The following is a 57671-nucleotide window of genomic DNA, read 5'->3' as shown; positions in this document are numbered from 1 at the left end:
TTTGCAGACGCTGTTGCATAAAAAAATCAATTCCGGGTTCAAATTAAGGGACACGACTACTGCCCTGGATGTGTCAATCAGACAAGTCAGTCACTGATGTGAGCGAAAGCTCCGCAGGGTCCTGCACTGCCAATTCCTGCTGACGCCCCCCGGCAAGCTGGTCGGGGGTGAGTTCACTGAACTCCTTGAGTGAGGGCAGGTCGGACAGATCTTTCAGGCCGAAGAACTCCAGAAAGTCGCGCGAGGTGCCATAAATCAACGGACGCCCCGGCACTTCCTTTTTGCCAAGGATGCGAATCAGGCGCTTTTCCAAAAGTGTTTTGACAACGCGGCCAGAATCGACACCGCGCAGGTAATCAACCTCAGCACGAGTAATCGGCTGACGATAGGCGACAATCGCCAAACTTTCCAGCGCCGCCCGCGACAACCTGAAAGCGCGTCCCGGATCGAGACGCTGGACATATTCGGCGAGTTCGGGGCGGGTACGAAACTGATAGCCTCCGCCAACCTCCAGCAGTTCAAACGCATGTTCACTTTTCTGATAGTCAGCCTGCAACTCACCAAGAATCGTCGTTAGTGCAGCGCGTTCCACCTCCAGCAATGAGATCAGCCGGTCAACCTTGAGCGGAACATCGGCAGCAAAGACAAGCGCTTCGACGATCATTTTCAAATCAGGCGTAGTCAAGTCCGTCCTCCGTCGTGCTACCTCCATCATCCTCGCCACTGATGCCAAAGAGCCAAAGGGTGCCACAGCGGGTATTTTGCATGATACGCAGCAACCGCAGCTTGACCAGTTCCAGGGTCGCCAAAAAGTTGACGACCACATCCTGGCGCCGCGGCTTGCCGGTAAAGAGCTCGGCAAAAGAAACGCTCTCCCGCCCCTCCAGACGTTCCATAATCAGATTGATACTCTCGGCGACGGACAACCGTTCAACATCAATTTCGTGAGCGAGGGGTGCGCCACTGCGGGACAGTAGTTCCTGCATCGCCGCAACCAGTTCGAACAACCCGACCGGCACCAGTTCCTCACTCTCCGTCTCGCTGGCAGCGAACGACGGCAACGACCGGGTAAAGACATCGCGATCAAGCAGCGGACGTTCGTTGAGAGTATTGGCCGCATCCTTATATTTCTGGTATTCAAGCAACCGCCGCACCAGTTCGGCGCGCGGGTCGTCCTCTTCCCCCTCTTCATCTTCAGCGTCATCACTGACCGGGAGCAGCAGCTTCGATTTAATATGCAGCAGGGTCGCCGCCATCAGCAGAAACTCGCCAGCCAGATCAAGATTCAGCTCTTTGAACGATGCAATATATGCCAGATATTGTTTGGTGATCTCAACCATCTGGATATTGCAAATGTCCATCTCATGTTTTCGGATCAGGTGCAGCAGCAAATCGAGCGGACCCTCAAACTGATCAAGCTTAACCTCGTAGCCCGCCATGATCACCCCTGGGCAAAAAGGAACGACATCGCCTGATGCACGACATAGGCTTGCGGGCCAGCGAAAAGGGTTACCAAAAAAGAGATAATCGGCGACAGCACCAGTTCCCACCCCTTGGTGAAAAAAATCAGAAAGAGAATAATGACGAATCCGAACGGCTCGACCCGCGCCAGTGCGGCGGCCTGTTGCGGTGGCAACAGCCCGACCATAACCCGCCCGCCGTCAAGCGGTGGCAACGGGATCAGGTTGAAGACCGCAAGAATCAAATTGATATAAAGACCAAAAGCGGCCATCAATGCCAGCGGTTCAATCGATGCCCCGATGACAGTTTCCATGATCGCCGTGGCAGAGACCAGCAATGCCAGACCGCGCAGCACCAGGGCACATGCCAGTGCCAGCGCCAGATTCGACAACGGTCCAGCGAGCGCGACCCAGACCATGTCATGTTTGGTGCGACGCAGATTAGCAAAATTCACCGGCACCGGGCGTGCCCAGCCGAAGCCGAAAAAAAGCAACGCAGCGGTGCCGATCGGGTCAAGATGTTTGATCGGATTAAGCGTCAGACGTCCCAGTAAGCGCGCCGTCGGATCGCCCAGTTTGTCGGCAACAAAGCCGTGCATCACCTCGTGCACGGTCACCGCCAACAGCGCCGGAACGAGCATAATTGAAATTTTGACAAAAATCTGTTCCATGAATTTTTTGAGTTCCCCGTCAGTTTACTTAAATGCCGCTCAATTTAGCAACAGCGACGACGCATGTCAATCAAGGGATGATGGTCCGAATTTATCGCTGAAAAAAACGCGTTGCTCCGGGCACAGCTGAGAAACTTGAGGTAATAACCAGAATTTTTCGAGATATTCCTGTTCTTTATTCAGTTGGAAACAAATCTTTGACAAAAATTACACCTTAGTATATACAATTAAAAGAAATTAACACAAAATTCTACTGAAATTGTTTCGTTACGACGAAGGTGAGATGCAGGTTTTATGTGCAAGACCGTTTGGCTGGGGGGTGCCCCCGACCCTCGACCCCATTTATGAAGGTTGCGAGATTGCTGGACATGGCGCTCTTCAAGACTCTTCGTCAAAGCATTATCAGCAAATTTACCTTTCGCACCGGCGTCGTGCTGCTCATCACCATCTCAATTTTTGCTTTTTTCAACCTTAAAACACTCAGCAAAATTTTTTTAAACGATGCCAAGGATGATATTGAGACAATCAGTGAAATTATCCTGCACACAACACACTTTCAGATGCTGGAAGACAATCGGCAGCGCGTCTATGAGATAATGACTGAAGTCTGTTCCCATGAAAAAATTGAACGGATCCGCCTTATCGGCAACGACGGACTGATCCATTTTTCCACCACCGAGCAAGAAATTGGAAACCCGATTTATACGACCAACACATACCATGATGATGACATCGACATCTACAGTGACGAATTTCTTTTTCACAACGACAGCAGAAAAATTTTCGAAACCGACAGTGGCGTAAAAATTCTCAGTGTCACAACAAAAATCGAAAACAAACCGACCTGTTACACAGCAAGCTGTCATGTCCATCAAGCAGACACCACGACCCTTGGTTTTCTCGAAATCCAGGGTTCACTGGCCAAAACCGGCGTGCAGGAGAGCGCCTACCGCAACAGTATTGCTACCTTTGGTGTCGCCTTGTTGATGCTGGTGATTGTTTGTCTGAGCTGGATGACACAGAGCATGGTCGTCAGCCCGGTACATAATCTTCTTTTGCATGCGCGCAAAGTTTCCAACATGGAACTCGACAGTCACATCAGCCTGCAGTCGAACGACGAAATTGGCGAGCTTGCTGATGCATTTAACGATATGACAGCTAACTTGAAACAATCCCGCGATGAATACAGCGAACTGACTGAGACACTCGAAGCAAAAGTGCTGGAACGGACCAAGGAAATCGCCAAGGTCAGCGATCAACTGGTGCAATCTGAAAAACTCGCCTCGCTGGGGCAGCTGGTCGCTGGTATCGCCCATGAAATCAATAATCCACTGACCGGCATCCTGATGTTTGCCAACATTTTTTCTGCTGATCCGCGACTCGATGCAATGCAGCGCGATGACGCTCTCACCATAGTGCATGAGACAAAGCGATGTGCCGATATTGTTAAGCGTCTGCTTGACTTTTCGCGAACATCAATCCCTGAAAAACAACCCCGATCCCTGGTGCATATCATGGAACAAACCGTATCACTGGTGAAGCACCATGCTGAAGTTAACAATATATTAATTGAGCGCGACTACAGTGCTGACTTGCCTGAAATTGACGTTGATCCGAATCAAGTGGAACAGGTTTTTATTAACTTGCTGGTCAATTCCTGTCACGCAATGCCGCAGGGCGGATGCCTGAAAATTGCCATTTGCACCGATTTAAAACGTGACCGACTCATTACTACGATCGCTGACACCGGGCATGGGATTCCCGAAGAGAATCTGGGCAGGATTTTTGATCCATTCTTCACGACGAAGAATCAGGAACTGAACGGTGTGGCAGGAACGGGACTCGGCCTTTCCGTCTCTTACGGGATTATCCAGAACCACGGTGGTCAGGTGGCGGTTGAAAGCGTTGTTGATCAGGGGACTGTGTTTACTATTGAGTTGCCAATTCACACCATCGCTCATGCTGATGAACAGTTTTTTCTCGACAACGAGGAGTCATTGGAACAAGTCTTTCCGCACAGCAGTGACATTGGCAACAACCCAGCCACACTTTCGACAGTCTGAATCTTCACAATGCGAGGCAATATGAATGGCGAAATTGATACGATTCTGGTTGCCGATGATGATGCGGTCATTCGCAAAGGATTGATACGCATTCTTTCTGCGCAAGGGTACGAAGTAGAAGCGGTCAGCAACGGTCGTGCCGCTCTCGATCGTTTACAGCAAAAACAGTTCAGGCTCCTGGTCACCGATCTTAAGATGCCCGGAATGAGCGGTCTTGATGTATTGAAGGCGATCCGCAACTGTCAGCCGGAACTCCCGGTAGTGCTGATTACCGGTTACGCCGCGATAGAAAATGCTGTGGAGGCAATTAAAAACGGTGCGACGGATTATCTGGCCAAACCATTTACCAACGAGGAATTAATCGACAAGATCAAGAACGCCATTGAAAGCAGAGCGGTACTGATCGACGATATTTGTCTGCGACGCGAGATGACTGAAACCGGCGGTTTCGATCGCCTGATCGGCAACAGCCGCCAAATGAAACGGCTTTATCAACGTATCCTGCAAGTGGCTCCGACCGACAGCACGGTATTAATCAGCGGAGAAAGTGGTACCGGCAAAGAGCTGGTCGCACGCGCGATTCACACCCACAGCCCCAGACGTTCACATCCGTTTGTTGCGATCGATTGCACTTCTCTGGCAGAAAGCTTGCTCGAAAGTGAATTATTTGGGCATGTGAAAGGTTCCTTTACCGGAGCAACACAAACCAAACGAGGCTTGTTTGAAGTCGCCGAAGGGGGCACACTGCTGCTCGACGAGATCGGCAATATCAGCCTGACGACACAAGCTAAATTACTGCGCGTGCTGCAAGAACGCGTCATTACCCCCCTCGGTGGAACAGAGTTGGTCGCTATTGACATTCGCCTGGTTGCCGCCACCAATGCCAACCTGCGGGCGATGGTCAAGCAGGGCACTTTCCGTGAGGATCTGTTTTTTCGGCTTAATATTATCCCCATTGAACTCCCTGCATTACGTGAACACCGCGCGGATCTGATGTTGTTGGCAAGCCATTTTCTCAGACGTTTTGCTGAAGAAAACGGAAAAGAGATAAGAGGGTTCAGCCCTGATGTCTGCAAACGGCTGGAACAGTACGACTTCCCCGGCAATGTGCGCGAGCTGGAAAACATTATTGAACGGGCCGTGGTCCTGACCCAATCTGACCTTATTCAGTGTCAGGATCTGGAGATCCCGGAGGACAATGATAATCGCGTTGTCGTGGCAACGGACGTTTCCGGAACTGTTCCGCTGGATGCCAATGAACTCAAGGAACGCAAACAATTGCTGCGTGAACAAGCGGTTCTGCCGTTGGAGCGAGCATTCCTCCTCAATGCCATGGATCGCAACGACTGGAATATCACCAAGGCCGCAGAGGAGGTCGGAATGCTGCGGACGAATTTTCAGGCGATGCTCAAAAAACAGGGGATCAGCATCAATGCTCGGGTAGTGAGGTAATATCTCGCTTTTACTTTTTTACCGGGCCAGACAGCAGCCAGCCCCGTAAAACGCCATCAATATTGCGCTGTGTTACATTCTATCCGGTGTCGGTAGCTGTCCGTCCATTCATCGATAGCAGCCGCACAAATCTTTCTCACAGACACCCACCTTCCTGCATATATGTAATATTTATACATACCGTATATTTTTATTATTTTTTATATGCTTAAAAAAACGTATTTATTTTCAGCAAGTTATAAGCATTTCCCGCTCAAACGTGGCAACCGGCCACTTCCAGACGCATATTTTATTTATACACCTGCATCTTTTCTGAATCGCGTTCCATTTTATGACCATTGAATAAATCCTTAAAAAACAGCTAATTGCGCTTTTTATTAAGTTTTTCAAATTTTGGTTCAAATCCTGCACAAGTCCTTACTCAAAGCCGGAGCAAGAATCTCCGGCGACGGAATATGTTCAACAACCCGAGAAGGAGGCCGTTATGAAAACACTGAGAATGATGGCAACGATGATGGCTGGATCAGCTTCAGCCGCTTATGCCGCAGCTGGTACACCAGAAGGAGAAACAGGAATTCTGACTTATTTTTTCATTGGATTCTTTGCATTGATCGTTGTGTCCCAATTAATTCCGGCGATGATTCTTTTTTTCGGTTTGATCAGGGGATTGTTCTCCAAAGAAGCAAAAACAACGGTCAATAAGAGCTAACCGCAACACGTCGGGTGAACCAATACCGTCTGGCCTTGGGTGGGAGAATAACAATGATGCACATGCCAGGATTACTGATCGCAGACGAAGACGTGTTGTCGAGAAAACGTATGGCAGATCTATTCATCAAAGCGGGTTATCAAGTATCTGTGCCCAACTCAGCGGCGGGAGCTCTTTACGGGATCCTTAAAAAAACCGCCCAGGTTGTCCTGCTTAGCCCCCGCTTTGATGAATTATTGGCAACTGAATTAATTCCGATCCTTAAAAAGTGTAACCGCAATCTGACCATCATTCTGGTTGCCAGCGAACTCCCCTTAGCATTAATTCGCAAGGCGCGCAGTGAGGGAATTTTCTACCACGCCCTCAAGCCGATCCGTCCGGGCGATGAGGAAGAGTTACGTCAGGCGGTCAAATGTGCGTTTGAAAAAGTGACTCACGATTCTGCAGACGTGTGACTGCAATAATGACATGAGTCAACAACTTAACGGAGGCGTTATGAAAAAGTTCAGAAGTTTACTGATGGGACTCTCGATGTTGGCACTGATGATAGAACCAGCCTTTGCCGTGGACACAACCAAGACTTACTCCAGCGGAATTTTGGTTGGTTCTTTCCTGGCCTTTTGTGCCTTGATTATTCTGGTGCAGCTGATGCCAACAATCATCTTGCTGGTCGGGTTTATCAAGGGACTGATCAAGGGAGAAGGAAAGCAGGCGGCATATAGTGGCAAAAAAAACTGATCTGATCAGGAACCGCTAATTGTAACGAATTTATGGGAGGAAAAAATGATTGAACAGGTACTTCAATCGATAGGTGAGTGGCAGAGTGTTCACACCTTGGTCGATTACTATCAGTATATCAAGGGCGTTGAATACCTGATCTGTGTGGCATTTTTCATCGCTTTCCCGATGTACTATAAGTATTTGAATTCAAATTCCGCTGACGCCAACAAATAGTGTTGCTGGGCGATCTTTAGTAAAGGGAGTGATAATTATGAACGCTAAGTTATTCGGAGTTACCTTGATCATGGCGGTGTCGATCCTCGCGACAGGTAGCCTGAGTCTGGCAGGCGACATGCCTGAACAAGTGTCGCTCGATACCATGGTCAAGTATTTCTCCGGCGTCAAATTTGATCATGCCATGCATACCGAGTTGGGGGAAGATTGCTCGCACTGCCATCATCATACCACCGGAACAGGAACAACCGACTCACGTTGCGTAAGCTGCCATACTGACAGTGACGGTGTCGCTAACGTTGCATGTCGTGATTGCCATGTCGTCGATCCATTTTCTGCGGAACACCTTAATCAAAAAGCCCTGTCCCGCTACCAGTTTCATATCGACAAACCCGGCCTGAAAGCGGTGTATCACTGGAACTGCGTCGGTTGCCATGAAACGATGAATGGGCCAACGGGATGTCAGACGTGTCATACCAGAACGCCGGACGGCGACGCCTTGTTTCACGCGGATGCGTCCCCCGTTGACACGAATTGGGTCAAACAGTTGTTTGATTTGAAATGACATTCACCGAAGCATGTTTTTGAGGATAAGGAGAGTCGTTATGAGTGGAATCAGTCGACGAAGATTTCTTGCCGCGAGTGTGGCAGGATGTGCCGCCACAACTTTGGCCGGCACAAAAAAAGCCCTGGCAAGCGGATCATTTTCCGGCTACCCGGAGGGCATGGGGGTATTGGTCGATTTGACGCGCTGCGTCGGCTGCCGCAGCTGCGAAGCAGCCTGCAACAAGGAGCAACAGCTGCCAGCACCGGAGTTACCTTTTGATGACAAATCAGTGTTTGACCAAACTTTCCATGACGGCAAACAGTTGCGGCGTCCCGATGAAAATGCCTATACGGTTGTAAATCGCTACCAACCTGCCAGCAGCGATCAGCCCGTTTACCGCAAAGTGCAGTGCAATCATTGCAGCGAGCCTGCCTGCCTCACCTCCTGTTTTGTCAATGCCTATACCAAAACGAAGGAAGGGGCTGTCATCTATAATTCCAAAGTTTGTGTTGGCTGCCGTAACTGTATGATTGCCTGCCCGTTTCACATCCCTGGCTACAGTTACTCCAGCGCCTTTGATCCAGTCGTTAAAAAGTGTATTTTCTGCCACGAAACACGGCTGAAGAATGGCCTGCCACCGGCCTGTGTCGAGATTTGCCCGCAGGAAGCACTAACCTTCGGCAAGCGCAAGGAACTACTCAAAATCGGAAATAACCGCATTCAGACACACCCAGGCCGCTACGTGAATCGAATCTATGGAGAAAACGAGTTGGGTGGAACCAGTTGGATGTATCTGTCCCCGGTACCCTTTAGCGAAGTGGGTTTCGACCCGAATCCGGGGAACGATCCAATTATCAATCAGGTGAAGGATTTCCTCGGCACCGTGCCGATGGTTCTCGCCATCTGGCCCGCAATGTTTGCCGGTTTCCACCTCCTTGCAAAAAAACATGACGGCCATGAGGGGCATGACCAAACCGCCGACACAACACCAGGCGACGAGGGAGATGAACAATGAAAAGTCTGATTCAATGCGGGGTGAAACTCGTTGATTCACCGATCAACAAAGAGTCTCGCCATAGCTGGAGCCTAAAACAAAAACTCTTTTTCGGGCTGACCCCAGGACAGTATTTCGGGCAGGCGTTACGCAATCCGTTCAATTGGATTCTGGGGATCATCTTCGCGATCGGACTGCCATTGATCGCCTATCGTTATCTGTTCGGACTCGGCGTCGTCACTCATGCATCAAACGACTATCCCTGGGGTTTGTTTCTGGGCTTTGGTCTGTTTGCAATGGTGCCACTTTCTGCGTCAGGATTCATGCTCGGAACAACCGTTGAAATCTTCGGTCGCCACGATTTCGAGCCGATTGAACGCCTGGCCCTGCTTAACGGTCTGCTGGGGTACTTTTTTGCTGTCGTCTACTTGCTGGTTGATCTTGGTCAGCCGTGGCGATTACCCTACCCGATGGTGGTTTCTTTCGGGCCGGCCGCAGTGCTCTTTCTGGTCGCCTGGCACGTCGCCACCTATCTGTCGGTACAGGTCGCTGAAGTATCTGTCGCCTTCTTCGAATGGATCGGGTGGCTGGGGGGTAAACGCTTTGTGCGCCGGATTGCCATCGGACTGACCATCGCCGGTATCATTCTCTCAACCCTTCACCAGGGGGCGTTGGGGGCGCTGTTCACTTACGCACCGGGAAAGGTTCACCCACTCTGGTATTCAGCGTCGTTTCAATGGATTCATTTCTTCTGTTCGTCGATTCCGGCGGGGCTCTGCATGGTGATCGCGGTCAGCACCATCGTCAGAAAAACCATGAGCTGGCGCTGTGACAGAAACTTTCTCGACAATCTCGACCGCTGTACTCTGGGTCTGGCCAAAGGGGCCAGTCTGGCGTTGATCACCTACCTGGCCATCAAATTGATCGGCATTGCCCACGATAATGAGTGGGGGTATCTGGCCACCGGCTGGGGCGCCTGGTTTATGGCTGAAATCGGCTTCGGCGTGGTCCTGCCGATTGTGCTCTTCGCCTACGCGATTCGTCATCGCATGGTTGGTCTGGCCCGGCTGGGAGCATTTATCACCGTCTTTGGCATTGTCCTGAATCGTTTAAATACCGCACTCATCACTTTCAACTGGCAACTCTATCAGGAGATCCCTCACGTATTTGAAGTGCTCATCACCGTGACGGTCTTTGCAATCTACGTTGTGGTCTATCGCTTTATCCTCTATCGGCTGCCAATTCTTTATGCGTGGAAAGAGCAACCGCAAGAAGCCCTTGCCGCAGAAGCAGTCAAGACAAATACGATCACCACAGCTCCCTTACCGGCGGGTGCCCTGTATCGCCGGATCGATTAAAAAGCATGACTGCGGGACCGCCCGTTGCGGTCCCGCAGTCATATGAATAGCGCAAGGAGTCACATCATGCTCAGCAGCATAAACAGTCGTGCTATCATCCCGGTCGCCTGCGCTGTTACCGGATTTGTCATTGCCTGCTGTGTGCTTTTATACAGCTTTGTCAAGGAAGACCTGACCGAGGGTGAAATTCAGCATGCGGCTGATCTTGCCGATACGGTGATCAAATCAACCCGCTACGCCATGCTTAAAGATGACCGGGATACTTTGAGCAACATCATCAGCAGCATCGGCGGACAAAAACAGGTGGAACATTTACGTATTTTCAATAAAAAGGGGTTGATCATGTTTACCCGCGAAAGTGGGGAACGGTACAAGTTTATCAACAAATCAGCAGCAGGATGCAAGGAGTGTCACGTCGGAGAAGAACCGAAACACAGTCTTGGCACCATGTCACAAGCACGCCAATTTACCAATGACGCCGGCAACAGCGTATTGGCAATCACCGCACCGATCTACAATGAACCGGAATGTTCCAACGCGTCCTGCCACGAACATAATGCCGACCAGAAACTGCTTGGAACAATCGATATTGGCCTCTCTCAGTCCCCTCTCAAACAGACGCTCGGACAGCTGAAAAACCGCATGATTATATTCAGCGGGATGGTTCTGATTCTGACTGTCGGGGCTGTTTTTGCCATCCTGTACAACCAGGTTTTTTTGCCAATCAAAAAACTGACCAACTTTACTGAAACCCCCCAGAACGGCATGCTTGAGGATGATTTTCCGGAAGTAAGCGGTGATATCGCCCGGCTGGCCCATGCCTTTCAAAAAATGTCTCACAAGGTAAAAGATCTCGAACACCGTTTGTTACACAAGGAACAGGGTGTTAATTCGCCAGATTCTCTGTCCTAAAACTGATCGTTATGTTACAGTTGGTTCAGTTTTGAACACTCTGTGGTGGGCAGAAGGAGCTAATGATGAGCCAGGCGGAATCCCCCCGCGAGGTGCGTCCCTTTCCCGATCGGGAAAAGTTGCGAGAACGCATCGAAAAACGCATCAAGACCCTTGAACGAATCGCCGGAAGTGGTCTTTGGGCAATGGTTCTGTTTCTGCTGGTGAGCTTGTCCGCTTTTTATGAATTTTCAATCTTCCCTGCCCTCGGTACTGAGGTGCGACAACTCCTCGGCACCCCCCCGCCAGCAACCATGATCAGCTTGGCCCTGGTTATATATGCCTTTTCGAGCATTGTCCGAACCTTGGCAAGAATGAGCCATAACATTACGCCTTTCCTTGGATGGATGCATACCGCTTTTTTTTGCGCTTTCTATATCTTTTACCATCTGTCCGGTGCCCTTCTGGATAATTTCTGGGCCGTTTTTTTTTCCGGGACCAGCGTTATGGGGCTGGAAAATTATCATATCTGGGCATACAGCAGTAGCGCGATCCGCAAAGAACGCGCCCTGCTGGAGAGCATGCAGGTTGCCCAAAAAGAGTAGTACCCTGTAACCCATAGGATTTCGAAAGATGGCGCAGGGATTTGGCGGGTCAGCAAGGCGTGATTTCAGCTGCCTAGCCAGAGTTAAACAGCTAAAATCGCAACGCAGCTGACACGCCAAAGAACCAGCCAGATACGAAAGATTATGGGTTACTGGGTACTAGTCCCGCGCTGCGTTACTTGACCAACGTTCCTCCCCGTGCTAATTTTATCCACAGGCAACCTCCCGCAATTACAAGAGAATTATTTATGCGCATCATTTCCGGTAGCGCCCGGGGAAAACATCTGGCAACGTTTACCGGTAAGGAGATTCGCCCCACCGGCGACCGCGCCCGTGAAGCCCTTTTCAGTATTCTGCTCAGCCGCTGCCGTTCCCTGAACGGTATACGCGTTCTTGATCTTTTTGCCGGGAGCGGGGCGTTGGCTCTCGAAGCCGTCAGTCGCGGTGCCGCCAGTGCCACCTGCGTCGACAATAATCCGCAGGCGATCGAACTGATTACCCGTAACATGGCTGGCTGTGCCTTGTCCGACAAGGTGACCCTGGTGCGCAGCAATGTATTGCATTTACCGCCACAGGTTTTGAACAAAGCGCCCTTTGACCTGATCTTTCTCGATCCGCCCTACGGCAAGGGGCTGGCGGAGGCCACCCTGGCCATGCTTGCTGCAATGCAGCTGCTGGGCAGAAACGGTATCATCTGCGTTGAAACCGGGACAAAAGAAAAGCTGGATGTCGTTAACCGCGCCTTTACCTTGTGCGACGACCGCCGTTATGGAGCTATCCGGTTTCGTTTGTTTGTCGATTCCAATTGAATACTATTGTCTTAAAAGTCAGAATATCAGGGTGTTCTTGCATTATGAGAGATGTTTTAGTATCGTGTTTCCCTAAATGTCACTTCAGGAGGGCTGAAGTCCTGCCTACCTACCATTCTTAAACCTCCTGAGCGTACATGCCTTTACTGTTTTATTGATGATATACATACCCAGGAGAGAGCTATGAATCGCTTATTATCCCTGCTATTTTGCCTGCTCGTGTTTATGTTCTGCTGTGGATTCTTTGGTAGTGCTTGGTATGAGGAATATGGCCTCACCAAAGAGAGCCAACTTTATACACAAGCTGGCAATGATGTACTAAAAAAGATTATTTTTGACACTAAAAATAGGCACTTCTCAAAAGCGATTGGCACGGCAATTAACAACCCTTTTTCTCTTGAAGATAATGAATTAATAGAGCGTTTGGGGCTTCTTCTTCCCCAAGAGACACAAGATCGGGAAAGAGCTAAAATTGCAAAATTATTAGCTAATTCACCACACGAAAACGCTGTAAAGTTCCTTGCCGACCATGTGAAAGAGGAGAAGCACAGAAATATCGTTGCACTGATAATTTCATCTCTAATTGATCACGACTATTACACGGATGACTTAATAAATTACGCAAAAATAATGTCTAAAAATATGGACTATTTGATAAAAACCTCCTTTTCAATATACCTTGTCAACAACCGTAGCCTGCACAGTGAGGTGATTGAACGTGCCTCAACAGGCATTATTACAGAGATTACTCAGAGCAAAGCCAACAGAAGAAGGCATGTTTTTCAGCTCCTTTCGCGATCTAAATATGTAACAGAAGATATCTATAGCTTAATCCAAAATGCTGCATTTGATGATCCTCACCCTAACGTAAAAAGAGATGCCGCGAAAGCCATGTCTTTATTGAAAAAATACAGCCTAGAAAATATTCAAGAACTGAAACCAAATTTTTATGCTCAAAAATTAATAGACAGTAACTTCAATAGCAAAAATTTTAACAATGACTCCTCTATAGCCCTGATTGTAGGCAACAAAGACTACTCTAAATCTGGAAACTCAGTGCCAGATGTCGATTACGCAATCAATGATGCAGCAGCGATTAAAGAATATCTGGTAAATGCTAAGGGCTACAAGGAAGGCAATATTCTCTATCTTGAGAACGCATCTCAGGCGCAAATGGTATCTGCACTTGGAAACAAAGAATCTCACATGGGAAAACTCTTTAACTGGGTTCGACCCAACGAATCAGATGTATTTTTCTACTACTCTGGTCACGGAGCACCAAGCCTTAAAGATGGTAGTGGATACTTACTGCCTGTAAATGCAGACCCTTCAACGGTAGAACTCAATGGCTACTCAATTGACACCTTATACGCCAATCTAGAAAAGCTGTCAGCAAAGAGCATTACAGTTGTCCTGGACGCATGCTTCTCTGGAAGTTCCCAGGCAGGAACAATTATTCGCAATGCGTCATCCATATCTTTAAAACCAATATCAATGCCCAAGACATCGAGTAAGATAAATGTCCTGACAGCAACCAATGTCGGTGAAGTCGCTTCATGGGACACAGAAGCTAAACATGGACTGTTCACGAGCTATTTCCTTAAAGGCATAAATGGTGATGCTGATAAAGGTAAGTCAGGCAATGCTGACAACAAAGTCAGCTTGGCTGAACTAAAGCGTTACTTGGACTTGGAAGTGTCCTACATGGCTCGTCGGCAATATGGGAGAGAGCAGAACCCTCAGGTGAGTGGCAGCTCTAATTATATCTTTAGCGAGTTAGCAGATTAGCAAACTAGGGTTTTTAAAATCACCATTAGCGAGACTGCCATGGAGGCACACGAATGAAAAAAAGTATTGCCGTTTATCCCGGATCGTTCGATCCGATCACCAATGGTCATCTTGACATTATTCAACGCGGTCTGGAAGTCTTTGACGAGGTGATCATTGCCGTGGCGCGTAATTCTGAAAAAAATTCACTCTTCACCGTCGCTGAACGTCTGGAGTTGATTCGTATTGCCGTTGCCGATGATTCGCGGGTGCGCACCGAGACCTTTGACGGTCTGCTGGTCAACTATGTCGTTAATCAGGGGGCGCGTGTCATTCTGCGCGGTTTGCGCGCGGTCTCCGACTTTGAGTACGAGCTACAGATCGCGCAAATGAATCACAACGTCGAACAACGCGTTGAAACCCTCTTCATGATGACTGCGGTCCCCTACAGCTTCTTGAGCTCTTCGATTGTCAAGGAAGTCTGTTCCCTCGGTGGAGATATCAGCGCATTTGTTCCTCAGCCGGTGGTTGCAGCTTTGAAAAAAAAATTCGGTCTTTCATCCTGATTGCAGCTCGATGGTCAGGGCACTTCCACCAAATAATGGGGCGTTCATCTCGTCTGCAACCGTGGTGTATTCTGGGTCTCTGCAAGGCTGCGCCTGTCGGTGATATTTGAGCCATCTTTGATGGCGTCGCAAAAAGTCCGCCCTACGGCGTTACGCTGGTTTTTCAAGACCTCGACCTACCTGATGTAGGCCTTCGCCCCTGAAAAACCACCAAGCCTTGGAGGACGAAATTTTTGTTTAGCCATCCAATTCTTTTTTGCGAGTGCATCATCTTTGATTTTCAAAACTGTTTCCGAAAACGCCTGAGCGCAAAGAGTTTACCTTGACATCGCCCGATTGATAAATTACCTTTGGTCGCTTGTGTTCGGGGAAAAGGAGCAATAACGTGACTCAAAAAAAACCAACAACGTATAAAGATGCCGGTGTCGATATCGATGCCGGAAATCGTTTTGTGCAGATGATCAAACCTCTGGTTAAATCGTGTTCGCGTCCTGAGGTTCTGGCAGACATTGGCGGGTTCGGCGGCCTCTTTTCACTGACACCTGACAAATATGCGCGCCCGACTCTGGTTGCTTCAACCGATGGTGTCGGCACCAAGCTCAAGATCGCCTTTATGCTTGATAAACATGATACGGTCGGCATTGATCTGGTCGCCATGTGTGTCAACGATATTATTGTTCAGGGCGCCGAACCCCTGTTTTTCCTTGATTATCTTGCGACCGGACAATTGTCCCCGGAAAAGGCCGTTGAGATCGTCAAGGGGATTGTTGAGGGGTGCAAACAGGCTGGCTGCGCCCTGCTCGGCGGGGAAACTGCGGAAATGCCCGGCATGTACAACACTGGAGAATACGATCTGGCCGGGTTTACTGTGGGGGTTGTCGACAACAGCAACATCATCGACGGTTCTTCGATAACGGTTGGTGACAAGGTCATCGGTCTGGCATCAAGTGGACTGCACTCAAACGGTTATTCTTTGGCGCGCAAGATACTTTTTGAGCAAGAGGGCTATGCCATTGATGCCAGGTTGCCGGAACTTGAGGCTCCGCTCGGTGAGGTCCTGATTGCGCCGACACGTATTTACGTTAAGTCAATACTCAATTTGCTGCGCGATTTCAACCTGCGGGGCATTGCGCATATTACTGGCGGCGGACTTCCGGAGAATCTTCCTCGTGTGCTGCCTCACGATTGTAAAGCGCAAATCGATGGTACATCATGGCCCAAAGCAGCAATCTTCAAACTTCTGCAAGAAAAAGGCAATATTGCCAAGGATGAAATGTATCGTACCTTCAACTGCGGCATCGGCCTGATCGTCATTGTCCCCGAACAAGAAACCGATGACATCATGATGCGTCTCAATGGTCTGGGTGAAAGTGCCACTGTTATCGGCACGATCGCTGCTCGCAAGGGCGAAGAACCGCGAGTTGTTATCAGCTGAGGGCCGGGAGGAGCGGATGACTGAAAAACTGCGTCTCGGTATACTCGCTTCAGGGGGTGGCACTAACCTGCAATCGATTATTGACCACTGCGTCGCCAAATCTCTTGATGCTGAAATTGTCACCGTAATCAGCAATAACCCCGATGCTGGTGCGCTCGCCCGCGCATCAAATGCGGGTATTCCTGTACAAATCATCAACCACCGCGACTTTTCTGCGCGTGATGAATTCGACCGGGCCGTTGTCAGCGCATTACAATCAGCGCAGGTTGAATTAGTTGTCCTGGCCGGGTTCATGCGCATTATTACGGAGACGTTTGTCAGCGCATTTCCAAACCGCATTATTAATATTCATCCGGCACTCCTCCCCGCTTTCCCCGGACTTAACGTGCAGCGCAAGGCGATTGAGTACGGCGTGCGCTTTTCCGGCTGTACCGTCCACCTGGTCGATGGTGGGGTCGATACCGGACCGATTATCATGCAGGCTGTGGTACCGGTTCTCACTGATGATAACGAGGACACCCTGGCAGCGCGAATTCTTGTTCAGGAACACAAAATTTATCCGCGTGTCATTCAATTATTTGCGGAAAACCGCGTCAAGGTCACCGGTCGACATGTTTACATTGATCCGGCACCACAGCCTGCCTCAGGGGTATTGGTCAACCCGGCTCTGGACGACTGATGGAACGATCAGTTCTGGTCAGTGCATGCTTACTCGGCCTGAACACCCGCTACGATGGGAACACAAAGGCCGATCATCGGGTTCTTGATTATCTGCGTCAGCACAAGCTGACTCCGATTCCGGTTTGTCCCGAACAACTCGGCGGCTTGCCAACCCCCCGCCTGCGATCATGGTTCGTCAACGGTGATGGTTCCGCTGTCCTCGATGGTAACGGTGAGATAACAAACGCTGATATATCGATGAACCTGGCATTTATACGCGGTGCACAAGAAGTGCTGAAAATCGCCAGGTTGACGGATTGCCGACGGGCGATCCTGAAACAACGCAGCCCGTCATGCGGTGTCGGGGAGATTTACCGGGAGAATCTGGTGGTCAGTGGTGACGGGGTCACAACGACACTACTAAAACGGCAGCAGATCGAAGTCATAAGCGAGGATGACCTGGACTTTTAGACCCGTGTAAAAAGATGCATAAATTCCTAAATATGAGTTGCATCACACGTGCAATTGTGATAGATATCTACGGCTTTGAATCCCAAGAGGAGCTTTAATTATGTCAAAAGTATGTGATATTTGCGGAAAGAAATCGCAAACAGGGAATAATGTCAGCCACGCACACAACAAAACCCGGAAAACCTGGGATCCGAATCTGCAAAAAGTTCGGTCTCTCAAAAATGGCACGGTCATGTCCGTCAGGGCGTGTACACGCTGTATTCGTTCCGGAGCGATTGTCAAACCAGGCTGATCGTTACATCCTGATCGAAATCATCAAAAACGGGGATGAGCGCACGCTTATCCCCGTTTTTATTCTATCCACATCTAATCAGGAAACCGCGGCTGCTACGGGAGGCCCAAAACGAATGACCGTCCCGCATCGATGATCGCCTGCAAATGTTCCTCGCAGTTGGCCTCTCCGTAAAGTCGCACGACCGGCTCAGTCCCTGATTTGCGAAACAACAACCACGATCCATCGTCGAGAATAAACTTGTAACCATCCACGGTGTTCGTTTCGCACACCTTCTTGCCACCAAACTCGTCTGGCGTCACACTCATTTTCTCAGCAAAAGAAGTCTCAAGTTCAGGTGTCAGGCGCAGATTGATGCGACGGGTATGTACTTCACCGACCCGGCGATAAAGGTCAGTCAGCAACTCGGCTATGGTCTTTTGCTCAACTGCAACCATTTCGGCCACCAGCAGGCAGGCAAGGATGCCATCCTTGTCAGGAACATGCCCGCTGATTGTCAAACCGGCACTTTCTTCCCCCCCGATAAGAATTTTTCCCGCAGCGATGTATTCACCAATAAATTTGAAGCCGACCGGTGTTTCAAGAATATTGACTCCATGATGCGCAGCAACCCGATCGAGCAGATGCGACGTCGCAACAGAACGCGCCAGGTCGCCACGCCGTCCACTTCTCAGCATATAATCTGCCAGCAGTGCCAGAATGTAGTTGGGTTCAATGTAAGTTCCGTCACTATCAACAATCCCGTAACGATCAGCATCTCCGTCTGTAGCGAGTCCCAGGCTGAGACGCGAATCGTTGCGGATAAGATCAATGAATTGAGCAATGTTCGCTTGCGCCGGTTCCGGGGGGTAGCCACCAAAATACGGATCACGATGGTCATTGATTGTCATCACTGTCACCCCAGCGTCACCCAGTAATTTGTCGAGATAACCGATAGCGGTGCCATAGAGCGGGTTGATCGCAAAGATTAGCCCTGAAGAAAGAATGGCATCAAAATTGACCAATTTGCGTATCGACTCAACATAAGCCGGACGCGGGTCAATCTCCTCATACAATCCATGCGAGCGCGCCTGTTCTACGGTCATTTGATCAACATTGTCCACCACGCTCATCTCATTGGCGCGGCGCTCGATATCGGCAGTCGTTCCAGGAAGCGCCGGCCCACCTGATGCGGGAGAAAATTTGAGTCCGTTATATTCATACGGATTGTGACTTGCTGTAAAATTAATCGCACCACTACATCCCCGGCGAATGATTTCATGTGCAATCACCGGGGTGGGCGTATCACGGTCGCAAACAAACGCTTTTATTCCTGCGGCAGCGAGAATTTGTGCCGCAGCTGCAACGAAGTTTTTGCCCAGAAATCGGGCATCACAACCGACTATCACACCGCCATCTGCCGTCCCTTGGGCCAACAGATGATCGGCAATTGCCCGAGTCACTATTCTGACCTTACCGAACGTAAAATCGTCCGCCAGCAAACCACGCCAGCCCGACGTTCCAAAGATGATATTCCTCTGCATAACAATCTTCTCCTTCACCGCAAATTGTGGTGTTCTGAATCATCGTCGCATTGTGCGGCACCGTTCAACTTGGCAATCAATCAGGTTCATACAGATATGGTGCACGATAATCGGTGATATCTGCAACATAGGGACAATCGGCGGGCAAGATCCCGCGTTGCAACATTTCGGGAGTCAACGCCATGCAACCCGGTCGCCGCTCGTGCCGCTCGCGGTAAACGGTACAGAGGCGCGTATCCAGATCAAGCATGGCACAGGGTTCGTTGGTGTAGTATATTGCACCATTAAAATCAATTTTTTCAAAGCAGCAGCGACCGCAACGCCGGCACTTTTCTTCCCACGCAATATGATCCGTCATAGCCCTGTCCTTATTGAGTCGAAGAGTACCTGACGACACACAGGGCGTCAAGCGAACAGACAGAATTACGGACAAATTTTAGATTGACATTTACTTCAAAAAAATCGGATAATAAGAGTTCTGGACTCAAAACAAATCTAACCCACAAGGAAAGATCAGGGAGGTATATAGCAATGCAGTGTCAAACCATTCAGCCCGGAAATGAGTGTAACTTCTGGACCAAAAAAGGTTGTTCTTTTGAAGGCAACGCCTGTCACAATGTCGTCGTTGCCTGTGAAGGTTGTGATCGAATCGTTAACAGTGAAATTGGTTCTGTTTGCTCTTCTTACCCCGCCCCGGAGAAGAAATGGGCCACCGGTCTGTGTAATTTCGCAACCCACCAAAAAGTCAAGATTGACAGCGTCGAAGCCAAGGTTAATCCGCTCAAGGCGTCGAAGCGAGCAGCCGGGAAAAAGAAATAAAAATTATACAAATCAACAAAAAAACGGACGTTGCAGCGTCCGTTTTTTTGTTGATAAGCACACAGTCTCTGCCCTCCTGGTCACGCCAGGTTCAACACGGCCGGCTATGTCTATTGCACAACCTCAGTTGCCATACTTAACGCCTGAAAGGGAATTGTCAAATTAAGCAGCTTGGCCGCTTTCAGGTTCATCGCCAATGCAACCTTGCGGGGTGTTCTGACCGGCAACGTCAATGCTTGTTGACCGTTGAGTATTTGAATGGCATGGACACCAAGTAAGCGCCCTTGTTCGGTAGAATCAGCTGCCAGCGTTACCAGCGCTCCATGATCGGCCAGGTGAGGGATTTGCGAAACAACAGGTATCCCTTTGGCGTTGGCAATCGCGACAATCTCGTCCAGTTTCAGATGCAACACCGCGCTTTCCGACACAAACAATAAATCAGCTTTTTCAACCAGGGCTTGTGTTGCCGCGGCAATATCGCCAGCTTTGACAACGTTCTCACGAACCGTCCCGGCACCTCGGGCTGCAAGCAGTTTTTCAAACTCATCCGATTGCAGTACCGAACCTTGATCAAATTTTGTATACAGAATGCCAACTTTCTTAAATTTCTTGATCTCAAAGATTGCCGCGACCAACGTCTCAACTGGCGTCTTGCTACTGACCCCGGTGATGTTCCCACCGGTAATATTTAAATCCTTGACGATATTGAGAGCTACAGGATCGTAAACATCCGCAAACACGATGGGGATTGAAGATGACTCCTTCATCGCCACCAAGGTTGCCGGAGCCCCGTAGGTGACGATTAAATCAGCACCAAGGCCAACCGCTTTACGAATAGTATTTGCCCACGACATCGGATCAGGGTTGGGCATCTGTACATAAATCTGAATTTTATCTTTCATCCCGCCAGCTTCAATAATCTTCTCAAAAGCTTCCTGGGCTTCACGGTAACGGTCCAGCCCACCGGTTATCACGACCGCCATAAATTTCTTTTCAGCGGCGAACGACGGAACAGCAATCCAAAGCTGAGAAACAACTGCGGCCAGCAATAGCAGCAGTCTGAATTTTACAAATAAATATCCGCCCAAGCTCATCACCCGTCCCTGTCCAATCTGAATCCTACCAGACATATGCAATATTCACCATGCTGCGCGTCACCGAGCCATCGAATGTGGACATATTCTTGTCATGGTAATCAACATAACTGATCTCGGCACCACAGCGCAATCGTTCCATAACTCGCCAATCAATGCCAACCTCTGCTCCGCTCTGTACCAGATCAATCCGACCAATATCAGCCAATCCTTCCGCCGTGGCAAGATAATCCATTTCCACCAGGTAATCAAAATCCGGAGAATATTCAGCTGTTGCACGGACGTAACGCCCGGCCAGACGCAGCCTGACCGAACCACTGAGTTGGATCCCGAGGTCAGCCGACAGCAGATGGATCTGTTGCAGGAATTCAACATCCCGGTCCATGAAAGTATGTCCGGATTCAACGGCTGTGAGAGCAGTAGGCAACCCGCTTTGCGGGTCGGCATCGTTGCCGAACAAAAGATCCTGCGTAATATCCGTGCGGAAAAACCCGTAATTAAAATTCAGGCTGACCCGCTGTGCCGGAACGGTCCAAATCCCGAAATTAACATTCTGCTTCTGCCGTTCACGATTTCGTTCAAAGGTATACACCCCGGAAGAGATCAGCAGCGACTCCGCATAATTAGCCAAATCCACCCCGGCACGCGCCGAAGCGTTGACCCCCCAGGATAACGCAGGCTGGAACGACGTACTGATGGATAGCTCATGGCTGTCGTAACTACTCGTCGCATAAGCCGGAGCAGCGTTCTTCTCAAAGGTATAGGTCGTGTTGACACTCAATCTGCGGTCATTTCGGGATTTATAATACCCGCCCATCTTGAAAGTTGACTTAACTTCCTCTGCGGGGGGCTGCCAGCCTGCCGCAAACGTGGTGTCGACATTATCACGTTGCGTTTCGCCACGTTTGAGCAACGCTTTGAGTTGCAGGTTGCGGCTCAAACGCCAGGTCGAAATCAGCTCAATAATATTCTCCTTGAGATCCAGATTTTCACTGACCGGTGCAACGGCAGGGGTCAAACTTGAGGTGATCGCGGAGTTGTTATCGTAATTCAGATCGAGTTGACGTAACCGAAGAATCATACTCACAGTATCCGATGGAGTAAAGGCAAAATCTCCGGCAGCCTTGTAATAATCGACTTCCGCTTCAACCGGAGAAACGGTCTTCAATAACGATTGGTTTTCACGCTTCCCCAGCGTATAGGAAAGATTGGCAACAACCCCCCCGGATAAAGAAGTATGGACGGCCAAGGTTGCCTCTTGCATCTTGCTGTCGGGGTCTTCACTATGCTCTGCGCTTCCCGCAAGGCGACGGCCATCAATTGCACTAAACGTATCTCGCGGAGTGTCCTCCTGGTCTTTGAAATCCCGATACAGGTAGCTAACGATCAGATCAAAAAAACCAAGGTGACCATCAGCACTGGCCGTGAACTCATTTGTCACCCGATCCAGCGTGCGGGTGCGGCTTTGTAAATGACAGGCAGTAGCACAATCTTCATCCATGAAACGTAACTGCCTGGTGCCCTGTTTCTGATAGCGCCAATATCCAAGATTAATATGTGCGGGGATATCCGGAAGTTTGTAACGCATGTCCACCTGGAATGTTTGAGCGTCCAATGAGTACTCGTCAGCTGGGTTCTGATCAGCATAATCGGCACGGGTGACGACATCATCACCGGCAATGAATGGAGAATTGTAGGTTACAGCCAAGTTGCGAGAATCAGTAGTCCCTGGCCGATAGGGGATATGATCAAGATTATGAAATAATTTTTCCAGTCGAAGATTCACGTGCAGCACGGTCATGACATCGAGTGAAGATTCAACGCGATAATCGTTTTCACTGTTATAGGCAGCATCGAGATAGAGGTGCTTTTTGTCGGACCCAACCAACGCCTGTAAATCAAAGGTGGGGCTTGATTCATGTTCACGATATTCCGCAGCCCGCCCCGGCGCATCTTCGTCACTGACAACGGAGTAACCGCCGCCAGCGACCAAACTGGATGCAAACGCCACTCCCGGAAGGAGCACAGCACAGCCAACCACAAAAAGTAACCACCCGAATGTCACGCCATTACCGGTAACCCTATATTTATTCACAAGACGCTCCCGTTACTATTCGAATACAGATCAGCCAACCACAAATTATCGCGCGATAAAAGTCCCGCCGGATTTTGAAGGAATGTCAGTACCATGGATCGCTGAGTGACAATCTGTGCATCGACTGAAAAAGGTCTCCTTCATCGATCGGGAAGACAAACTCCCTCGTGCAGAATGGTTATTCCCGCCCAAATGGCCCGCATGGCACTGCAAACAGAGAAACGGCTGCCCCACTTCCAGCAGCGGCTCGTTCGGTGACCCGTGCGCGGTGTGACAATTGGAACAATTTTCTGTCAGGTCAGCATGTTCGTAAACAAAGGGGCCCTGATACTCCATGTGACAGCGGGTGCAAACCTGTCTGGTTGTCGCCCCCTTGAGCATTTTATCATTTGCAGTTCCATGGGGATTATGGCAATCACCACACATTACTTTGTGTTCCGGAACAGGGTGATGAGAAAAATTCGCAAACTCCATCCTGACCTGCTGATGGCATTTGAAACACAGCTCCGACATCTCCTGGCGGCTGACTTTCTGCTGGGGGCCAACATGCAAGGCATGACAATCACTGCAAGAGACATCGCTGGTGGCGTGTGTACTCCCGGACCAGTAAGTCAACACCGGCGTTGACGACGCTGAATGACACTTGAGGCAGATCAGTGATTGAGCCTGTTTGGGGAGATAATGTAAATTGAGCAGCCGGTCGCTGCTGCACTTATCACCATCACGCTGAACTTTTTCGATCGCCAGACTTCCAGGGCCATGACACGATTCGCAATTAACCAGTGGCAACCCTGTTTCCACCTGGACTTGCGCACCATGTACAGAATTATGAAAGTCATCGGCAATTTTGTCATGCGCATGACATTTCGCCAGACAGGCATCATCCCCGACATAATCTGCATCAAGCCGTCCGACGATCATCCGCTCATATTCCTTGACCGGCAACAATGGTGTATCGGAACGCATTGAAGACAAGTCGGAACAGGCCGGGATCAATGCCGCCAATGCCGTGACCGCCAGCAATAAAAATAACTTCTTTTTCAAAGGACAACCTCCCGGACACAACAGAATTAAAGAATCCTGTGCATTCTTTAACAAATATAACTTTGTGTCAATTAATTTTAAATTTCAGCGACAGAAAGTGGATGAAATATATTCAAAAAAAGGTGCCAATGACGACCCCCAAACCGGACAGCGGTCCTGAATCACTCATACCATCAACCGTTTTTTCTATCTTGTTCAAGGTTGTTTTGGCCTCCCGGTAGAGGTCATCCTCATTAACAAGACGTCCGAAAGTACCCTGCCCTTCATCGATTTTGCCAACAATACTGTTCAATCGCGCTACCGCCTCATAAAATTCATCGTAAAGCTCCGGTTCATTGACCAGGCGACCCAGCGTTCCTTGATTATCATCCGTCTTTGCCAGAATCGAATCAAGTCGCGCCGCAGCGATATTCAATTGGCTGTAAAGCTGTTCATCCTTGAGCAGCAACCCCAGCGTCCCGGTTCCCTGCTGAAGGTCGGCAGAGACACTGCGCAGGTTGGCAACGGTTCCGGCAGCATCGTCATACAGCGAAGGATCGTTAATCAATTTGCCGATGGTTCCATCACCGTTCTCCAGCCGCGTCAACACAGTTTTCAGGCTGACGAGCGATGCGTTCAGGTTGTCATACAGTGATGAATTGTTAACCAGCAGTCCCAACGTCCCCTCGCCATGATCGATTTTACGCACGACAGCGCTCAAACGTTCGACCATCTCCGCAATATTGCCTCTGATTTCCACGATCAAATCGCCCAGATTGCCGAAAACCTTTTCCTGATTGCGATCCAGATTGGTGATCAGTTGATCAATATTGGCAGTTTCCTCGGTCATCAATTCACTGCCGGGCGGCAATACGGGTTGTCCTCGGGTGCCAAACGAAATTCCCAAAAATTGTCCACCGAGGAGATTAATCTGCCGGATAGACGCCGTTGAATCAGCAAACAATTCAACTAAATCTGTCGTATAAAAATCGATACGTACCTGGCGGTCTTCAATACTGATCGCGGTGATCTTCCCCACCTCAACCCCGGCCATCCGTACCGGATCGCCGGCACTGATACCGATCGCAGAATCAAAATTGGCATGGTAATTCAGGCGTTGTTCAAACGGACGCCAGTCTTCTGACAGCTCAATTAAAGTGCCGAGCAAGATCAACGACGCTAAAAAAAATAAACCCACCTGTTTTTCTATCGACATGGTCACTCTCTCCCCCCCCCCCCGATTCCTTTGGTGGTGGTATACAAAAATCGTTTTACATCGGGATTCGTACTCGCCTTGATCTCTTCAGGTGTGCCAACCTCGATAATCGTCCCCTCACCGATCATTGCCACACGGTCAGACAGATGGAGGGCAAAACTCAGATCATGACTGACAATGACGGTCGTCAGGTCGAGCCGCTGACGAATATCGAGAATCACCTGGGCCAGTTCATCCGTCGTAATCGGGTCAAGCTCTGCGGTCGGTTCATCAAAAAGAATCAGATCCGGATTCATTGCCAGCGAGCGCGCAATCGCAACCCGTTTTTTCATGCCACCGGAAAGTTCAGCAATGCCACGCTCTTCTTCCCCTGCCAGCCCGACCAGATCGAGCTTTTCTTTGATGATTTCCCTGATCCGTGCTTCGGGACAAACTTCTTTTTCACGCAACCACAAACCAACATTTTCACCAACTGTCAACGAATTAAATAACGCCGAGGTCTGAAAAACCATACTGTATCGATAGCCACGGCTCCCCTCCGACGTGTCGTTCCAGACATCCTGCCCATCGATCAACACCCGGCCACGATCAGGTCGAATCAGTTTGACCAGATGTTTCAGCAACACACTCTTGCCGGAACCTGAGGGACCGAGAATACTGAAGATTTCCCCCGCCCTGATGTGGAGATCAATCCCCTGCAAGACCGGCCGACCGGCAAAACCTTTCCAGAGACCGTCAATGTCCACGCTGACTCCGTGGGAATCATTATAATCCGTAACCGTGCCGCGTTGTTCCACTGCACTCTTGCTGAATCCGCGAGTAAGCCCGACGAGCAGGCGAGTCAAAGAATTATTTGCAGAAGGTGGTGACATCATTACATCATGAACCGCGTCAGGAAATAGTTGGCAACAAAGATCAATAAAAATGCCAGCACGACAGCACGGGTTGTTGACTGCCCGATACCCCGCGCGCCGCCCATCGTTTTGAATCCCACATAGCAACCGACATGCGCGATGATTCCGCCGAAAACGGCGGCTTTCAATAACCCCTTCAAAATTTCGCGATAGTTTAAGGCATTTGTCAGACTGTCATAATAAACATTAAGCGGGACGCCAATTTTAGCGTTGAACGCGCAGACTACCCCCCCGCCGAACATCGATATAATCACGGTAAAGACGACCAGTGCCGGCATGGCCAGCATACATGCAATAAAACGCGGCATCGCCAGATAGCGGACCGGATTGATCTCCAGGGTGCGCAAGGCGTCTATCTCTTCGTAAACCTGCATTGCACCAACCTCTGCGGCCATTGAAGAGCCAATTCGCCCCGCCACGAGCAGGCTGGTCATAACCGGCCCAAGCTCCTTGACCATTGACAAACCAACGATAGCGCCGATCGCCTCCTGCGTTCCGAAGTCGGCGAGTTGCACCCCGGTCTGCAGCGCCAGAACCATGCCGATGAAAAGTGACATCAGGCAGGCAATCGGCAATGTTCCGAGACCGATTTCTCGCATCTGGCGAAGTATCTCTGAACGATTACGTGGTGCATCCTTGAAGTAATAGACCATCTCCGCAAGGAGCGCGAGCATCTCACCAGTCGTCTCGGCCGCACCAAGAATTTTTCTCCCGATCAGGGTCAGCATGACATCACCATAACACTTTATCGCTCACATCATCACCCCATGAAATGCCCCAGGGCAGATAAAGCAGATTCAACCGGGAATATCCTTCGCTCCACTGAAAACGAATCAGTCCCTTCAAAATACTAAGTTCGGAATTGCCTTTAAATTTTTCATTGCGATAATAAAAAAACGGAAAAAGCTCCACCGCTAGATCATCGCCACGGCGTTCTTTCCAGTAAAGATTCCACAAAAATGAAGAAATTTCATTGCCGTATTGATCACTGCGAAGCTGATAGATCCGATAAAGTGGCGACCAGTTACGTTCAATCGCACCATTGTCCGGGAAAAACGGTTCGAGCAAAGACAGCATATGGAAACGTGTCACGCCACGCTGACTGTCCCACGAAAAAAACGGCCAGCAATCGATCCTGCGTCGACGCAACGATTCTCCTTCGTAAACGGTTTCAGTCAGATCAGAATAAAGAAAATAAAGTAGCCTGAAACGTCGCCGATCAATCTGTTCAGTATGAATTTCCTCGATCTTGCACAACGGCCAAAGGTACCAGCGTTTACGGAATTCACCAATCCGCTCGTTAAGATAAAATGGCAAAATCCTGAAACCATCACGCATGCCACCGTTTGAAAAACGCAGCAGTGGCCACAAAAGAGTATGCTCGACGTAATCGTTGCGACGATCCCTGACAATCTCGATAAAGGGCCACAGATAAGACGTTGAGGAAAAGTCAGGTGACGTCTTATGGATGTAAAAAGGAAAGAACGCTCTTAATCGAGATGGCGCCGCAGTTGCCATATTGTGGTCTTCCGCAAAGAAAAAGGGCCAGAAAATAAATCGCGAACGAGCATCATTCCCGGTGCGATGATAACCAAAAAACGGCCAGAAACGCAGCCCGTCCTCCCCTCCCCCGCGAATGCGATTAAAAAACGGCCAGAGGTAATTCTGTGACACGACATCACCGGTTCTGGTGCGGGCATACAAGGGGAAAAGGGCAAACCCTATTTCATCTTTTGCATATTTATCTTTAATCACACCGCCCACAGGAAAAAAAGCAAAATATTTTCCGGAATCAAGTTTGTTCCCATAAAAAAGTAACGGAAACAATGTGAATTCGTTGGAACTCCCCGCACTGCGTGAACCAAAATCAGAAATCAACAATTGAATGACAGAAAAATATGATCTGTCAGGCGTGTCCTTCTTCGTTGCAACGGGATACAGAAATTCACTTCGACCAAGCAGGTTGTTCTGATCATATTGACGGGTATATAATGGCCGGATTGAAAACATCCGCTCTGCCCCGATCCGCCGATACTTGACCAGCGGACCGAGTAAGTTTAAAGACACATAATTTCCGGCCTCATCCGCACGATAATCAAACAGAGGCCAGCAGGTATCGACCCGGTCATTGGCGGAAATCGGCGTCGCACAGCAAAGCAGGACCACCGCCACCGACAAAAGTGCCAGACATGGCATAAACACGAATCGTGCATTTACTTTCGTCATCCTGGCAATCAATCTTTATCGCCATCACGTCGGGAACGATTGACCCAGTAAAACAAGCCGAAAATGATCCCGTTAACCAGCAGGATAAACAGTATATCGCCGAAACCGACTGCACTCATTCAGCCAACCTCCCCCTTTCCAGAAAACACTCCCGCGCTTGATGTGCCGGTGCAAAATCAGGATCAACGGTCAATGCTTTTTCCAGGGCATCAAACGCGCCAGCGTGGTCATTGGTGCGGTCACGACACAATGCCAACAGGTAATAAAATGGCGCCATCGGCAAATCCCGTGGCAGTGAACCACTTTCCTCAATCGTTTCCAGGCCAATCAAAGCCTCATCATACTCCCGTCGGGTGTACAATTGCGCCGCCACGGCGACCGACTCCAGCTCGACAATTAAAGGCTCGTCGGGTACGGGTTCATCGTTGAGCCGCTCGATCCGCCCGATCAATTCCTGACGACCGGGAAATTCTGCAACGTGATCAAGCAATAATCGCCAGTAGCGCGTTGCAACCGGGAAATCACCGAGCAGAAAATTGATCTGACCGATCAAATTCAACGTTTGCGGATCGGGCGACGTAATCCTTTCCGCCCGGCACAGATACCCCAAAGCGATCAGTAAATTGCGGCGGGACTCATAAAGTTCCGAAAAAACCAACGCCAGTTCATAACAGGACATTCCCAGTCGCTGCAACAGCCCGACATTTTCCGGGTCAAGCAACAGGAGGATTTTCATGTAGCTGATCTTGCGCCGAAGATAGGGAGCATCGACCTCTTTATGTTCCAGCATCATAATCTGGGCACCGAGGTCAGCGATGTTCTGCGGATAGGCGTCACGCAACAAGCCGGCATAAACGGCATTATTCGGACAATCTGGAAAATGTCTCAGATAATCGTAAATGCTGCTACCGATCAGGTCATAACCTGGGTTGTCAGTCAGGTTGTTTTTTTTCAACGGCAGGGGAATTTCCGGCAGCAGGACCTCTTTTCGCTCCGGCCCGACAGTGAGGGAATGCCCGGGTGCTGGCCGCCAAAAAACATATTCTTCAGGGTCAAGTGTGTACATTTCCATATTTTCTGTCCGCATCATCAAAGACTTGTTTTCGTCGATAAAACCGAATCATGGCCAAACCATGGGCAATATACCCCAGCGCCCTCAAATTGGCAAAAGAAGAATCTTGCCATCAACCAGAGTTCTCTGTTCAAAAAGACAGCCCAGGGGACAAAGAACGCCCTATCCATCTTTACTGATTCACGAACTTCAAACATCATCAAATTTTCAATTTACAACGTGCCCACCTGCTGTTACAATTAACGGCACTTAATAGGTAGCGAACCACTTCCAAAGGCTGACTGATGACTACGGCACCGGATATCGCATGTAAAGAGTACTATATTGGGCAGACAGGTAGTTTTATGTTACTCGATGCTTTTTACAATCCGATAGAAACCGTTCAAGGGCGCATCTTACAGCTGATGGATGGCAAAGGCTCTCTGTACGCCATGATTGAAACTGAGCGCGGTGTACGTCCGGCACGTTTGTGCCCTTATGAAAATTAATCCTTCCCTGTTGCAACAATTCTTTCTCCGTGGTAATTTCGCCGAACTTCAAAATCGGTTTTTGTGCGGTGACACATTTATTACCAAGGAGCATAAACATGAGCCAATCCAACCCGACAGTAACACTTGAAACAAATCATGGTCCCTTCGTTATCGAACTTGATGCTGCTAACGCCCCAATAACTGTCGCAAATTTTCTTGATTACGTTGGCTCCGGATTTTTTGCCGGGACAATTTTTCATCGCGTCATCCCGAACTTTATGATTCAGGGGGGCGGGTTCACCGCCGATATGAAACAAAAAACGACCAAGGGCCAGATCAAGAACGAAGCGGACAACGGTTTGAAAAACCTGCGTGGCACCCTTGCCATGGCGCGTACGCAAGTTGTCGACAGTGCCACTGCACAGTTTTTCATCAACACTGTCGACAATAAATTCCTTGACCATGCCAGCAAAACCGCGCAAGGCTACGGCTATGCAGTCTTCGGCAAAGTCATTGAGGGGATGGACGTCATCGACGCCATCAGTGCAATAAAAACCGGCAACCACGGTATGCATCAGGATGTCCCGCTGGAACCCGTCACCATCACTGCAGTCACGCTCAACGAATAAAGTCTGCTTCCTGAGTCACTGTACTCTCGCATAAATACACACTACTTTTTGCTATACTGCAACGAGGATCAAGGAGCAGGTTAGCATGGCGCGTTTGGTGCCAAAAATCTTTCGGGGCTACTACGCCGTTAAATTTTTCTTTTTTCGCAACGAACGTCGCGCTCGTCGCGCTGAAGGTCCAAAGCACGGCTTTGTCGGTATTCAGATTGACGGCCTGGCGTACCCTCATCTCCTGTTGGCACTAAAAGGGGGGTACCTTCCGCGTATTACCAAACTATTGCGTCGCGGGCACCAGTTGCGCGAATATCAATCAGGGCTTCCCAGTACCACCCCGGCGGCGCAATCAGCCATTTTTTATGGCGATACCAGCGGCATCCCCGCCTTCCGCTGGTACGACAAACAACGTCAGCAACTGATCAGCTGCAACGATCCCGATCATGTCCAGCTTTTTCGGGAGCAGCTTTTTGCCAATCGTTCCGGGTTGCTTAACGGTGGGGCATCTTATTCAAATATCCTCGATGGCGATGCAACACGAAGCATCTTTACCGTCTCCTCTCCGCATCCACAAACCTTGTTCGGCCGATTTGGCGGCTGGCGTATTCAGCTTTTGATTCTGCTCCATCCGTTTCGTGTGGTCCGCATGGGCTTTGCGTCGGTCATCGAATACTTCACCAACATCCTCGACTGTTGGCACTTCCGCAACACCCGCCCCTGGCGCATCAACGAAGGGCTCTTTCCGCTCATCCGCATTATCTGCAACGTTCTGTTGCGCGAATTCCAGACCTTCGGCGTCATCGCCGACATTTACAGCGGAGTCCCCTACATTTACACAACCTACAGCGGTTACGACGAACTGGCGCACCGTTTTGGCCCCACCTCTCGCGCCGCATTAAAAAACCTGAAATATATCGATGTCCGGATCGGCGAAATCTTGCGCATGCTGCGCTACGCGCCAGGGATCAATTATGAAATCGTGATTATTTCCGATCACGGGCAAACCCCCGGATACCCGTTTCGTGATCGGTTCGGCGCCACGCTGGGGGATACAATTAATGCCTTTCTGCGCAAATCATCGCACTTAACGGTCGCCTCCGGACCGCTGGAAATGACTCAACTGAAACTTGATTACCTGGGGGATGAATTACGCGGTCAACACAACAGTTGGCGGCAACGCAGCTATCGCCGCTGGGAAAAACGCGTCATGCGCCACATCAAGGAGCTAGTACCGGAAACGCATACGATTGACACTCATGGTGGCGTTGTCATCACCTATTCCAGCAGCCTGGCGCACATCTACCTGACTGACTACATGGGCCGGATGAGTCGCCGCGAGATCGAAGCGGAACAACCGCTGCTACTCGATTTTTTATGTCATCACAAAGGCATCGGATTGGTTGTCATGGCCGACGACAATGAAGGCATTATCTTGCGTCATCAAGATGACACGATTGTCTATTCCCCCGCTCAGGGTTGCTCAGTCATACCGGCGGACTCGTTTATCCACACCTACGGCTCTCCGGAAGAACTACTACCGATGATCTACCGTTTTTCCCGCAGCCCGTTGTGCGGTGATTTAATAATTTTCGGGGACTATGACGGGCAGCGCATTGCCTGCTTCGACGAGCAGGTGGGGGGACACGGTTCCGTTGGCGGGGAACAATTGGAACCATTTTTGATTTTACCAGGAGGACATCCGTTGATGAAAAAAGAGCAGCTCAGCGGGCATGAATTTCTCTATCACGAATTATTCAAACCGTTGCGCGACCGCCGCGAATAGTATTGCAAAATCGTTCTTCTCAATCCCGTACCGCCAGCACGTACTTCAGATAACGCCCCTCAGGAAATGTCACCGGTGCCGCAAAATCGGGGCCCTGCCCACGCACTTCGAGGACGTGAAGATTTGTTTCCGCCGCCAGGGCACCGCGTCGCAACTCTTTCAGATAATCATCCAGCGTCACCTTTTGATGATTCGATGACGTCACCAGCAAACCACCCGGCTTCAGGACACCAAGCGCCGCCGTAACCAGCTCTGCGGTACCCCCTCGGGTTGAGAATGTACCTTTTTTGGTGGTGGAAAACGACGGCGGATCAACCAGGATGACATCGAACTGCTCACCCTTCTGCCGCATAAATTGCAGCGCCCTTAAACAATCCGCGGTGATGAATTGATGATCGGCGACGGTAATTCCATTCATGACGAAATTCGTTCGCGCCCGCTGCAAATACTTTTCCGACACATCAACACTGACAACCTGACTTGCCCCGCCGACAGCGGCCACGACCGAAAATGCTCCGGTGTAGGAAAAAAGATTGAGAACACGTTTGCCACGAACGCGCGTCATAAAATCACGACGATTCTCGCGCTGGTCGAGAAATAACCCGGTATGCAAACCGTCATCAAGATCAATCCGGTAACACAGACCGTTTTCGCGAACGGTCAGTTCAGCTGGCGCCTCCTCACCAAAAAGATGTTCAATCAATTGCCCCGCCCCGCCCTGCGCCTCAAGCTTGCGCGTCTGTTGCGGCCGGTATTTCAGATAAGCACCATGACAATCGAACGTCTGCCGAAGAGCCTGAGCAATCATTTTGATATGCGGTTGCCAGGATTCCGTGTAGAGTTGCGCCATCAAAAAATCACTGTAGCGTTCAACGGTCAGCCCCGGCACATAATCCCCTTCCGCATTAACCAGGCGACAGGTATCGGTTCGTGCAAAATCGACATGGTTTTTACGCAACACCATAGCCTTTAAAAATTTTCTCCCCAGCCAGTGGGCATCGATGCGCACCCCCGGACGATCAAGGACTCGGGAAACAATCCTGCTGTGCGGATCGATCAGCGCGGTTGCCAGGGGTTTGTCATCCGGCGAACACAGTTCGGCAATCTCCCCGTTGTGACACGGCGGCCACTGGCGCGTGTATTTGTCCGCAATCACCCACGGATGTCCCAGTCGCAACATGCGTTCAGTATCAGCTCCGATCTTCAGGCGTTTCGTCTTCATCATGAATATTCCCGGCAGGCAAATCAACACCACAGTGACCGCAACAGCCCCCGCCGGAAATCCGACGAGGGCTGTTTTTGTCGCGACGTAAATCTTCAGCTGAAGTTACTTGTAGCCGTCCATTTCGTCAAATTGCAGGTATTTATAAATCGTCTCCTGCTGCGGAGCAACCTTCTCCTTGTAGACCGCGAGATACTCGGTCGGAGTCGGCAGTTTACCGATATTCGACGTCACCGCACCGAGCTCGGCGCTACCAAGATAAACCTTGGCTCCGTTACCGATACGATCATCAAAGTTTCGGGTGCTGGTGGAAAACATGTTGACGCCGTCAGGCACGCGGGCCTGATTCCCCATACAGAGTGAACACCCGGCGATCTCGATGCGCGCTCCCATGGCGCTGTACACGGAGAAGATCGCTTCTTCCTTGAGCTTGGTCTGATCCATGCGGGTCGGCGGGCAGATCCAGGTGCGGACATTCGGGTTGAACTTCTGCCCGCGCCAGATTTCAGCGGCAGCGCGGAAATGACCGATATTGGTCATACAGGAGCCGAGGTAAACATCCTGAATCGGGGTTCCGGCAACCTCCGAGAGGAGCTTGACATCATCGGGATCATTCGGACAGGCGAGGATCGGTTCGGTGATTTCGGCAAGATCGATTTCGATCACCGCTGCATACTCGGCATTGGCATCAGCGCTTATCAATTGCGGATTTTTCAGCCACTCGTTGACCGCGTCGATACGCTTCTGCAAGGTGGCAGGATGCTGATACCCGTCCGCAATCATCTTCTTCATCAACGCCACGTTGGAACGTAGATAGGTACAGACCGACTTTTCAGAAAGTTTGATACAGCCGGCAGCAGCGCTACGCTCGGCGGCGGCGTCAGTCAGCTCAAAAGCCTGCTCAACCGAAAGATCCGGCAACCCTTCCATCTCCAGAATACGTCCGTTAAAGATATTGACCTTGTTTTTCTTCGGCACCGTCAAGTGCCCCTGTTTGATTGCCCAGTAAGGGATAGCGTTGACGGCGTCGCGCAGGGTGATGCCTTCGTTGAATTGACCTTTGAAACGCACCAGCACCGATTCCGGCATGTCGAGCGGCATGAAGCCGAGGGCGCCACCAAAAGCGACCAGTCCGGAACCGGCCGGGAAGCTGATGCCGATCGGGAAACGGGTGTGGCTGTCGCCACCGGTACCGACGGTGTCGGGAATCAACAGCCGATTCAGCCAGCTGTGAATAACGCCGTCGCCGGGACGCAAGGCCACCCCTTCGCGGTCGGCAATGAATTTTGGCAGATTGGCATGCATCTTCACATCAGCCGGCTTCGGATAGGCGGCGGTGTGACAGAACGACTGCATGAACATCGGTGACAGGAACTTGAGGCAGGCCAGTTCTTTCAGCTCGTCGGCAGTCATCGGGCCAGTGGTATCCTGTGAGCCGACAGTGGTCATCGCCGGTTCGCAGGCGGTGCCGGGGAGGACTCCCGCAACGCCGCAGGCCTTGCCAACCATCTTCTGTGCCTGGGTATACCCCTGTCCCGGCTTGGGGGTAGGGTTCTCCGGCTGAGCGAAAATCTCGGCACCACTCAGATTGAGAGCGGCGCGCGCTTTGGTGGTCACCGCACGACCGATGATCAACGGAATCCGCCCGCCAGCACGATACTCATCCGGTACCGTATTCGGTTTGATCGCGAAGGTGGTAAGCACCTTGCCCGCTGCGTCGGTCACTTCCCCTTTGACCGTGTTGATCGTGATGACATCACCCATGTTCAGTGTGGTGACGTCCATGCGTAACGGCAGAGCGCCGGAATCCTGTGCGGTATTGAAGAAAATCGGCGCAATAACACTGCCGATAATAACCCCGCCGCGACGTTTGTTCGGCACACAGGGGATGTCATCACCGATACACCACAGGACGCTGTTACAGGCTGATTTACGTGACGAACCGGTACCGACGACATCGCCCACAAAAGCAACTTGATGCCCGGCTTCGCGCCACTTGGCGATCTCCTGAATTCCGCCGGGAAAACGGGTTTTACCCATGGCCAGCGCATGAAGCGGAATGTCCGGGCGGCTCCAGGCGTCACCAGCCGGGGAAAAATCGTCGGTGTTGATCTCCCCTTCGACCTTGAACACCTTGACCGTGATGGTTTCGGGCATTTCCGGTTTATTCGTGAACCACTCGGCTTTCGCCCACGATTCAGCCACCTTTTTTGCAGCAGCATTCTTCTTTGCCAGGTCAAATACCTGCTGAGCCGCGTCGTAAATATAGGTCATCGCCGAAAGCGCACAGGCCGCCTCGTCCGCCAGAGCGGCGTCGCTCAAAGCGTCGATCAGCGGCTGCACATTGTAACCGCCGATCATCGTGCCGAGAATCCGCACGGCTTTGACTTTGTCAATCAGCGGCGACTTTTTTGTCCCTTTCAGAATCTCGGCCAGAAACGCCGCCTTGACCTCGGCGGCAGGATCGACACCGGGGGAGATTCGTTCAGTGAAGAGATTCAGCAAAAACTCTTCTTTACCCGCGGGGGGGCTTTGCAACAGCGTGCAAAGACTAACCGTCTGCTCGGGATTCAACGGGAGTGCCGGGATACCCTGGGCATTGCGCTCCTGTTCGTGCATCAGATAGGCTTCAATCATGGATTCTCTCCTCATCGCAAATTAGCAGACGACCTGATATCGCCGCATTAAGTGATCGCGTTTCCGGGCCGCCACGCGGACCGTCATCAAACGTATACTGTATACAATCTTCCGCCATTATTGTCAATCCCGGATATCCCCGCAGTTATATTTCACCGTTCGCCAACAGCAAACAATGCGCTCTGAAAATGACTATATGGAAATTTCAGGAGTCTGAAAAAGATGCAACTAAAGGAAATGTCTGCCTGTGACTCATTCTGTCACAGGCAGACATTACTGTTAGAACGGAAAAGGAGGTTACAATGTTTGAAATTGCACTATTAGTCGGTCTGTTGTGGATTGGACTGGGACATCTTCTTCCCGAAGATTGATGGCGTCGCAAAAAGTCCGGCCTACGGCGTTACGCTGGTTTTTCAGAACCTCGACCTACCTGCTGCAGGCCTTCGCCCCTGAAAAACCACCAAGCCTTGGAGGACGAAATTTTGCTTAGCCATCTCATTTTTTTGGGAGTACATCAGGATTGACCTGAAAAAACAACAGCGGGGGGGATTGATCAGTCAAAACCGCATCACGCAACCAAAGAGCCCGTCAGGCATTTGCGGCGCCACTCAATCCGCCACCGGTCAGCCGAGAACGGTTCGCACGACGGCCAACAATTGTTCAGGACGAAAGGGTTTGATGATCCACCCCGACGCGCCTGCTTTTTTCCCTTCTTCCTTGATCTGCTGCTGCGACTCGGTCGTCAACATGACAATCGGCAAAAAGCGGTTACCCGGTTGTCGACGCAGACTTTTAATCAGCTCAACACCGTCCATATTCGGCATATTCAGATCAGTGACCACCATATCGACTGGTGAGGTGCTCAATTTGTTCAGCGCATCCTGGCCATCAACCGCTTCCAGCACTTCGTATCCGGCAGCGGACAGGGTCTTCTTCAATATCTGGCGAACGACGGATGAGTCATCAACCGTCATGACTTTCTTCCCCATAACGAACTACTCACTCTCCTGAAATTATTATTAACGGAATTGCATCGCGGAACAAATGACGACACCATCGGCACAGAGCGCAGCGCGGCAACCGACAAAATCACCTCGGGATCAGCCCGGCGCGTTGATCCCGAATTCGTCAATTTTTCGATAAATTGTCCGCCGACTGATTCCCATCAGATCCGCAGCGCGACTTTTGTTCCATCCGGTTCGATCAAGTACCGCAAGAATCCGGTCTTTTTCATTGACAACGACGGAGGCACTCGTCGCTGCGTCGAGCATTTCCTGAAATTCACCCGGTAAATGCTCCACCGACAGGACCGTGTCACGACAAAGGATGAACGCGTGTTCCAGAACATGCTGAAGCTCACGCACATTGCCGGGCCAATTATAATCGATCAGCAACTGCATGGCCTGACGCGACAGGCCAGCTACGGAACGATGAAACTTGGAATTAAATTCATCGATAAAATGATTGATCAACAACGGTATATCCGATTTTCTTTCACGTAACGGCGGGGCTTTGATTTCAATGACCTTGAGCCGGTAATAAAGATCTTCGCGAAATGCTCCTGCTTTAACCTGCTCCAGCAAACTTCGATTGGAGGCAGCGACAATCCGCACGTCGACACTGATCGTCGCGTTGCTTCCGACACGTTCAAACTCCTTTTCCTGTAAAACACGGAGTAATCGCACTTGCAATGCCGGAGAGATATCACCAATTTCATCGAGGAAAATCGTTCCTCCATGTGCCTGTTGAAAACGTCCAACCCGGTCGCTCATCGCGCTGGTGAACGCCCCCTTGACATGACCGAACAATTCACTTTCCAGAAGGTTGTCGGGCAATGCGGCACAGTTCACCTTGACCAGTGGGGCATCACGCCGCAGGCCACGAAAATGCAGCGATTCAGCGATCAATTCCTTTCCCGTCCCGCTCTCACCGCTGATCAACACGGTCGTATCGATATCGGCCAGCGTATCGACAAGTTTATAGACATCCTGCATCGCCCGGCTTTTGCCCACCATCTTATCAAAGCGCTGCCGCTGCTCAAGGCTTCGTTCAAGGGCGTCGAGACGGGTTTCATCACGGGCGGTCATGACGATCCCGCTAAGAGCGTTCGATCGTTCTGCAACCAACGCGGCCATCGTCAGACTGAACACTTTGGTTTGTCCGCTGGCGGAGGGCATCTCGAACCGAAAAATTTCTCCTTCGCAACGCGATTCAAGCATGTGCCGAATTTCATTCAACCCGGCAAGTTCCTTGTCATTCAATTCCGACAGCAACCGGCCAATCACCTGCGGACAACACTCAAAAAGGGCAAAAGCAGCGTCGTTGGCGTCAACAATCCGTAATTCTTCATCAAAAACAAAAATACCTTCCTTGACACTGGCAAAAACCGTTTGCAGGCGTGAACGCAACTGCTCTTGCTGGTCAAGAAGGTTCTTGTGCTCCAGGGCAACCCGCGTCACACGCAGCAAAGTCTCCTGGCGCAACGGTTTCGGCACATAATCGAATGCGCCGCCACGCATTGCCTCGGCTGCAGTATGAACTTCCGGCGCTCCGGTGATCATTACAACCGGGGTATGCTGCAAACGTTTTTTACATTCGCGCAAGGCCTCCAGCCCACTGTCCCGGCCAAGCATAATGTCCATAAAGATCAAATCGAATCCCTGCTGGTCGATCTTTTTCAGACACGCGCTTAATGACCGGGCAGAATGCACAGTGTAACCAGCTTCAGTCAGAAAGGCATCAAACGTGAAACGGATACTTTCTTCGTCATCAACCACCAGAATTCGCTGCGTCATACTTTTTTTCCTCCATGCACAAAACATTGTCAACCCAGAACCTTATGCAGCAAGTTCAATAGCTGTGCGGATTTGAACGGCTTGACAATCCAACCGTTGGCACCGGCTTCGCGCCCGGCATTTTTCATCGCCTCCTGCGATTCCGTTGTCAGCATAATGATCGGTGTCGTTCGATCCCCCAATTCATGACGGATTTTTTTAATCAATTCAATTCCGTCAAGACCCGGCATGTTCAAATCGGTTAACAGTAAATCAAACGTCTCTTCCCTGAAAAGATTAAAAGCATCAAGCCCGTTTTCAACCGCGCAAATTTCATAGGCACTCTTTTCCAGCGACAAACGCAAAATACGCAGAACTGTCCGGGAGTCATCGGCGACCAGAATTCGTTTACCCATCGTCTCGTCCACCACCTGTGGTCAGTAAAAACAAAAAATAGCACGACTGAATCTATTGCTAAATTAAAAACAGTTCAAGTTATGTCAGCAGCCTTTGTCATGATCGTATTTTCTCAATTTATAACGCAAGGTTCCCCGCGGAATATTCAGCAGGCGCGCTGACTTCGCAATATTTCCGCCAGTAATTTCCACTGCTCGAACGACAAGTTCCTTTTCCAGCCGCGCCATGACTTCTTCAAGAACAATCCCACCCGGAGGAATATCTGTCGCCGGAACGAAATCGGCGGTTTCGGCTTCAGTGAACAATTCTTTCGGCAAACACTGGGGACCGATCACCGCAACATCGTACATGATGCAGATCCGTTCGACAAGATTGCGTAATTCACGCACATTACCAGGCCAGGAGTAGTGCATCAGCAGATCAAGAGCCTCGCGGGAAATTTCGCGGGGAGGTTTATTGAATTCACGGCAAAAGCGCTGCAGAAAATGATCGAGGAGACGCGGAATATCCTCGCTGCGCTCACGCAACGGGGGCATGTGCAAAGGAAATACATTGAGCCGATAGTAGAGATCTTCGCGAAATGAGCGGGCGACGATGGCTTCTTTCAGATTGGTATTGGTCGCCGAGACAACGCGCACATCGATATCAATATTCCGAACTCCTCCGAGCCGACGAATTTTGCGATCCTCCAGCACCCGTAGCAGCTTGACTTGCAGACCAATATCCATTTCACCAATTTCATCGAGGAATATTGTCCCCCCGTCAGCTTCTTCAAACAGCCCGATTTTACGGGTTTTTGCATCGGTAAAGGCACCACGCTCATGACCGAACAGTTCACTCTCAAGAAGATTATGCGGTAGCGACCCGCAGTTTATCTCGATAAAGGGCCGCTCTTTGCGCGCTGACAAATTGTGCACCGCGCGTGCCGCAAGCTCCTTGCCGGTGCCACTTTCACCAGTAATCAGCACCGTGGCATGCTCGTGTTTGGCGACTTCACAAATCTGCCGATAAACTTCGCTCAGCGCCAGACTTGTCCCGATCATTTCGGTGGAATTAAACTGCTCGCGATCATCGCGGCGCAGCTTTCGCAATTCCCGCTTGAGGCTTTTTGTTTCGAGCGCCAGCCGGACGATCAGACGAATGGCATCTGCTTTAAACGGTTTTTTAATATAGTCATAGGCCCCCATTTTAAGAGCCTTGACGGCACTTTCGACCGTTCCGTAGCCGGTAATAATGATCACCAGAACTTCCGGATCGACAGCCTTGAGTTCGCGCAGTACATCGAGACCGCTCTTGCTTCCCAGGTTCAGGTCAAGCAAAACCAGATCGATTTCCTCATCGCTGACTAACGCAACAGCCTGCTGACCATTATCACAGGAAAATGGCCGATAGCCATCTTCGGTGAGGATCCGCTCAATATTTTCACGGATAAACGATTCATCATCGACGATCAGAATTTTTTCCATCAGCCAGCATTCATGGGTGACATTGCGTGAAAGAGGGTTGTTCGATGGGGGAAGAATACCCCAGATGGCAACTTTTGGCCACGAAAGAATTTCATTTCCGTAATGGAAACCAGAGAGTAAAAGTGGTTCCCCTGTCGGGCTGGCTGGTCACCTCGATCCGGCCACCGTGTCCGGAGATGATATTGTGCGTAATCGACAGCCCGAGACCGATACCACCATCTTTGGCGGTGTAGAACGGTTCAAAAATTAAAGCAATCCGCTCCTCGGTCATCCCCTCGCCGCTGTCCTCAATAACCACTTGAAGAGCGTCCTCCATGGTGACAGCAGATACCCATAATCGCCCTCCGTTCGGCATGGCATCGAGGGCATTGGTAAAAATATTCAGGAATGCCTGCTTCAGCTTATCCTTATCGATCTGCAATGGCGGCAGATTATCAGGCACGCTGTACTGCAACTCAACGTGTGTTTTCTGACACTGTTTCTGAATCAGAAAGAGGGTGTCAAGCAGCACCCCGCCCAGCTCACCGACCTGCAACCTTGACTGCGGCAAGGTGGCAAAATTAAGGAGTTCGTTAACCAGTCCCTCCAGTCGCTCAATTTCCTCCAGCGCACGACGAATCAACAGCTGATCGGCAGGGTGGTCGAGCAGCCGGTCGTGCAACTCATCAAGCAGCAGATTGACGCCGGTCAACGGATTCCGAATTTCGTGCGCCACCCCTGCCGCGAGCCGTCCGAGTGACGCCAGTCGCTGCATCCGTTCAACCCGGTTGCGCAGATGAACCCGTTCGGTAATATCGCCAACGGTCAGGATAAACCCTCCGGCGGCACGCGTCCCCAGCGGTAACAGAACGAGACGAAAGGTCAGCGATTTCTCCCCGCGGCGTAATTCAACACTATCACTCCACAGCTTCGGTGCGGGCAGGCTCAGCGGGGCTTCAATCATCCCCAAAACCTCCGGCCAGGATTGCAGAATCTGGCGATAGTGCAACTGTTCAGCCCCCTCCAGATTCAGAATACGTCGCGCTGGCCCGTTCATTGAACTGATTTCACCCGTCGCGGAAAGAGTCAGGATGCCAATATCAATATTCTCGACGATGGTCATTTTAAAGTTCTTCTCGCGCAAGATCTCCTGTCGCGAACGCCGCAAATCTTCAAGTGTTTTCATCAGTCGTTCACGACGGATGTGCAATTCGGTCGCCATCGCACTGAACGACTTGGCCAGGGTGCCGACTTCATCGTGAGACTTGACCTGCACCGCCGGCGCAGGATTGCCGCGCGCCATCTCCCTGGTTCCCTCAATAAGTTGCAATAACGGCCCGGTGATACTTCGCGCCAGCCACGTTGCCGCCAGCAGGACAAGCAGTGCGGTCATTATGATCAGCAACCAGGACTGGCTGACAAAGCGCGTAAATTCAAGCTTGATCAGGGCGGATGTTGACAATGCCGCCTTGTGAAAATTGCGCAGTTCGGCGCCGATCGTAATCCCGCCGAACACCCCGCTTTCGGCATAACTCCCCGCCGCAAAGAAAATTGGTGCAAACGCCATGATTTTCTCTGAACCGCCAACGTTGGTCACATCGACAACCCCGGCACGTCCGGCAAGAACGGCATCAGCGGCCACTGGATAGTTGGGATGAATAAACTCGGCATGAAGCAGGTTATAGGGGATCAACCCGGCAGCAATATCCTCCGCGGTTGAATGTGCCGTATAGGGTGGCACCAAGCGACCCTGCGGGTCAATGCCGCGAATATCCCAGAATTTCGGATGGGTGATGATCCACCCCTCATTATCGAACATGAAAGCGTAATTACCACTGTCGTACGAGGGGAAGACAGCCCAGCGCTTATCGGTCGGGTCGATATGCTGGGTAAACTCCATCAGGTGACGGTGATCGCAGGACAGAACAACCACCCCGGTTATCTCCCCGTGGGGATTGCGCGTCGCGACGGCAAAACGCACCACCCCGTTAAACGTTGCCCCTTCAACCGCACCTTCCGGCGTTGACGCGCCGCGCAACTGATCCGCCTTGCCGACATGCCACCCGGTGACATGGGAAACGTAAATCTCCCCCGGCGGCAAAGCCAGCGCATCACGAAAGTAGGTCTCGCTGCGATAGGTCGTAGCGGACGGATCAGCGACATGACGCAACGCAGTCGTCAGGCTGCCGTCAACCACGCGCAACAGTTCATTGCCATTGCGATCAATAAAAGCAAGCTCACTGTAGATCGGCACCGGCTCACGAACCGCGGACGGTGCGGCGTTGGTTCCGGCGCGATACCAGATTTCCCGTTGGTGTCCGGCACTGAACGATAAATAATTTTCAGGGGTCGGTTGCAGTCGAGCCAACTCATCCAGATCCGCCTCAATGCTGCGCAGAAAATCGGCGACACTGCGAGCGGTCAGCTCGGCACGCATCTCAAGGGCACGCGCCGCCTGAACATTGAGCGCCGCGGTTGTCGCGTCTTGCAGGATAGCTTCCACCAACCGCAAACTATGACTCGACATCAAGGCCAGAATCAATAACGGGATCAGCGAAAGGGCAAAAAAAGCGTAAAGGACCTTCTGCCGCAAATTCAGATTAAAATTGATCATCGCTGCACTATAGCAGATGCGGATAAGGTGGGGAAAAGATAAATCGAGAAGCTGCTGCAGAAGGAAGAGAGGTTTATCGGGTGCGCTCCACCACATAATCGGCCAGACGAAACAGCGCGTCTTTCGCCACATTATTGCCAAATGGTGCCAAGCGGCCTTTGGCAGAATCAATCTGCTCGCGCGCGCGCTGCCGCGTATAATCAATCCCGCGGTAACTGGCAATCAGAGCACATACTTCCGCCAACTCTTGCGGGGACAGTTCACCACGCTCAATAATCTCCTCGACCCGCTCTCGTTCGGCGGAAGAACAGTTCTGAAGCGTATGAATAAGTGGCAGGGTCATCTTTCCTTCGGCAAGATCGTGGCCACGGGTCTTGCCGAAATCCTCTTCGTCAGCGACATAATCAAGCGCATCGTCCATCATCTGAAAAGCGATACCGAGATCCATGCCGAACCTTGAGAGCGCCTCTTCATACGCTGCATCAAGACGCCCGAGAATCGCACCGCAACGACAGGCCGCAGCAATCAACGCGGCGGTTTTATTGCGAATCACATCAAGATAACGCGTCTCGTCCATATCGATATCGCAAGAGCCGATCAGTTGCAGCATCTCCCCTTCCGCCATCTGCGTCGAGGCTTCGGAAACAACCCGCAACACATCCAGATCACCATTCTCCACCATCACCGAAAAAGAACGGCCCAAAAGAAAATCGCCGACCAGCACCGAGGCCTGATTCCCCCAGACAGTGTTGGCGGATTCATTGCCACGGCGCAGGACCGCGCTGTCGACCACATCGTCATGCAACAGGGTCGCAGTATGAATGAATTCGATAACCCCCGCCAGGCTGACATGCGCAGAACCTTGATAACCGGCCAGACGGGCACTCAGCAACAACAGCATTGGCCGAACACGCTTGCCACCACTCGACAATACATATTCGCCGACTTTGCGAATCAGGGATACCTGTGAATCGAGATCTTTTTTAAATTGCGCTTCGACCTGTTCCAGATCGTCACGAATCAGTGCCATGACTGTTTGCATCGGGTAGTTGGCCTCGCAGGAAGAAAATTCGGTCTATCCTAATGAATCAAAGGGTTGGTTGTCAAAGTTTTTTTCAGCGTCAACCAACGGCAAAATCAGCTGAAACCGTGCGCCACCAGTCGGCGCCGACAGCACCTGGATGTGTCCATCGTGATCATCGATCAAACGGCGGCAGATTGACAAACCGAGCCCGGTTCCGGCACCGGGCGGCTTGGTTGAGACAAACGGCTCAAAAATGCGTTCCCGTTCAGCGGGGGAAATCCCCGGACCAGTGTCGTCGATATCGATCAGTAACGACTCGTCAGCGGTACGCACAGTGAAATCAATCCGCCCTTCACCGTCCATGGCCTGAGCAGCGTTGAGCAACAGGTTAACCAGCACTTGACGCAACTGGTCGGCATCCCCCCAAATCGGCGGGAGGTCTTCATCCATCTTAAAACTGAAGGTAATGCGCTTGAAAATTTTCTGCGGTTGTAAGGACGTAACCGTTTCCCGAATCAGCTGGTTAAAGTAGACGGCTTCATGCCGCACCGAACCGCTGCGTGAAAAACTGAGCAATCCGCCGGTGATCCGCTTGCAACGTTTGCATTCGTCGATAATCGCCCGTAAATCATTGGCCTGCGGATCACCCTGCGGCAACTCTTCAAGGAGTAATTCAGCGTGGCCAAGGATGATCCCGACCGGGTTGTCTATTTCGTGCGACACCCCCGCCGCCAGCTGGCCGATAACCGCCAGTCGCGTGGAGCGAACCAGTTGTTCCTGCAACCCGCGCAACTCTTGATTGCCGCGCAACAGCTCCTCGTTTTTAGTCGTTAATTCAGCACGACTCCGCGCCAGACTGGCAGCCATGTCATTAAAAGCTGTGGCCAAGGCACCGATTTCATCACGGCTGCCAACCGCAATCCGGGTCATCAGCTCATCCCGCCCCACTGCCCGCACGCCATCGGTCAACTGCTTCAGCGGTCGCGTTACGCGCCGCGCAACGGCAGCAGCAACGATTAATACACCGATCACGGCCACCAATGCGATGGTTAAAAACTGCCGTCGCAGTTCAGCCAGACGAGCATCGACACTGTCGTAAGCAATCCAGTAACGAACCGACAACAACTGTTCCCCGGTCGGACCGAACGCCGGGACCGTCAGTTCCAGCACCTGCCCGCCATCAACCGACCGCAACGTTCGTCCCACCACCCCGTGGGTTTCAAATTCTTTCCCGACACTCACCGCGCTGCGCGGATCAAAGGAAGAATCGATAAAATCAGGGAAGCGGAAGGAAAGAAAATCATGCCCCCCCCTGGAGGTGATGATCGAGAATTGTATGAGTTCACGATTATAGCCGAGAAAATCGTAAACCGCTGTCATCTCGTGGTCACGGAAAAAATTTCCGCGAGAAATTTTCAGGAGCTCAGGCGTCGCAAAACGTGCAAAGGAAACATTGCGCGTCAGCAGATAGTCCTTCCAGATGCGCGCCTGCTGACGTTCCAGCACCAGCAGCACCAGCAACAACGACAAAACCAGCACCGCACTGGTATAGAGATAGAGTTTTTTACCGAGGGTCATGCGCATCCTGTCACACAATTTGAACGCCGATAAAAACACATTTTTTTAAACGGAGCAAGGTGCTTCTGAATATCCAACCATTTTTGTCTGCGACCCCTCTGGCCACTTTTTACCCTGTCATCAAAGATGGCGTTGCAAAAAGTCCGCCCTACGTCGTTACGCCGGTTTTTCAGGACCTCGACCTACCTGATGTAGGTCTTCGCCCCTGAAAAACCACCCAGCCTTGTAGGTCAAAATTTTTGCTTAGCCATCTAATTCTTTTTTGCGAGCACATCATCAAACACTCGAATAATTTTCAACGGCTCATTCTGAGTGACCGTTTCACCTCTCAATCAGGCTTTAAAAAATGTGTTGTTCCAGATGCTTGACTTTCAGGCGAGGTTGGCTATCATTCAGTAAATTTTTTATGCTGGAGGTTCCATGGAAAAGCCTGTTTACAATACAGACATTGTCAGAAGTTTTGTCAACTGGAGTCTCCTGTGGGGGCTGGTTGCCGTTTTGGTCGGAGTGATCATCTCCCTGCAAATGGTCGAACCTGACTTGAATTTCCCCCCCTATCTGACCTTCGGGCGGTTGCGTCCGATTCACACCAACGCCGGTATTTACGGCTGGGGCGTCGGGGTCATCTTCGCCACCTTCATTTATATGGTGCAACGCCTCTGTAAAACCCCGCTGTGGAGTAATAAACTGGCAAAGTTTCAGCTCTGGTTCTTTAACGCAACGATTATCGCTTCAGCCATCACCCTGTTGCTCGGCTATACCACCTCGAAAGAATACCATGAGATGGAGTGGCCGATTGACGTGATGGTCGTCATCCTCTGGGTGGTTTTCGCGGTGAACATCATCATGACCATCCTTAAACGCAAAGAGGAGCAGATGTACATCTCACTCTGGTACATGATGGCGGCATTAATCGGGGTGGCGATTCTCTATCTGGTCAACGCGGCGGCGCTCCCGGTGTCCCTCTTCAAATCTTACTCCGCCTACGCCGGCACCAACGACGCCAATGTTCACTGGTGGTTCGGCCATAACGCTGTCGCCATGGCCTTGACCGCCCCGCCACTGGCGATGTTCTACTATTTTCTGCCAAAGACAACCGGCGTGCCGATTTACAGTCACCGTCTGTCGATCATCGCTTTCTGGTCACTGCTTTTTATGTACCTCTGGACCGGTGCCCACCACTTGCTCTGGACACCGGTGCCGGACTGGGTGCAGACGCTGGCGATGGGCTTTTCGGTGATGCTGATTGCCCCCAGTTGGGGGAGCGTTTTTAACGGCTACCTGTCGATGAACGGTCAGTGGCATCAGATGAGAGAGAATTATCTGGTCAAATTCCTGATCATCGGTCTGACTTTCTACGGACTGCAAACGCTGCAAGGCCCGATGCAGGCGATTCGCTCTTTTTCAGCATTTATCCATTACACCGACTGGGTTCCCGCGCACATCCACATGGGGACGATGGGCTGGGTCTCGATGATCAGTTACGCTTCCATCTATTATCTGGTCCCGCGTATTTATGGCCGCGAGTTGTACAGCGTTCCTCTTGCCAACATGCATTTCTGGTTGGCACTGGTCGGCCAACTCGTCTGGTCCATTTCGTTGTGGGTTGCCGGTGTCCTGCAAGCGGGGATGTGGAATGCAATGAACAACGACGGTAGCCTGACCTATACCTTTATGGAAACGATGGTCGAAATGTACCCCTACTGGTGGGCACGCGCGGCTGGCGGTTTCATTTTCTTTCTCGGGATCGTCATTTTCATCTACAATCTGTTCATGACGGTTCGTAACGGGAAAGAAGTCGTTGCACCGATCGTAACTGCTGCGGGGAGGGACTGATCATGTGGGAAAAGAAACCGCTGCTGTTGATCGTTCTCGCCACGGCCGCGATCCTGGTCGGAACAACGATCACCATGGTTCTGCCTTTCGCCTGGGTCAATACCGAAGCGGACCGGATTGCAAGTGTGACCCCCTATACCCCCCTGCAACAGGAAGGGCGCGACATCTACATTCGCGAGGGGTGCAACAATTGCCATACCCAGACGATCCGTCCGCTGGTCACCGAAGTATTGCGTTACGGTGATTACAGCAAATCGGGGGAGTTCGTTTACGATCGGCCATTTCTCTGGGGGTCCAAACGCACCGGCCCCGACCTGGCCCGTATCGGCGGGAAATATCCCGACGCCTGGCATTACAAGCACATGGATTCCCCCCGTTCAATGGTGCCAAAATCGAACATGTACGACTATGCCTGGCTGCGCAAAAATACCCTCGATCCGGTCATGAGCGAACGTAAAATGAAGGTTCTCGGCTTTCCCTATACCCAGGAGCAACTCGCGCAGCTGAAGGACAAGAATGAGCTCGACGCCGTTGTCGCCTATCTGCAGAAACTCGGTAGCGACATAGCGTGGCGCAAAGCGGCTGAAGTCACTATTATCGGTGAGTTAAAAAACCCCTACCCGGACACCGCTCATCGGTCGATGGAGGAATGGGAAGCTATTTACAGCGACCATTGCGCGGCCTGTCACGGGGAGCATCTGGAGGGCGAAATCGGGCCGCAGCTGGAGGGCGCGAACTATACCGATGAGGAGTTGTTCAGCCTGATCTTCAACGGCATCCCGGATGGCGGCATGCCGGCCTTCTCCAGTCTGGGGACGGACAAGGTCTGGAAAATCACCAATTTCGTCAAATACTACGTTCAGCGGGAGGATCATCCGTAATGGACTGGGGCGCGATCCTCTACCTCGGAGTGACCTTCGGTCTCTTTGCAATCTTTGTCGCTATCGTCATCCACACCTATCGCGGCAAGCATAAAAAAACGGGGGAGGCCCCCAAATACACCATGCTTGATGACGACTAATTTGCCAAAGGATAAACTATGAGCAGCAACGATCCGCACCACGACGAGCACGCTGACGGTATCATTGAGGACCGCGAACAACGACCGCCAGTCTATTTCTATATCCTCTTTTTCGGACTGATTATCTGGGCGGTCATCTTTATGGCCTACTACCTCTTGTCAGGGTGGTCGTCCGACGCTGAATTTCAACAGAAAATGACCGAGCACAAGACGCAGGTCGAGCAGGCAGCCCCGGCAGCGACAGCTCCCGTCTCGATCGATGCGACCACGTTATTCGCCGACAACTGTGCGGTGTGCCATGGTAGTCACGGCGAGGGAGGGATCGGTCCCGCCCTGCACGGCGCCGCCTACATTTACGGTAAAGATGTCGCCGCGATCAAAGCAAGCATTACCTCCGGTCGTCCGAACGGCATGCCCAACTTCGGCAATCAGCTCAGTGCCGCGGAAATTTCCGCCCTGGCAGAGTATCTCCTCAAACTTTGATACGCGATGGGGGAGAAGGCAACTTCTCCCCCATCGCGTTTTTTCAGAAACAATCACCACATACCATGACTGACCGTCCCCTCACGACGTTTATCGGGCCACGCCGCCGCGCCTTGCAGTGGGCAACCACCCTGTTCATCCTGCTGCTGCCGTGGGTGCGTCCCGGCGGAGTCAGTCTGCTGCGGGTCGATCTGCCCACCCTCAGCCTCCACCTCTTCGGGCAAATCTTGCGGATCGAGGAACTGTATCTGTTCCTCTTTTTCACCCTGACGCTCACTTTCGGTTTCCTGCTGATGACGTTGACCTTTGGCAGGGTCTGGTGCGGCTGGGGGTGTCCGCAAACCACCCTCAACGATATGACCGAATGGCTGATCCGGCGTCTGCACCTCACCGTCGACGGGAACTCGCTGACCGGGCCATCTTCTCACCGGGTTCTTCTTCACGGTATCTATCTGACCTTGTCGTTGCTGGTCGCGGCCAATCTGCTCTGGTATTTTATCGAACCGCCGCGCTTTTTCAGCGAGCTGCTGCACGGCAAGCTGGATATGATTGCCAGCGGAACGCTGCTCATCGTCGCAGCGACGGTCTACCTGGACCTTGCCTTTCTGCGCCGCTTGATGTGCCATGATTTCTGCCCTTACGGGCGATTTCAAAGCGCGCTTGCCGATCAGTCAACGTTGACTCTTCAGCGCCCCGCTGTTGAGATTGCGCGCTGCATCGATTGCGGCGCCTGTGCGCGGGCCTGTCCAATGGGGATCGATATTCGCGACGGTGAGCAGATCGCCTGTATCAACTGCGGTCGCTGTCTGGATGCCTGTCGCCAGGTCATGGCGCGACGTAACGAACCGGGTTTGATCCGCTACAGTTTCGGTCGTCACGCGACCGGCGCTGGCGATTTAATCACCCCGCGCCGCCTGCTGCTGACTGGTGCGACGCTCGCCCTGACGATCATGCTCCTGTTTGCCGTTCACAATCGTTCGTCCGCAACCTTGAAAGTGGCGCACTCCCACACCGTTGCCAGTCGTTTGCTCGCGGACGGTCAACAGGCCACTTTTTTCAACCTCTGGGTTAATAATCGCGCTAAACTCACCACAATGTACCGCGTGCAGGTGCGCAGCACCGACCCGTCGCCGCTGACCGTCAAGGGGCCGGTCGCGCAAATCTTTCTCAAGCCGGGAGAAAATCGGCGCCTGGATGTGGTCGTTGTCGGTTCTCCCCTGCCGCAACGACGAGACATCGAATTTATCCTGTTTGACAAGGAAACCATCGTCGCCAGCGCAGCGGCACAATTACCAGCATTGCCGCCACCTGCTGAATAATACCGCTTCAAGCGTACTGAAACGGCCAACTAAACGGGACCCACATCATGAACCGTTATCAACAGTTGATTCTGCTCCTTATCGGTTGTTTCCTCGCCTTCTCCGTCTGGGCCACCTGGCAGGCGAGCACGAAAGGGAGCCGCGTCACCGATGCTGATTATTACAGCAAGGGGTTACGCTACAACCAGACCCAGATTGAAAAAAATGCCGCAAGAACCCTGGGCTGGCAGGTCACATCGACCCTCGCCGGGCGACAACTCAGCGTGGCTCTCGATAACGGCAGGCAACCGGTCAGTGCCGCTGACGGGGTGCTCCTCATCTTCCCGAACGATGGTTCGGCGGTGCAGCAGTATCGACTTGCCGAGGAGCGTAGCGGTCGTTATAGCCTTCAACTCCCCGCTACGCTGCATGGCGAATGCAGGGTTTTGATTGAATTTGAACATCAGGGCGCGCGCCTCGAACGACAATTGCTCCTTAATCTCCCGGAAGCGTGATGATGGCCGAAAACCCTCAACTGCGCTGTATCCACTGTGATCTCCCCTTCCCCCCCGCTGAACGGGTCACGGAAACGGTGGATGATGACGTGCTGAATTTCTGTTGTCACGGCTGCCGTGGGGCCTATCTGATTATCCGCGGAGCGGGGCTGGAGTCATTTTACCGTCGCCGTGAGCGTAAGGCAGGGATTATCCGTGAAGCTTTTACCCGGCAATTTGATGCCGACTACCTGCAACGATATGTCACCCACGCTGGTGACAAGAGCGAGATCAGTCTGATCATCGAGGGGATTCATTGTGCCGCCTGTGTCTGGCTGATTGAACGACTGCTCGACGAACATCCCGGTATCATCACCGCGCGGGTTAATTTCGCGACGCATCGGCTCCTGGTCGGTTTTGACCCGACCCGAACGACCCCGGCTGGGATCTGCACCCGCCTCGCAGAAATCGGTTATCTGCCTCGCCCCTACACCCCCGATGAACTGCAACGCGCGGCTGAACGCGAGCGCCGTTCCCTGCTCTTGCGTTTCGGCACCGCGGCATTCCTCTCCATGCAGCTGATGGGGTTTTCTATTGCCCTGTACGGCGGCTATCTGCGCGGCATCGACCCCGACACGCGCCAGTTACTGCAAATCCTTGCGGCGCTGGTCGCGACCCCGGTCGTCTTCTATGGCGGTTTCCCCTTTCTGCGTGGAGCCTGGTTCAGTCTGCGCAACCGCAGTGCAAATATGGACCTGCTGATTACCCTCGGCACCGTTTCCGCTTACAGTTACAGTCTTTATGCCCTGAGCCAGGGTGGTGAAGTCTATTTTGACACCGCCGCGATGATTGTCACCTTGATTCTTGCCGGACGTCTTTACGAAAGCGGGGCGCGCCGCCAGGCCTCATCGGGGATTGATCGCCTCTTACAACTCGCACCCTGCCGCGCCCGACGAATAACGGGCGAGGGTGTTACCGAGGTCGACAGCCATCAGTTGCTGATTGCTGATCATATTCTGGTCGGCGCCGGGGAACGTTTCCCCGTCGATGGCCAGATTCTCAGCGGATGTACCGAAGTGGACGAGGCCGCGGTCAATGGCGAACCGCTGCCGGTGGTGCGTGAACCGGGCATGAAAATTGTTGCCGGAACACTGAATTTGAGCGGCAGTGTCGAAATTCTGGTCACCGCAGTCGCCAATGAATCGTTTGTTGCCCGCGTCGCCCGACTGGTCGAACAGGCTCAGGCGTGCAAAGCGCCGCTGCAACGTCTGGCGGACCGTGTCGCCATGATCTTTATCCCGCTGGTCCTGCTGGTTGCAGTCGGGACCTGGCTCTACTGGTTTGACCAGCCCGGCGGGTGGCTCCATGCGATTACCGTTCTGGTCGTCGCCTGCCCCTGCGCACTGGGCCTGGCAACGCCGATGGCGGTGATGGTTGCAACCGGGAATGCCGCCGAGCACGGCATCCTTTTTCGCGGCGGCGATATCCTTGAAGGTTGCGCTCAGGTCGATCTGGTCGCCTTTGACAAAACCGGCACGCTCACCGACGGTCGCCCGCTGGTGACACACCTTTCCCCCCATGAATGCAGCGCAGAACGTTTACTCGAACTTGCCGCCCGCGCCGCAGCCGGAAGTTCCCATCCGCTGGCGCGCGGCATTATTCAAGCGGCTGTGGAACGCGGCGTCAGCACCCTTCCCGTAGCGCATGTCCAAACGATTCCGGGACGCGGGACGGCACTGCAGACCGACGAAGGACTGCTGCTGACCGGGAGCTGGCGCTATCTTCATGAACAGGGAATCACCGCCGCGCGGACTGAAAACGAGCGCAGCGAAGTCCACGTTGCCCTGCACGGAAAATATATTGGTTGCATCAGTCTTGCCGATCAACTCCGCGACGAAGCCGCAACCGCCGTCGCGGCCCTGAAAAGAATGGGGCTGGGGACGCTGCTGCTGACCGGCGATCAAACAGGTGTTGCCGCGCACATTGCCACCATCCTCCGGCTGGACAAGTATCACGCTGAACTGACCCCGGCGGACAAAGTGGCGCTGATTAAAGATGCGGAACGTAGCGGGCAACATACGCTAATGGTTGGCGACGGCATCAACGACGCACCGGCCCTTGTCAGTGCCCACGTCGGTTGTGCCATCAGCGGAGGAACCGATATCGCCATTGAAAGCGCTGATCTGGTGCTTGCCCGTGCCGACCTGACGAACATCCCTTTCGCCTTGCGTCTGGCCCGGCAGACAGTGCGCATTATTCGCCAAAATCTGCTCTGGGCCTTCAGCTACAATCTGGTGGCCATCCCCCTCGCCGCCAGCGGCAAACTTGCTCCGGTCTACGGTGCAGCAGCCATGGCGCTCAGTTCCGTTTGCGTCGTGACCAATTCGCTGCGACTCAAACGGATCAGAAAGGACTGACGATGTTTAAATCGATCGTGATTTTAATTATTCTGTCGTTCTGCATCGGGCTCGGTGCCTGGCTGTTTTTCATGCACACCGTCAGGCGGGGTGATTTTGACGATATTGAAGGGCCGAAGCATCGGATGCTGGATGATGACGATGAATAAAACGCGTAACAATTTCACGCATGAAACAGAATAATCAAAACCCGATTTATGGAGGCAACGATGATTGACCCTTTATACACAATGGCATTCATGACCGGGCTGCTTGGCTTTGGCCATTGTATTGGCATGTGCGGCGGACTGGTGGGGGCATTGTCCTTGTCGCACGACGGTCGCGCCGGGGGGATAACATTCCACCTCCTCTACAACCTGGGGCGCACAATGACCTATACGGTTATCGGTTTGGCCGTCGGCTGGGTTGGCTCGGCCATGGCCTATACCGACCATTTCAGGCAGATCACCCGCTACTTGCTCCTTGGCTCTGATCTTTTTGTCATCCTCATCGGCATCGGTACCGCCGGGCTGCTGACCTGGCTGAATGTGATGAAACTGGAATTTCCCGGCCCACTGCAAGCGATGAGTCAAGCGGTCGGTTCGTTGCGCAACCACTTGCCCCCTGCCCTTGCCGCGCTCCCGCTGGGGATGCTTTTCGGTTTTTTACCGTGCGGTTTTCTTTACGCCATGTTTATCACCGCCGCACAAAGTGCCTCACCAGTCAAAGGCGCACTGACCATGTTCTTTTTCGGCCTCGGCACCGCCCCGGCACTGTTGCTGTTCGGCACCGCCGCGCAACGTCTCGGCATGGCATCACATCGCTGGATGATTCGTGCTGCGGGGGCAATGGTGGCATTGATGGGGTGCTACAACCTCTATCGGCATCTGAAAATGTTCGGCTGGATCGGCAAGGCGGCGGGGATGGATATGGGATAGGGAGAAAAACAAGGGCTGAACAAGCGTTACCAGCAACGCCCTTGCGATTCAGATTGTCTTCCCCCTGATCGGGGTGACGCCCGTATCTTTCAACGGGCCGGGTTTGCCAGCTACGCTGGGCAAACCAAAAAAACCGGGCCCCGAAGGGCCCGGCAATATCATTCTTAGTGATAATCAGCCAGATTACGGCCGGGTGCTGACAATCCCCGTAGTTGTGTCGCCACCGAGCCATGTGATGGCTGCGCCATAGGTAGCAGGATCAAGATATATGGCCCCGTTGAGGGTCCTGCTGCCGGCTGCATCAACGCTGCCATTCGTGGCATTGGTCAGCCAGTCAATAGAATCAAAAATCAGGCGCTTGGCGTAGAAGCGGTTGTGGGCATAGGCACCCGGTTCATGATGCAGGTAGCTCCAGTTGTGCATTGCACCACCGTGGCCCTGATCGGTAGCCGTTCCACTAAAGTAGGGGTAACCGGCCTGTGGCGGTGTCCCCGCAGCAGTCAGAACTGCACCGAGCACCTCGATAGCATTGTGATAGCCGTGGGCTTCGTGCTCCATCTCGGCAGCTGCATCATCAGCCATCAACTGCGTCACGACAGTCGGGACAGCCGCACTCCCATTCCATATATTCAGCGTGTCGCCAATCTGAGAATCGGAGACGAACAGGGCGTGCTCACCATCATGGCATTCAACACATTTCTTCGATGCAATTGCCGTGATAACGCCAGTAGTGGCGTCCTTTTCGACCACATCAAAGGTATGGCTGGCCTGGTCGGTCGGAGTGTCTCCGGTCATGTGGCACTCAGCGCAGCCGAGGCTATTGTGGGCAAAGTAGGATTTGTCGGTGTAGCTCAGACCGGCATACATGTAGCCGATCTTGGTCAATGCCTGGTAAATGGTGGCACCGCTGGCGAAGTAGTGGGTCTTGGTGCCACCGGTAACAGCGGCGCCAGCCGGGTCGGCAGTAGCTGCCCCGAGGAGTGAGCCCATGTTGCCACGACCACTGTGGCAGTTGTAGCAAACGTTGGAGTTACCCATGTCGGGCAGAGTGATATCTGCGCCGTCCGCCTGATAAGCCAGGGTAATCGCACCCGGTGTGCGCAATGCACCTTCACCGGCATTGCTATGGCACGCCCAGCAGTAAAGGACTTCGTTCTGCGGAGAACCATTGGCTTCGTTGCCGGTCCAGCCGGAGAGATGGTCAAAATTGTTATTGGCAGCGTCATAAGTTGCCGGGTCGTTCAAGAAGTTGGCGGCACCGGTTGCAGTGTGACACATCTGACAGGCAGCACGCCCGGAACGATCCCAATTGTAATGAACCCAGGCGTTGCCGAGGGGAGCATCCTGAACCGCAGCGTCTGAAACCAGTTGCGTCATCCGCGCGTCCCGCAGAACCAAAGCATCAGTGTCCGGGTGTTTGTTGCCCGTCATCTGCGCAGCGTACTTCGCTTTCAGCAATCCACCAGCATGAGCAGACCCGGCCCACTCCGTATAAACTGTTTTTTCAACAGCAGGATCTTCCGCGTAACCGGAACCGTTGTTATTTCTCAATTTACGAGTGAGGTTATTGGTATTGGTCAGCAAGTTATGACCATGACAATCGAAACAGGGGTTTGCACTCTTTTCGCGAATGACGTACCCTTCGATGGGAGAAGCGGCGTCGGTAATACCGTTCCCGGCATTGCCGTCTGTGTCACCCACCGAACCGGTATCCGGATTGTCGCGATGGGTCGAGAGCAGCGTTCGATACCAGGACGTATTATGATAGAATTTTTCAGTTAATCTTCCGGCGCCATCTTCCAGCGGCAGTCCGGAGCCAAGCAAGGTGCCGTCGTTAAGTTTAAGCGTGTGACAACTGGTACACATGTCGAACTGGTCCGCCACCCCGTTGCCATTCGGGTTCCACCCCGGAATCGAAACAAGTTCTTTGGTCAACGGATTGTGACAAGCGGCACAGGTCGGATTGTGCAACAGCGGGTTTGTCGAAGAATCTTTACTGGGCAGCGGTTCAAATTCTCCCCCCACGCCAATGCGTCCGGCCGGATTAACGACCGAATTGTAGGCGTAAACATCAGCATTGCCGATCACCTGAGCAAAAACCCGCGAGCCCTCAGCCGTATGACAACGCTGACAGTAGTTGGTCTCATGACTCGTCGCAAGCATTGCGGCATTATCGGGCTCTTGCGCGTTATGCTTGGTGGCAAGTACCGCGTTTACCTGATCGGCATGGCAGGTAACGCAACGCGAACCGTCGGGGGCCGGATATGGAATGGGACCCACACCACGATGATATTGACCGCCACCATGACAATCTTCACAGTCATGCGTTATGGCCGAAGCAGAACCGTCTGCGGCCTTGTTCACCCCGGCGATGCCACTGACGTTGGTATGCACATCGATGGAGTGACACGATGTACAATCGCCGGTTTTCTGCGCACCGACGGCAGAAAACGGCGCCAGGGTCGCAGAATCGCTACTTTGTTCACTGCCGCAGCTCGACAGAAGAAAAGATGCCAGAAGCACAAGAGTGAATGTGGACCATTGTTTAGACATTGAAATGACCTCCTGCTAGGACAACTACGCCAGCCACCGTACGATCAAGCAACTCGAACAGTTTCATCACCAAAATGAGGAATTACTCTCCGCTCGTAAAAAGCACCTGGGATAAAACTCGCCAACCACAAGACACTAAGACAATACTAATCTGGCATATTAACCTGTAATATGAAAAAATAATAGAGTTTATTTCACGATAAAGTCTTGCGCGCAGAAGGGGGGCAGAAGGGGTAGAGTAGAGGCAGAAGGGGGACATTCTATAGTCCGCCTGTCAAGCTGAATCTATAATCTCTTAAAATTAAATGGTTAGCTTTTAACGTGAATCCCGGACGCACGTATCCCGTGTTTGTAAAATGGCGAGTTTCTCACTTTTGGC

53 protein-coding genes and 1 pseudogene (1 of these 54 running past the window's edge) are annotated in these 57671 nt (G+C 51.8%); 30 read left to right on the top strand and 24 right to left on the bottom strand.

What is annotated here, in order from left to right; all coding sequences use genetic code 11:
* The 4 genes in view from K0A93_01015 to K0A93_01000 are tightly spaced (at most 54 nt apart) and all read right to left on the bottom strand, a layout consistent with a single transcriptional unit that may run on beyond the window.
* A protein-coding gene (locus tag K0A93_01015) for an rRNA pseudouridine synthase (GenBank protein ID MBW6510681.1) crosses the window boundary here: on the bottom strand, positions 1-19 show its beginning. The gene continues 704 nt to the left of window position 1, outside the view; the window shows 19 of its 723 coding nt (coding positions 1-19); the start codon lies at positions 17-19; the stop codon falls past the left edge of the window.
* Positions 20-73: 54 nt separating this feature from the next.
* Positions 74-685 carry an SMC-Scp complex subunit ScpB gene (scpB, locus tag K0A93_01010; protein MBW6510680.1) on the bottom strand — a complete coding sequence of 204 codons (612 nt, stop codon included), beginning with the start codon at positions 683-685 and terminating at the stop codon, positions 74-76.
* Positions 672-1439, bottom strand: a complete 768-nt coding sequence (locus K0A93_01005; protein MBW6510679.1) for a segregation/condensation protein A — start codon at positions 1437-1439, stop codon at positions 672-674. Before K0A93_01005 ends, scpB begins: the two co-directional genes overlap by 14 nt.
* Before the next feature lie 2 nt (positions 1440-1441).
* On the bottom strand, positions 1442-2131 hold the full coding sequence (locus K0A93_01000) for a site-2 protease family protein (GenBank protein MBW6510678.1): 690 nt from the start codon (positions 2129-2131) through the stop codon (positions 1442-1444).
* Between the two features lie 344 nt (positions 2132-2475).
* Between K0A93_01000 and K0A93_00995 the strand changes: the two genes are divergently transcribed.
* The 17 genes and pseudogenes from K0A93_00995 to rpmB all read left to right on the top strand — a co-directional run bounded on the left by K0A93_00995 (position 2476) and on the right by rpmB (position 17704).
* Complete coding sequence (locus K0A93_00995) at positions 2476-4194, top strand: HAMP domain-containing protein (protein MBW6510677.1); 1719 nt, start codon at positions 2476-2478, stop codon at positions 4192-4194.
* 21 nt (positions 4195-4215) lie between these two features.
* Positions 4216-5646 carry a sigma-54 dependent transcriptional regulator gene (locus tag K0A93_00990; GenBank protein ID MBW6510676.1) on the top strand — a complete coding sequence of 477 codons (1431 nt, stop codon included), beginning with the start codon at positions 4216-4218 and terminating at the stop codon, positions 5644-5646.
* Between the two features lie 484 nt (positions 5647-6130).
* Entirely contained in the window at positions 6131-6355 is a 225-nt protein-coding gene (locus K0A93_00985; GenBank protein MBW6510675.1) for a hypothetical protein, read from the top strand.
* A 62-nt stretch (positions 6356-6417) separates the two neighbouring features.
* The gene (locus K0A93_00980; protein MBW6510674.1) at positions 6418-6810 is read left to right on the top strand and encodes a response regulator; all 393 of its coding nucleotides are present in this window, start codon (positions 6418-6420) and stop codon (positions 6808-6810) included.
* Positions 6811-6850: 40 nt separating this feature from the next.
* Positions 6851-7093, top strand: a complete 243-nt coding sequence (locus K0A93_00975; protein MBW6510673.1) for a hypothetical protein — start codon at positions 6851-6853, stop codon at positions 7091-7093.
* 253 nt (positions 7094-7346) lie between these two features.
* Complete coding sequence (locus K0A93_00970; protein MBW6510672.1) at positions 7347-7874, top strand: cytochrome c family protein; 528 nt, start codon at positions 7347-7349, stop codon at positions 7872-7874.
* Positions 7875-7914: 40 nt separating this feature from the next.
* Entirely contained in the window at positions 7915-8871 is a 957-nt protein-coding gene (locus K0A93_00965) for a 4Fe-4S dicluster domain-containing protein (protein MBW6510671.1), read from the top strand.
* Positions 8868-10124 (top strand): annotated as a pseudogene (locus K0A93_00960) (polysulfide reductase). Before K0A93_00965 ends, K0A93_00960 begins: the two are co-directional and overlap by 4 nt.
* A gap of 150 nt (positions 10125-10274) precedes the next feature.
* Positions 10275-11120, top strand: a complete 846-nt coding sequence (locus K0A93_00955; GenBank protein MBW6510670.1) for a HAMP domain-containing protein — start codon at positions 10275-10277, stop codon at positions 11118-11120.
* 65 nt (positions 11121-11185) lie between these two features.
* Positions 11186-11704, top strand: coding sequence for a menaquinol oxidoreductase (locus K0A93_00950; protein ID MBW6510669.1), 519 nt, complete (start codon positions 11186-11188; stop codon positions 11702-11704).
* Between the two features lie 248 nt (positions 11705-11952).
* Entirely contained in the window at positions 11953-12513 is a 561-nt protein-coding gene (gene rsmD / locus K0A93_00945) for a 16S rRNA (guanine(966)-N(2))-methyltransferase RsmD (GenBank protein ID MBW6510668.1), read from the top strand.
* 183 nt (positions 12514-12696) lie between these two features.
* Complete coding sequence (locus K0A93_00940) at positions 12697-14301, top strand: caspase family protein (GenBank protein ID MBW6510667.1); 1605 nt, start codon at positions 12697-12699, stop codon at positions 14299-14301.
* Positions 14302-14354: 53 nt separating this feature from the next.
* Positions 14355-14846, top strand: coding sequence for a pantetheine-phosphate adenylyltransferase (gene coaD, locus K0A93_00935; protein MBW6510666.1), 492 nt, complete (start codon positions 14355-14357; stop codon positions 14844-14846).
* A 385-nt stretch (positions 14847-15231) separates the two neighbouring features.
* Positions 15232-16281, top strand: a complete 1050-nt coding sequence (purM, locus tag K0A93_00930) for a phosphoribosylformylglycinamidine cyclo-ligase (GenBank protein MBW6510665.1) — start codon at positions 15232-15234, stop codon at positions 16279-16281.
* A 16-nt stretch (positions 16282-16297) separates the two neighbouring features.
* The gene (purN, locus tag K0A93_00925) at positions 16298-16960 is read left to right on the top strand and encodes a phosphoribosylglycinamide formyltransferase (protein ID MBW6510664.1); all 663 of its coding nucleotides are present in this window, start codon (positions 16298-16300) and stop codon (positions 16958-16960) included.
* A complete protein-coding gene (locus tag K0A93_00920; protein ID MBW6510663.1) occupies positions 16960-17412 on the top strand; it encodes a DUF523 domain-containing protein in 453 nt (150 codons plus the stop codon). The genes purN and K0A93_00920 overlap by 1 nt, the downstream gene beginning before the upstream one ends.
* A 100-nt stretch (positions 17413-17512) precedes the next feature.
* Positions 17513-17704 carry a 50S ribosomal protein L28 gene (gene rpmB, locus K0A93_00915; protein ID MBW6510662.1) on the top strand — a complete coding sequence of 64 codons (192 nt, stop codon included), beginning with the start codon at positions 17513-17515 and terminating at the stop codon, positions 17702-17704.
* A 95-nt stretch (positions 17705-17799) separates the two neighbouring features.
* On the opposite strand, the gene K0A93_00910 is transcribed toward rpmB, so the two are convergent.
* On the bottom strand, positions 17800-19227 hold the full coding sequence (locus K0A93_00910) for a phosphoglucomutase/phosphomannomutase family protein (GenBank protein ID MBW6510661.1): 1428 nt from the start codon (positions 19225-19227) through the stop codon (positions 17800-17802).
* 76 nt (positions 19228-19303) lie between these two features.
* Complete coding sequence (locus K0A93_00905) at positions 19304-19585, bottom strand: hypothetical protein (GenBank protein MBW6510660.1); 282 nt, start codon at positions 19583-19585, stop codon at positions 19304-19306.
* A 173-nt stretch (positions 19586-19758) separates the two neighbouring features.
* Here K0A93_00905 and K0A93_00900 point away from each other — a divergent pair, with 173 nt between their 5' ends.
* A complete protein-coding gene (locus tag K0A93_00900) occupies positions 19759-20046 on the top strand; it encodes a PxxKW family cysteine-rich protein (protein MBW6510659.1) in 288 nt (95 codons plus the stop codon).
* 110 nt (positions 20047-20156) lie between these two features.
* Here the strand turns inward: K0A93_00900 and K0A93_00895 are convergent, their stop codons facing one another.
* From K0A93_00895 to K0A93_00860, 8 genes are all read right to left on the bottom strand, one after another.
* A complete protein-coding gene (locus tag K0A93_00895; protein ID MBW6510658.1) occupies positions 20157-21140 on the bottom strand; it encodes an ABC transporter substrate-binding protein in 984 nt (327 codons plus the stop codon).
* A 25-nt stretch (positions 21141-21165) separates the two neighbouring features.
* Entirely contained in the window at positions 21166-23235 is a 2070-nt protein-coding gene (locus tag K0A93_00890; protein MBW6510657.1) for a hypothetical protein, read from the bottom strand.
* Positions 23236-23280: 45 nt separating this feature from the next.
* A complete protein-coding gene (locus K0A93_00885; protein MBW6510656.1) occupies positions 23281-24201 on the bottom strand; it encodes a DmsE family decaheme c-type cytochrome in 921 nt (306 codons plus the stop codon).
* Between the two features lie 190 nt (positions 24202-24391).
* Positions 24392-25474: an MCE family protein gene (locus K0A93_00880; protein MBW6510655.1), complete on the bottom strand. Its 1083-nt coding sequence runs from the start codon at positions 25472-25474 to the stop codon at positions 24392-24394.
* 2 nt (positions 25475-25476) lie between these two features.
* Positions 25477-26346, bottom strand: coding sequence for an ATP-binding cassette domain-containing protein (locus K0A93_00875; GenBank protein MBW6510654.1), 870 nt, complete (start codon positions 26344-26346; stop codon positions 25477-25479).
* Between the two features lie 2 nt (positions 26347-26348).
* Entirely contained in the window at positions 26349-27116 is a 768-nt protein-coding gene (locus K0A93_00870) for an ABC transporter permease (protein MBW6510653.1), read from the bottom strand.
* A gap of 4 nt (positions 27117-27120) precedes the next feature.
* A complete protein-coding gene (locus K0A93_00865) occupies positions 27121-28614 on the bottom strand; it encodes a hypothetical protein (protein ID MBW6510652.1) in 1494 nt (497 codons plus the stop codon).
* A 115-nt stretch (positions 28615-28729) separates the two neighbouring features.
* A complete protein-coding gene (locus tag K0A93_00860) occupies positions 28730-29704 on the bottom strand; it encodes a hypothetical protein (protein ID MBW6510651.1) in 975 nt (324 codons plus the stop codon).
* A gap of 266 nt (positions 29705-29970) precedes the next feature.
* Here K0A93_00860 and K0A93_00855 point away from each other — a divergent pair, with 266 nt between their 5' ends.
* The 3 genes from K0A93_00855 to K0A93_00845 all read left to right on the top strand — a co-directional run bounded on the left by K0A93_00855 (position 29971) and on the right by K0A93_00845 (position 32562).
* Complete coding sequence (locus tag K0A93_00855) at positions 29971-30174, top strand: hypothetical protein (GenBank protein ID MBW6510650.1); 204 nt, start codon at positions 29971-29973, stop codon at positions 30172-30174.
* Between the two features lie 98 nt (positions 30175-30272).
* A complete protein-coding gene (locus tag K0A93_00850; GenBank protein MBW6510649.1) occupies positions 30273-30785 on the top strand; it encodes a peptidyl-prolyl cis-trans isomerase in 513 nt (170 codons plus the stop codon).
* Positions 30786-30870: 85 nt separating this feature from the next.
* Positions 30871-32562, top strand: coding sequence for an alkaline phosphatase family protein (locus K0A93_00845; GenBank protein MBW6510648.1), 1692 nt, complete (start codon positions 30871-30873; stop codon positions 32560-32562).
* 19 nt (positions 32563-32581) lie between these two features.
* Here K0A93_00845 and K0A93_00840 read toward each other — a convergent pair whose 3' ends face one another.
* From K0A93_00840 to K0A93_00800, 9 genes are all read right to left on the bottom strand, one after another.
* The gene (locus K0A93_00840; GenBank protein MBW6510647.1) at positions 32582-33784 is read right to left on the bottom strand and encodes a class I SAM-dependent rRNA methyltransferase; all 1203 of its coding nucleotides are present in this window, start codon (positions 33782-33784) and stop codon (positions 32582-32584) included.
* A 105-nt stretch (positions 33785-33889) separates the two neighbouring features.
* Positions 33890-36421 (bottom strand): bifunctional aconitate hydratase 2/2-methylisocitrate dehydratase, encoded by a 2532-nt coding sequence (locus K0A93_00835; GenBank protein MBW6510646.1) that lies wholly within the window; start codon positions 36419-36421, stop codon positions 33890-33892.
* A 623-nt stretch (positions 36422-37044) separates the two neighbouring features.
* Positions 37045-37410 carry a response regulator gene (locus K0A93_00830; GenBank protein MBW6510645.1) on the bottom strand — a complete coding sequence of 122 codons (366 nt, stop codon included), beginning with the start codon at positions 37408-37410 and terminating at the stop codon, positions 37045-37047.
* Between the two features lie 111 nt (positions 37411-37521).
* Positions 37522-39216: a sigma 54-interacting transcriptional regulator gene (locus K0A93_00825; protein ID MBW6510644.1), complete on the bottom strand. Its 1695-nt coding sequence runs from the start codon at positions 39214-39216 to the stop codon at positions 37522-37524.
* Between the two features lie 29 nt (positions 39217-39245).
* Positions 39246-39611, bottom strand: coding sequence for a response regulator (locus tag K0A93_00820; protein MBW6510643.1), 366 nt, complete (start codon positions 39609-39611; stop codon positions 39246-39248).
* Between the two features lie 84 nt (positions 39612-39695).
* Entirely contained in the window at positions 39696-41078 is a 1383-nt protein-coding gene (locus K0A93_00815; GenBank protein ID MBW6510642.1) for a sigma-54 dependent transcriptional regulator, read from the bottom strand.
* A 91-nt stretch (positions 41079-41169) separates the two neighbouring features.
* Positions 41170-43671, bottom strand: coding sequence for a HAMP domain-containing protein (locus K0A93_00810; GenBank protein MBW6510641.1), 2502 nt, complete (start codon positions 43669-43671; stop codon positions 41170-41172).
* A gap of 73 nt (positions 43672-43744) precedes the next feature.
* The gene (locus K0A93_00805; protein MBW6510640.1) at positions 43745-44713 is read right to left on the bottom strand and encodes a polyprenyl synthetase family protein; all 969 of its coding nucleotides are present in this window, start codon (positions 44711-44713) and stop codon (positions 43745-43747) included.
* Between the two features lie 33 nt (positions 44714-44746).
* Positions 44747-46273, bottom strand: a complete 1527-nt coding sequence (locus K0A93_00800) for a HAMP domain-containing protein (GenBank protein MBW6510639.1) — start codon at positions 46271-46273, stop codon at positions 44747-44749.
* 420 nt (positions 46274-46693) lie between these two features.
* Here K0A93_00800 and K0A93_00795 point away from each other — a divergent pair, with 420 nt between their 5' ends.
* The 9 genes from K0A93_00795 to K0A93_00755 all read left to right on the top strand — a co-directional run bounded on the left by K0A93_00795 (position 46694) and on the right by K0A93_00755 (position 54739).
* Entirely contained in the window at positions 46694-48109 is a 1416-nt protein-coding gene (locus K0A93_00795; GenBank protein ID MBW6510638.1) for a cbb3-type cytochrome c oxidase subunit I, read from the top strand.
* Between the two features lie 2 nt (positions 48110-48111).
* Positions 48112-48990, top strand: coding sequence for a cbb3-type cytochrome c oxidase subunit II (locus tag K0A93_00790; GenBank protein MBW6510637.1), 879 nt, complete (start codon positions 48112-48114; stop codon positions 48988-48990).
* A complete protein-coding gene (locus tag K0A93_00785; GenBank protein ID MBW6510636.1) occupies positions 48990-49130 on the top strand; it encodes a cbb3-type cytochrome c oxidase subunit 3 in 141 nt (46 codons plus the stop codon). Before K0A93_00790 ends, K0A93_00785 begins: the two co-directional genes overlap by 1 nt.
* An 18-nt stretch (positions 49131-49148) precedes the next feature.
* Positions 49149-49613 (top strand): cytochrome c, encoded by a 465-nt coding sequence (locus K0A93_00780; GenBank protein ID MBW6510635.1) that lies wholly within the window; start codon positions 49149-49151, stop codon positions 49611-49613.
* Positions 49614-49678: 65 nt separating this feature from the next.
* A complete protein-coding gene (locus K0A93_00775) occupies positions 49679-50932 on the top strand; it encodes a 4Fe-4S binding protein (protein MBW6510634.1) in 1254 nt (417 codons plus the stop codon).
* A 47-nt stretch (positions 50933-50979) separates the two neighbouring features.
* Positions 50980-51426 carry a FixH family protein gene (locus K0A93_00770; GenBank protein MBW6510633.1) on the top strand — a complete coding sequence of 149 codons (447 nt, stop codon included), beginning with the start codon at positions 50980-50982 and terminating at the stop codon, positions 51424-51426.
* A 2-nt stretch (positions 51427-51428) separates the two neighbouring features.
* Positions 51429-53822, top strand: coding sequence for a heavy metal translocating P-type ATPase (locus K0A93_00765; protein MBW6510632.1), 2394 nt, complete (start codon positions 51429-51431; stop codon positions 53820-53822).
* A 2-nt stretch (positions 53823-53824) separates the two neighbouring features.
* The gene (gene ccoS, locus K0A93_00760; protein ID MBW6510631.1) at positions 53825-53971 is read left to right on the top strand and encodes a cbb3-type cytochrome oxidase assembly protein CcoS; all 147 of its coding nucleotides are present in this window, start codon (positions 53825-53827) and stop codon (positions 53969-53971) included.
* 60 nt (positions 53972-54031) lie between these two features.
* Positions 54032-54739, top strand: coding sequence for a sulfite exporter TauE/SafE family protein (locus K0A93_00755; GenBank protein ID MBW6510630.1), 708 nt, complete (start codon positions 54032-54034; stop codon positions 54737-54739).
* A gap of 183 nt (positions 54740-54922) precedes the next feature.
* On the opposite strand, the gene K0A93_00750 is transcribed toward K0A93_00755, so the two are convergent.
* A complete protein-coding gene (locus K0A93_00750; protein ID MBW6510629.1) occupies positions 54923-57292 on the bottom strand; it encodes a hypothetical protein in 2370 nt (789 codons plus the stop codon).
* Positions 57293-57671 lie beyond the last annotated feature (379 nt).

The organism is Desulfuromonadaceae bacterium, assembly GCA_019429445.1.
GTDB lineage: Bacteria > Desulfobacterota > Desulfuromonadia > Desulfuromonadales > JAHYIW01 > JAHYIW01.
Note: the sequence above shows the minus strand (reverse complement) of the source record. Positions and strands in the feature narration are given on the sequence as shown.

Excerpts from the sequence above, each read along its gene's own strand:
- K0A93_00775 (MBW6510634.1), top strand. The coding sequence starts at position 49,679 with ATGACTGACCGTCCCCTCACGACGTTTATCGGGCCACGCCGCCGCGCC.
- K0A93_00990 (MBW6510676.1), top strand. The coding sequence starts at position 4,216 with ATGAATGGCGAAATTGATACGATTCTGGTTGCCGATGATGATGCGGTC.
- K0A93_00940 (MBW6510667.1), top strand. The coding sequence starts at position 12,697 with ATGAATCGCTTATTATCCCTGCTATTTTGCCTGCTCGTGTTTATGTTC.
- K0A93_00865 (MBW6510652.1), bottom strand. The coding sequence starts at position 28,614 with ATGACGAAAGTAAATGCACGATTCGTGTTTATGCCATGTCTGGCACTT.
- K0A93_00835 (MBW6510646.1), bottom strand. The coding sequence starts at position 36,421 with ATGATTGAAGCCTATCTGATGCACGAACAGGAGCGCAATGCCCAGGGT.
- K0A93_00870 (MBW6510653.1), bottom strand. The coding sequence starts at position 27,116 with ATGCTGACCCTGATCGGGAGAAAAATTCTTGGTGCGGCCGAGACGACT.
- K0A93_00910 (MBW6510661.1), bottom strand. The coding sequence starts at position 19,227 with ATGCAGAGGAATATCATCTTTGGAACGTCGGGCTGGCGTGGTTTGCTG.
- K0A93_00840 (MBW6510647.1), bottom strand. The coding sequence starts at position 33,784 with ATGAAGACGAAACGCCTGAAGATCGGAGCTGATACTGAACGCATGTTG.
- K0A93_00900 (MBW6510659.1), top strand. The coding sequence starts at position 19,759 with ATGCAGTGTCAAACCATTCAGCCCGGAAATGAGTGTAACTTCTGGACC.
- K0A93_00820 (MBW6510643.1), bottom strand. The coding sequence starts at position 39,611 with ATGGGTAAACGAATTCTGGTCGCCGATGACTCCCGGACAGTTCTGCGT.
- K0A93_01000 (MBW6510678.1), bottom strand. The coding sequence starts at position 2,131 with ATGGAACAGATTTTTGTCAAAATTTCAATTATGCTCGTTCCGGCGCTG.
- K0A93_00765 (MBW6510632.1), top strand. The coding sequence starts at position 51,429 with ATGGCCGAAAACCCTCAACTGCGCTGTATCCACTGTGATCTCCCCTTC.
- K0A93_00985 (MBW6510675.1), top strand. The coding sequence starts at position 6,131 with ATGAAAACACTGAGAATGATGGCAACGATGATGGCTGGATCAGCTTCA.
- K0A93_00905 (MBW6510660.1), bottom strand. The coding sequence starts at position 19,585 with ATGACGGATCATATTGCGTGGGAAGAAAAGTGCCGGCGTTGCGGTCGC.
- rpmB (MBW6510662.1), top strand. The coding sequence starts at position 17,513 with ATGTCAAAAGTATGTGATATTTGCGGAAAGAAATCGCAAACAGGGAAT.
- K0A93_00750 (MBW6510629.1), bottom strand. The coding sequence starts at position 57,292 with ATGTCTAAACAATGGTCCACATTCACTCTTGTGCTTCTGGCATCTTTT.
- K0A93_00965 (MBW6510671.1), top strand. The coding sequence starts at position 7,915 with ATGAGTGGAATCAGTCGACGAAGATTTCTTGCCGCGAGTGTGGCAGGA.
- K0A93_00815 (MBW6510642.1), bottom strand. The coding sequence starts at position 41,078 with ATGGAAAAAATTCTGATCGTCGATGATGAATCGTTTATCCGTGAAAAT.
- K0A93_00830 (MBW6510645.1), bottom strand. The coding sequence starts at position 37,410 with ATGGGGAAGAAAGTCATGACGGTTGATGACTCATCCGTCGTTCGCCAG.
- K0A93_00975 (MBW6510673.1), top strand. The coding sequence starts at position 6,851 with ATGAAAAAGTTCAGAAGTTTACTGATGGGACTCTCGATGTTGGCACTG.
- K0A93_00755 (MBW6510630.1), top strand. The coding sequence starts at position 54,032 with ATGATTGACCCTTTATACACAATGGCATTCATGACCGGGCTGCTTGGC.
- K0A93_00770 (MBW6510633.1), top strand. The coding sequence starts at position 50,980 with ATGAACCGTTATCAACAGTTGATTCTGCTCCTTATCGGTTGTTTCCTC.
- purN (MBW6510664.1), top strand. The coding sequence starts at position 16,298 with ATGACTGAAAAACTGCGTCTCGGTATACTCGCTTCAGGGGGTGGCACT.
- K0A93_01005 (MBW6510679.1), bottom strand. The coding sequence starts at position 1,439 with ATGGCGGGCTACGAGGTTAAGCTTGATCAGTTTGAGGGTCCGCTCGAT.
- K0A93_00800 (MBW6510639.1), bottom strand. The coding sequence starts at position 46,273 with ATGACCCTCGGTAAAAAACTCTATCTCTATACCAGTGCGGTGCTGGTT.
- K0A93_00885 (MBW6510656.1), bottom strand. The coding sequence starts at position 24,201 with ATGCGTTCCGATACACCATTGTTGCCGGTCAAGGAATATGAGCGGATG.
- coaD (MBW6510666.1), top strand. The coding sequence starts at position 14,355 with ATGAAAAAAAGTATTGCCGTTTATCCCGGATCGTTCGATCCGATCACC.
- K0A93_00785 (MBW6510636.1), top strand. The coding sequence starts at position 48,990 with ATGGACTGGGGCGCGATCCTCTACCTCGGAGTGACCTTCGGTCTCTTT.
- K0A93_00790 (MBW6510637.1), top strand. The coding sequence starts at position 48,112 with ATGTGGGAAAAGAAACCGCTGCTGTTGATCGTTCTCGCCACGGCCGCG.
- rsmD (MBW6510668.1), top strand. The coding sequence starts at position 11,953 with ATGCGCATCATTTCCGGTAGCGCCCGGGGAAAACATCTGGCAACGTTT.
- K0A93_00850 (MBW6510649.1), top strand. The coding sequence starts at position 30,273 with ATGAGCCAATCCAACCCGACAGTAACACTTGAAACAAATCATGGTCCC.
- K0A93_00895 (MBW6510658.1), bottom strand. The coding sequence starts at position 21,140 with ATGAGCTTGGGCGGATATTTATTTGTAAAATTCAGACTGCTGCTATTG.
- ccoS (MBW6510631.1), top strand. The coding sequence starts at position 53,825 with ATGTTTAAATCGATCGTGATTTTAATTATTCTGTCGTTCTGCATCGGG.
- K0A93_00795 (MBW6510638.1), top strand. The coding sequence starts at position 46,694 with ATGGAAAAGCCTGTTTACAATACAGACATTGTCAGAAGTTTTGTCAAC.
- K0A93_00970 (MBW6510672.1), top strand. The coding sequence starts at position 7,347 with ATGAACGCTAAGTTATTCGGAGTTACCTTGATCATGGCGGTGTCGATC.
- K0A93_00980 (MBW6510674.1), top strand. The coding sequence starts at position 6,418 with ATGCCAGGATTACTGATCGCAGACGAAGACGTGTTGTCGAGAAAACGT.
- K0A93_00825 (MBW6510644.1), bottom strand. The coding sequence starts at position 39,216 with ATGACGCAGCGAATTCTGGTGGTTGATGACGAAGAAAGTATCCGTTTC.
- K0A93_00805 (MBW6510640.1), bottom strand. The coding sequence starts at position 44,713 with ATGCAAACAGTCATGGCACTGATTCGTGACGATCTGGAACAGGTCGAA.
- K0A93_00845 (MBW6510648.1), top strand. The coding sequence starts at position 30,871 with ATGGCGCGTTTGGTGCCAAAAATCTTTCGGGGCTACTACGCCGTTAAA.
- K0A93_00875 (MBW6510654.1), bottom strand. The coding sequence starts at position 26,346 with ATGTCACCACCTTCTGCAAATAATTCTTTGACTCGCCTGCTCGTCGGG.
- K0A93_00955 (MBW6510670.1), top strand. The coding sequence starts at position 10,275 with ATGCTCAGCAGCATAAACAGTCGTGCTATCATCCCGGTCGCCTGCGCT.
- K0A93_00810 (MBW6510641.1), bottom strand. The coding sequence starts at position 43,671 with ATGATCAATTTTAATCTGAATTTGCGGCAGAAGGTCCTTTACGCTTTT.
- K0A93_00880 (MBW6510655.1), bottom strand. The coding sequence starts at position 25,474 with ATGTCGATAGAAAAACAGGTGGGTTTATTTTTTTTAGCGTCGTTGATC.
- K0A93_00950 (MBW6510669.1), top strand. The coding sequence starts at position 11,186 with ATGAGCCAGGCGGAATCCCCCCGCGAGGTGCGTCCCTTTCCCGATCGG.
- K0A93_00920 (MBW6510663.1), top strand. The coding sequence starts at position 16,960 with ATGGAACGATCAGTTCTGGTCAGTGCATGCTTACTCGGCCTGAACACC.
- K0A93_00855 (MBW6510650.1), top strand. The coding sequence starts at position 29,971 with ATGACTACGGCACCGGATATCGCATGTAAAGAGTACTATATTGGGCAG.
- K0A93_00860 (MBW6510651.1), bottom strand. The coding sequence starts at position 29,704 with ATGATGCGGACAGAAAATATGGAAATGTACACACTTGACCCTGAAGAA.
- K0A93_00995 (MBW6510677.1), top strand. The coding sequence starts at position 2,476 with ATGAAGGTTGCGAGATTGCTGGACATGGCGCTCTTCAAGACTCTTCGT.
- K0A93_00780 (MBW6510635.1), top strand. The coding sequence starts at position 49,149 with ATGAGCAGCAACGATCCGCACCACGACGAGCACGCTGACGGTATCATT.